This window comes from Streptomyces scopuliridis RB72 (assembly GCF_000718095.1).
Lineage (GTDB): Bacteria > Actinomycetota > Actinomycetes > Streptomycetales > Streptomycetaceae > Streptomyces > Streptomyces scopuliridis.
In genome coordinates this window covers 229530-286416 of the sequence record NZ_JOEI01000005.1, presented here as the reverse complement: position 1 = coordinate 286416, position 56887 = coordinate 229530, and the positions used below count along the sequence as shown (strand labels likewise).

General features: G+C 71.0%; 51 protein-coding genes and 1 pseudogene (2 of these 52 only partly in view). 24 read left to right on the top strand and 28 right to left on the bottom strand.

The window, feature by feature from the left end:
* Positions 1 to 1404, bottom strand: the 5' portion of a protein-coding gene (locus IF11_RS0106685; protein ID WP_051745577.1) for an acyl-CoA dehydrogenase family protein. Its footprint begins 429 nt before the window's first position; only the first 1404 of its 1833 coding nucleotides appear in the window; its start codon is at positions 1402 to 1404; its stop codon lies beyond the left edge, outside the window.
* Positions 1405 to 1547: 143 nt separating this feature from the next.
* Here IF11_RS0106685 and IF11_RS0106680 point away from each other — a divergent pair, with 143 nt between their 5' ends.
* Positions 1548 to 2111, top strand: a complete 564-nt coding sequence (locus tag IF11_RS0106680; protein ID WP_030350505.1) for a GNAT family N-acetyltransferase — start codon at positions 1548 to 1550, stop codon at positions 2109 to 2111.
* Between the two features lie 31 nt (positions 2112 to 2142).
* Here the strand turns inward: IF11_RS0106680 and IF11_RS0106675 are convergent, their stop codons facing one another.
* Positions 2143 to 2478: a DUF6204 family protein gene (locus IF11_RS0106675; protein WP_030350504.1), complete on the bottom strand. Its 336-nt coding sequence runs from the start codon at positions 2476 to 2478 to the stop codon at positions 2143 to 2145.
* Positions 2479 to 2644: 166 nt separating this feature from the next.
* Here IF11_RS0106675 and IF11_RS0106670 point away from each other — a divergent pair.
* Positions 2645 to 2821 (top strand): annotated as a pseudogene (locus tag IF11_RS0106670) (arginase family protein); the annotation flags it as partial.
* Positions 2822 to 2834: 13 nt separating this feature from the next.
* Here IF11_RS0106670 and IF11_RS0106665 read toward each other — a convergent pair.
* The 5 genes from IF11_RS0106665 to IF11_RS0106645 all read right to left on the bottom strand — a co-directional run bounded on the left by IF11_RS0106665 (position 2835) and on the right by IF11_RS0106645 (position 7235).
* Positions 2835 to 3197, bottom strand: coding sequence for a VOC family protein (locus IF11_RS0106665; RefSeq protein WP_030350502.1), 363 nt, complete (start codon positions 3195 to 3197; stop codon positions 2835 to 2837).
* Positions 3198 to 3348: 151 nt separating this feature from the next.
* A complete protein-coding gene (locus tag IF11_RS0106660; protein WP_030350501.1) occupies positions 3349 to 4158 on the bottom strand; it encodes a methyltransferase domain-containing protein in 810 nt (269 codons plus the stop codon).
* 89 nt (positions 4159 to 4247) lie between these two features.
* Positions 4248 to 5075 carry a VOC family protein gene (locus tag IF11_RS0106655; protein WP_078490504.1) on the bottom strand — a complete coding sequence of 276 codons (828 nt, stop codon included), beginning with the start codon at positions 5073 to 5075 and terminating at the stop codon, positions 4248 to 4250.
* 27 nt (positions 5076 to 5102) lie between these two features.
* Positions 5103 to 5642, bottom strand: coding sequence for a GNAT family N-acetyltransferase (locus tag IF11_RS0106650; RefSeq protein WP_030350499.1), 540 nt, complete (start codon positions 5640 to 5642; stop codon positions 5103 to 5105).
* 84 nt (positions 5643 to 5726) lie between these two features.
* A complete protein-coding gene (locus IF11_RS0106645; RefSeq protein WP_030350498.1) occupies positions 5727 to 7235 on the bottom strand; it encodes a bifunctional phosphatase PAP2/diacylglycerol kinase family protein in 1509 nt (502 codons plus the stop codon).
* A gap of 181 nt (positions 7236 to 7416) precedes the next feature.
* Between IF11_RS0106645 and IF11_RS0106640 the strand changes: the two genes are divergently transcribed.
* Positions 7417 to 8634 carry an aminotransferase class I/II-fold pyridoxal phosphate-dependent enzyme gene (locus tag IF11_RS0106640; protein WP_030350497.1) on the top strand — a complete coding sequence of 406 codons (1218 nt, stop codon included), beginning with the start codon at positions 7417 to 7419 and terminating at the stop codon, positions 8632 to 8634.
* A 90-nt stretch (positions 8635 to 8724) separates the two neighbouring features.
* Here IF11_RS0106640 and IF11_RS0106635 read toward each other — a convergent pair whose 3' ends face one another.
* Both IF11_RS0106635 and IF11_RS0106630 read right to left on the bottom strand, forming a co-directional pair.
* Positions 8725 to 9369: a DedA family protein gene (locus IF11_RS0106635; RefSeq protein WP_051745661.1), complete on the bottom strand. Its 645-nt coding sequence runs from the start codon at positions 9367 to 9369 to the stop codon at positions 8725 to 8727.
* Positions 9370 to 9380: 11 nt separating this feature from the next.
* Complete coding sequence (locus IF11_RS0106630) at positions 9381 to 10172, bottom strand: MBL fold metallo-hydrolase (RefSeq protein WP_030350495.1); 792 nt, start codon at positions 10170 to 10172, stop codon at positions 9381 to 9383.
* Positions 10173 to 10374: 202 nt separating this feature from the next.
* Between IF11_RS0106630 and IF11_RS0106625 the strand changes: the two genes are divergently transcribed.
* From IF11_RS0106625 to IF11_RS0106610, 4 genes are all read left to right on the top strand, one after another.
* Complete coding sequence (locus tag IF11_RS0106625) at positions 10375 to 10779, top strand: hypothetical protein (RefSeq protein WP_030350494.1); 405 nt, start codon at positions 10375 to 10377, stop codon at positions 10777 to 10779.
* 205 nt (positions 10780 to 10984) lie between these two features.
* Entirely contained in the window at positions 10985 to 13123 is a 2139-nt protein-coding gene (locus IF11_RS0106620) for an alkaline phosphatase family protein (protein WP_420894564.1), read from the top strand.
* A gap of 91 nt (positions 13124 to 13214) precedes the next feature.
* Positions 13215 to 13598: a hypothetical protein gene (locus IF11_RS36420; protein WP_037727126.1), complete on the top strand. Its 384-nt coding sequence runs from the start codon at positions 13215 to 13217 to the stop codon at positions 13596 to 13598.
* Positions 13599 to 13695: 97 nt separating this feature from the next.
* Positions 13696 to 13938, top strand: coding sequence for a hypothetical protein (locus IF11_RS0106610; protein WP_030350492.1), 243 nt, complete (start codon positions 13696 to 13698; stop codon positions 13936 to 13938).
* Positions 13939 to 14011: 73 nt separating this feature from the next.
* Here IF11_RS0106610 and IF11_RS0106605 read toward each other — a convergent pair whose 3' ends face one another.
* The 6 genes from IF11_RS0106605 to IF11_RS0106580 form a co-directional block, all read right to left on the bottom strand.
* Positions 14012 to 15343, bottom strand: coding sequence for a sulfite oxidase (locus IF11_RS0106605; RefSeq protein WP_051745575.1), 1332 nt, complete (start codon positions 15341 to 15343; stop codon positions 14012 to 14014).
* A 150-nt stretch (positions 15344 to 15493) separates the two neighbouring features.
* Positions 15494 to 17119: an AbgT family transporter gene (locus tag IF11_RS0106600; RefSeq protein WP_078490503.1), complete on the bottom strand. Its 1626-nt coding sequence runs from the start codon at positions 17117 to 17119 to the stop codon at positions 15494 to 15496.
* A 54-nt stretch (positions 17120 to 17173) separates the two neighbouring features.
* Complete coding sequence (locus IF11_RS0106595) at positions 17174 to 18166, bottom strand: CE1 family esterase (RefSeq protein WP_063759129.1); 993 nt, start codon at positions 18164 to 18166, stop codon at positions 17174 to 17176.
* 278 nt (positions 18167 to 18444) lie between these two features.
* Positions 18445 to 19218 carry a creatininase family protein gene (locus tag IF11_RS0106590; RefSeq protein WP_030350488.1) on the bottom strand — a complete coding sequence of 258 codons (774 nt, stop codon included), beginning with the start codon at positions 19216 to 19218 and terminating at the stop codon, positions 18445 to 18447.
* The gene (locus IF11_RS0106585; RefSeq protein ID WP_051745573.1) at positions 19215 to 19955 is read right to left on the bottom strand and encodes a FadR/GntR family transcriptional regulator; all 741 of its coding nucleotides are present in this window, start codon (positions 19953 to 19955) and stop codon (positions 19215 to 19217) included. The genes IF11_RS0106590 and IF11_RS0106585 overlap by 4 nt, the downstream gene beginning before the upstream one ends.
* Positions 19956 to 20020: 65 nt before the next feature.
* A complete protein-coding gene (locus IF11_RS0106580; RefSeq protein ID WP_030350486.1) occupies positions 20021 to 21037 on the bottom strand; it encodes a LacI family DNA-binding transcriptional regulator in 1017 nt (338 codons plus the stop codon).
* A 392-nt stretch (positions 21038 to 21429) separates the two neighbouring features.
* On the opposite strand from IF11_RS0106580, the gene IF11_RS0106575 reads away from it, so the two are divergent.
* The 5 genes from IF11_RS0106575 (at position 21430) to IF11_RS0106555 (ending at position 29159) form a co-directional block, all read left to right on the top strand.
* Positions 21430 to 22722, top strand: a complete 1293-nt coding sequence (locus IF11_RS0106575; RefSeq protein ID WP_030350485.1) for an ABC transporter substrate-binding protein — start codon at positions 21430 to 21432, stop codon at positions 22720 to 22722.
* A gap of 17 nt (positions 22723 to 22739) precedes the next feature.
* Positions 22740 to 23720, top strand: a complete 981-nt coding sequence (locus IF11_RS0106570) for a carbohydrate ABC transporter permease (protein WP_030350484.1) — start codon at positions 22740 to 22742, stop codon at positions 23718 to 23720.
* On the top strand, positions 23717 to 24577 hold the full coding sequence (locus IF11_RS0106565; protein WP_030350483.1) for a carbohydrate ABC transporter permease: 861 nt from the start codon (positions 23717 to 23719) through the stop codon (positions 24575 to 24577). The genes IF11_RS0106570 and IF11_RS0106565 overlap by 4 nt, the downstream gene beginning before the upstream one ends.
* A gap of 81 nt (positions 24578 to 24658) precedes the next feature.
* Positions 24659 to 25942 (top strand): glycoside hydrolase 5 family protein, encoded by a 1284-nt coding sequence (locus tag IF11_RS0106560; protein ID WP_030350482.1) that lies wholly within the window; start codon positions 24659 to 24661, stop codon positions 25940 to 25942.
* 160 nt (positions 25943 to 26102) lie between these two features.
* Positions 26103 to 29159, top strand: a complete 3057-nt coding sequence (locus IF11_RS0106555) for an alpha-mannosidase (RefSeq protein WP_030350481.1) — start codon at positions 26103 to 26105, stop codon at positions 29157 to 29159.
* Between the two features lie 59 nt (positions 29160 to 29218).
* Here the strand turns inward: IF11_RS0106555 and IF11_RS0106550 are convergent, their stop codons facing one another.
* The 3 genes from IF11_RS0106550 to IF11_RS0106540 are packed head-to-tail and all read right to left on the bottom strand — an operon-like array spanning position 29219 to position 31357.
* Entirely contained in the window at positions 29219 to 29470 is a 252-nt protein-coding gene (locus tag IF11_RS0106550; RefSeq protein ID WP_030350480.1) for a hypothetical protein, read from the bottom strand.
* 43 nt (positions 29471 to 29513) lie between these two features.
* The gene (locus IF11_RS0106545) at positions 29514 to 30083 is read right to left on the bottom strand and encodes a hypothetical protein (RefSeq protein WP_240627905.1); all 570 of its coding nucleotides are present in this window, start codon (positions 30081 to 30083) and stop codon (positions 29514 to 29516) included.
* Positions 30080 to 31357 carry a molybdopterin-dependent oxidoreductase gene (locus IF11_RS0106540; RefSeq protein WP_030350478.1) on the bottom strand — a complete coding sequence of 426 codons (1278 nt, stop codon included), beginning with the start codon at positions 31355 to 31357 and terminating at the stop codon, positions 30080 to 30082. The genes IF11_RS0106545 and IF11_RS0106540 overlap by 4 nt, the downstream gene beginning before the upstream one ends.
* 284 nt (positions 31358 to 31641) lie before the next feature.
* Between IF11_RS0106540 and IF11_RS0106535 the strand changes: the two genes are divergently transcribed.
* On the top strand, positions 31642 to 32967 hold the full coding sequence (locus IF11_RS0106535) for a hypothetical protein (RefSeq protein WP_106979123.1): 1326 nt from the start codon (positions 31642 to 31644) through the stop codon (positions 32965 to 32967).
* A gap of 37 nt (positions 32968 to 33004) precedes the next feature.
* On the opposite strand, the gene IF11_RS0106530 is transcribed toward IF11_RS0106535, so the two are convergent.
* A complete protein-coding gene (locus IF11_RS0106530; protein ID WP_030350476.1) occupies positions 33005 to 34156 on the bottom strand; it encodes a serine hydrolase domain-containing protein in 1152 nt (383 codons plus the stop codon).
* A gap of 86 nt (positions 34157 to 34242) precedes the next feature.
* The gene (locus IF11_RS0106525; protein WP_030350475.1) at positions 34243 to 35100 is read right to left on the bottom strand and encodes a helix-turn-helix domain-containing protein; all 858 of its coding nucleotides are present in this window, start codon (positions 35098 to 35100) and stop codon (positions 34243 to 34245) included.
* A gap of 143 nt (positions 35101 to 35243) precedes the next feature.
* Between IF11_RS0106525 and IF11_RS0106520 the strand changes: the two genes are divergently transcribed.
* Positions 35244 to 35549 carry a 4a-hydroxytetrahydrobiopterin dehydratase gene (locus tag IF11_RS0106520; protein ID WP_030350474.1) on the top strand — a complete coding sequence of 102 codons (306 nt, stop codon included), beginning with the start codon at positions 35244 to 35246 and terminating at the stop codon, positions 35547 to 35549.
* 34 nt (positions 35550 to 35583) lie between these two features.
* Positions 35584 to 36534, top strand: a complete 951-nt coding sequence (locus tag IF11_RS0106515) for an AraC family transcriptional regulator (RefSeq protein WP_030350473.1) — start codon at positions 35584 to 35586, stop codon at positions 36532 to 36534.
* A 60-nt stretch (positions 36535 to 36594) separates the two neighbouring features.
* Here IF11_RS0106515 and IF11_RS0106510 read toward each other — a convergent pair whose 3' ends face one another.
* The 3 genes from IF11_RS0106510 to IF11_RS0106500 form a co-directional block, all read right to left on the bottom strand.
* Positions 36595 to 37425, bottom strand: coding sequence for an aldo/keto reductase (locus IF11_RS0106510; RefSeq protein WP_030350472.1), 831 nt, complete (start codon positions 37423 to 37425; stop codon positions 36595 to 36597).
* A gap of 95 nt (positions 37426 to 37520) precedes the next feature.
* Positions 37521 to 39344, bottom strand: a complete 1824-nt coding sequence (locus tag IF11_RS0106505) for an AMP-dependent synthetase/ligase (protein ID WP_030350471.1) — start codon at positions 39342 to 39344, stop codon at positions 37521 to 37523.
* A gap of 284 nt (positions 39345 to 39628) precedes the next feature.
* Entirely contained in the window at positions 39629 to 40510 is an 882-nt protein-coding gene (locus IF11_RS0106500; protein ID WP_030350470.1) for a LysR substrate-binding domain-containing protein, read from the bottom strand.
* Between the two features lie 126 nt (positions 40511 to 40636).
* Between IF11_RS0106500 and IF11_RS0106495 the strand changes: the two genes are divergently transcribed.
* Complete coding sequence (locus IF11_RS0106495) at positions 40637 to 41695, top strand: bile acid:sodium symporter family protein (RefSeq protein WP_051745571.1); 1059 nt, start codon at positions 40637 to 40639, stop codon at positions 41693 to 41695.
* A gap of 220 nt (positions 41696 to 41915) precedes the next feature.
* Here IF11_RS0106495 and fdhD read toward each other — a convergent pair whose 3' ends face one another.
* The 5 genes from fdhD to IF11_RS0106470 form a co-directional block, all read right to left on the bottom strand.
* A complete protein-coding gene (gene fdhD / locus IF11_RS0106490) occupies positions 41916 to 42755 on the bottom strand; it encodes a formate dehydrogenase accessory sulfurtransferase FdhD (protein WP_030350468.1) in 840 nt (279 codons plus the stop codon).
* A gap of 54 nt (positions 42756 to 42809) precedes the next feature.
* Positions 42810 to 43667: a 2Fe-2S iron-sulfur cluster-binding protein gene (locus tag IF11_RS0106485; protein ID WP_030350467.1), complete on the bottom strand. Its 858-nt coding sequence runs from the start codon at positions 43665 to 43667 to the stop codon at positions 42810 to 42812.
* Positions 43664 to 45553, bottom strand: a complete 1890-nt coding sequence (locus IF11_RS0106480) for an NAD(P)H-dependent oxidoreductase subunit E (RefSeq protein WP_030350466.1) — start codon at positions 45551 to 45553, stop codon at positions 43664 to 43666. Before IF11_RS0106480 ends, IF11_RS0106485 begins: the two co-directional genes overlap by 4 nt.
* A gap of 6 nt (positions 45554 to 45559) precedes the next feature.
* Entirely contained in the window at positions 45560 to 47485 is a 1926-nt protein-coding gene (locus tag IF11_RS0106475; protein WP_030350465.1) for a molybdopterin oxidoreductase family protein, read from the bottom strand.
* A gap of 127 nt (positions 47486 to 47612) precedes the next feature.
* A complete protein-coding gene (locus IF11_RS0106470) occupies positions 47613 to 48590 on the bottom strand; it encodes a 2-dehydropantoate 2-reductase (protein WP_030350464.1) in 978 nt (325 codons plus the stop codon).
* Between the two features lie 207 nt (positions 48591 to 48797).
* Between IF11_RS0106470 and IF11_RS0106465 the strand changes: the two genes are divergently transcribed.
* The 8 genes from IF11_RS0106465 to IF11_RS0106435 form a co-directional block, all read left to right on the top strand.
* Positions 48798 to 50177, top strand: a complete 1380-nt coding sequence (locus IF11_RS0106465) for an OFA family MFS transporter (protein WP_030350463.1) — start codon at positions 48798 to 48800, stop codon at positions 50175 to 50177.
* Positions 50140 to 50286 (top strand): MFS transporter small subunit, encoded by a 147-nt coding sequence (locus IF11_RS43130; RefSeq protein WP_326609807.1) that lies wholly within the window; start codon positions 50140 to 50142, stop codon positions 50284 to 50286. Before IF11_RS0106465 ends, IF11_RS43130 begins: the two co-directional genes overlap by 38 nt.
* Positions 50287 to 50399: 113 nt before the next feature.
* The gene (locus IF11_RS0106460; protein WP_030350462.1) at positions 50400 to 51347 is read left to right on the top strand and encodes a beta-ketoacyl-ACP synthase III; all 948 of its coding nucleotides are present in this window, start codon (positions 50400 to 50402) and stop codon (positions 51345 to 51347) included.
* A gap of 115 nt (positions 51348 to 51462) precedes the next feature.
* Positions 51463 to 52140, top strand: a complete 678-nt coding sequence (locus IF11_RS0106455) for a GntR family transcriptional regulator (RefSeq protein ID WP_030350461.1) — start codon at positions 51463 to 51465, stop codon at positions 52138 to 52140.
* A 207-nt stretch (positions 52141 to 52347) separates the two neighbouring features.
* On the top strand, positions 52348 to 53529 hold the full coding sequence (locus tag IF11_RS0106450; RefSeq protein ID WP_030350460.1) for an ROK family transcriptional regulator: 1182 nt from the start codon (positions 52348 to 52350) through the stop codon (positions 53527 to 53529).
* A 312-nt stretch (positions 53530 to 53841) separates the two neighbouring features.
* Positions 53842 to 55344 carry a sugar ABC transporter ATP-binding protein gene (locus tag IF11_RS0106445; RefSeq protein ID WP_030350459.1) on the top strand — a complete coding sequence of 501 codons (1503 nt, stop codon included), beginning with the start codon at positions 53842 to 53844 and terminating at the stop codon, positions 55342 to 55344.
* Positions 55341 to 56417 (top strand): ABC transporter permease, encoded by a 1077-nt coding sequence (locus tag IF11_RS0106440; RefSeq protein ID WP_030350458.1) that lies wholly within the window; start codon positions 55341 to 55343, stop codon positions 56415 to 56417. Before IF11_RS0106445 ends, IF11_RS0106440 begins: the two co-directional genes overlap by 4 nt.
* A gap of 57 nt (positions 56418 to 56474) precedes the next feature.
* Positions 56475 to 56887, top strand: the beginning of a protein-coding gene (locus IF11_RS0106435; RefSeq protein ID WP_030350457.1) for a substrate-binding domain-containing protein. The gene runs 625 nt beyond the window's last position; only the first 413 of its 1038 coding nucleotides appear in the window; the start codon lies at positions 56475 to 56477; its stop codon lies off the right edge, out of view.

Sequence of the window (56887 nt, the reverse complement as noted above, 5' to 3'; positions counted from 1 at the left end):
GACGCTCTCGATGTCCGTCAGGAGGTCCTGGAGGAAGGCAGGATCGGTGAGAGCCCGGTCCCCGGGCGCGAGGGCGCTCGGCTCCTTCGGGGTGAAGTGTCCGAGAAGCATCTCCCCGGCCGCCTTGACCCAGATGACAAGGTTGTCACCTTCCGCGGTGATGGTGCCCTCATTGGCCGTCAGCTGGCCGGCGATGCCGTTGGCGAGGAACAGCCCCTGGGCGCCGCACCGTTCGCGGCACTCCGTCATGACGGCGCGGGCCCGCCAGGTGATCCAGCCCTTGGCGACGGCCGCCAGACGCTCGCCGTCCTCGCGCTCCGCCTCCGTCGACTCGGTCCACTGCCGCACGGCCGTCCGGTGCAGCAGCGTCGCGGCGTAGGTGGTGGCCAGGGCGTCGAGCAGCGGGGTGTGATGGCTGCGATGGGCGAACAGCGGCACGCTCCCCCCGGCGGTGACACCGGAGGTGTGCCGGGTGTGGGCATGGCGTACGGCGACGGCCAGCGCGTGGCGGGTGACCCCGAGGCTGTAGGCGCTCATGCACAGCTTGCCGGCGGTGACCCGGCCTATGGATTGCAGGAAACGCTTGCGGGGGCTGCCGATCGCGCTGGTGAAGACGCCGTCCCGGGTGAGCCGTCCATGACCGGACTGGAGGAGCGCCTCATGGGGCAGCCGGACGTTCTCGAAGGAGGTGACGCAGTGGTCCACCGGGCTGGTGGCCGTCTGCGGCAGTCTGCGTATCTCCACTCCCGGCAGCGGGCCTCCGGTGTCGTCGCTGAGCGGGGTGAGGAAGAGGAAGACGCCCCGGTCCTTGCCGTCCGTGATCAGCCGGGCCGCCACGACACCGGTCTTGGGGCCGCCGGTGGAGCTGGTGTTCGGCATGAACTTGCCCGCGGTCGGCGACGGCGTGTGGAGGACGAAGCCGCCGGTCGCCGGGTCGAAGGTGGCTATGGTCTCCAACTGGGAGGCGCTGTTGCCGTGTCCGGCCTCGGTGCACAGGAACGTACCGGTACGCCGCAATTCGGTGAAGGCGCGCAGATCACGCTCTCCGTCGGCTCTGTGGTCGAGAAGACTGCCGAGGAAGAGGTTGTAGTGAATGCTCGCGACTGTCGCTAATCCCGCGTCCACCGGGCCCGCCCACTCGTGGAGCGCGCTGAGCCGTTCCACGTCGACGACGAGTTCCTCGGGGCTGTCGATCGCGTCATTGACGAGCCGCAGCCGCTCGTAGGACAGCGCGGCACGCTCCTGCGGTGTCAGCCCCTCGCGATAGCGGAACGGCCCGGTACTGAAAAGTTTGCGCCAGGGCTGGTGGATCTCTTCGAACCGTTCGCCGAAGAGGGCCCGGGTCAGCGCCGGGGCTGCCGGGGAGTCCTGGACAGGAGGAAGCGGAGAAGGGGAAGTCACCATAGTCACAGGGCGGAACGCTAACCCAGCTATCAGTCACGCCCGGTGTGATGATCAACACGCATGACGGGTGATCCGGAAACGTTTGGCGGACCGGCTTCCGAGCCACCATGATCGGCCGTACGAAGATCACGTAGGCTGACGCGATGCCCGACCTTCCCGAGCGGCGAGGACCCGTACTCGCCGAAGGCTCCCGCACGTTCGTACGCGGCTACCGCCCCGAGGACGCCGACGAGTTCACGTCGCGTGTCCGCGAGAGCCGGCGGCTGCACAGACCCTGGCTGTTCCCGCCCGCCGACGCGGAGGCGTACGCCGGCCATGCGGGCCGGTTCATCGAGGATCCCAGCAGGGAGGGCTATCTCGTCTGTGCCCGCGAGGACGGCGGGATCGCGGGCTTCGTCCATATCAACAACATCGTCCACGGCGCCTTCCGGTGCGGCGCGCTCGGTTACGGCGCCTTCGCGCACGCCGCGGGCCGGGGCCTGATGACGGAAGGGCTCGGGCTGGTCGTACGGCACGCGTTCGGCCCGCTGGGGCTGCACCGGCTGGAGGCCAATGTGCAGCCCACGAACATCGCGTCCCTCGCCCTCGTCCGGCGCGTGGGCTTCCGGCTGGAGGGCTACTCGCCGGACTTCCTCCATATCGACGGCGCGTGGCGCGACCACGAACGCTGGGCGATCACCGCGGAGATGGTGGACCGGGACGGCTGAACGCCCGTGGACCTCCGCGACGGCGCGCCGCTCAGCGGCCTTTGCGGTTGATCTTCATGGTGTCCATGTCGGTCACCGTGGACCGCAGTTCGCCATGGCCGCAGCCCAGGGCCTTCAGCGCCGTCTCCGCGCGGTCCTCGGCGAGCGCGCCCGCCATCTCCTCGCCGTCCGCCGCGTCGGAGACCACCACGTAGCGGTAGCTGAAGTGCTTCAGCGTCGTGTCGTACGTGAGCGAGCCCTCCGGGGTGAACCGCATCTGCGTCAGACCGTGCTGGTCGGCCTCCGCGAGCAGCCGGGCGCGGTCGTCGTCCGTCAGCCCGTCCCATGTGCCGCGCACGATCACCCGGTAGGTGTGCTGAGTGGTCATCCCGCTGCCCGCCCTCTTCCGTTCCCGCTGGTCCGCGAAGTCATGTGGTCCGCGAAGTCATATGAGGATGCAGCCTACGGCGATGAGGATGGTTCGCATGCGGAATATCGTGGTGATCGACGCGCCCTCCAACCTGGGGCTCCGGCCCCCCGCCCCCGGCGTGGCCCTGATGCCGGACGAACTCGCCGTACTGCCGCGGGCGTTGGTGCGCTCCGAGCGGTGCGTCGGTCTCAACGTGACCCTCTACGACCCAGACCTCGACCCGGACGGGACGGCGGGGGCGCTGCTCGCCGATCTGGTGGTGGGGGCCTTCATGGACGAAGGCCCCCCGGCCGCCGGCTGACCGGCCCGGGTGATCAGCCCGGTGTCGGGACGGCTTTGCGGTCGACGTACTCGAAGACCGAACCGTCGGGGTGCAGGGCGATCACATTGCGCCCCGCCGGCGTCGGCACCGGGCCCGCGACGATACGCGCCCCTACGCCGGTGAGGACGGTGATCGCCTCGTCGACGTCCTTGACGGCGATCGTGGCCGTGACCTTGCGCAGGACATCGATTTCCGACGCGGGGCCGCTCATGAGGAGGAAGCAGCCGACGGCGGCGACGGAGACCCCACCGCGCTCGAAGCGGAGCGCGGGGCTACCGGTGAGGCGTTCGTAGAACACCACCGAGGTCTCCAGGTCGTCGACGCAGATGCGCAACGTGGTTCCCAGGATTTCCATGCGCACCAGGGTAGTTGGCCGCGCCGGGACACGTGATCGATTCGGGCGGCCGGGAGCGCGCCCGTGCGCGGCGGGCTCGTACGTACCGTGCTCGTACGTACCGGGCTCGTACGTGCCGGCCTCGTACGTACCGTGCTCGTACGCACCGGGTTCAGACCTGGCAGAGGATTTCCCCGTGCGGGACCATGAACCAGCCGTCCTCGGCGGCGCCCCACTCCCGCCACGCCTCGGCGATCTCGTCCAGCCCCTCCGGTGTCGTATGGCCGCCGCCGACCGCCAGACCGGCGTAGCCCGAGGCGGTCGTGCGGTCCGCCCACAGACCGCTCCACCAGGCGCGCTCGTCGGGGGTGGCGAAGCACCAGGTGGTGGCGGTCGAGGTGATGCCGGTGAAGCCGGCCTGCCGCGCCCAGGACAGCAGCCGTCGCCCGGCGTCCGGCTCCCCGCCGTTGGCGCGCGCCACCCGGCGGTACAGCTCCTGCCAGCCGTCCAGCGCCGGTACGCCGGGGAACCAGGTGAAGGCGCCGTAGTCCGCGTCGCGCGCCGCGACGACCCCGCCGGGCCGGCACACCCGGCGCAGCTCGCGCAGGGCCTGTACGGGATCGCCCACATGCTGGAGGACCTGATGGGCGTGGACGATGTCGAAGGAGTCGTCGGGGAAGTCCAGTGCGTGGACATCGGCGACCGTGAAGCGGACGTTGTCCGCACCGGCGGAGGCCACCGCCTCCCGCGCCCTGTCGAGGACGCCCTCGGCGGCGTCGACGGCCGTGACCGTGCCCGGGGCGACGAGCGCGGCCAGGTCGGCGGTGATGGTCCCGGGGCCGCAGCCGACATCCAGCAGGTCCTGGCCGGGACGCAGTTCGGCGAGGAGGTACGCCGCGGAGTTGGCGGCGGTGCGCCAGCGGTGCGAGCGCAGCACCGACTCGTGGTGCCCGTGGGTGTAGACCGCGGTCTCCTTCGGCATGGCGGAACTCCCTCTCGTGTCGTGGTCCGGCCACGGTACGCCGCTATGTCGCATGATGAGACCAGCGTCTTGCTATATGGACGCGGCGCTCAGGTCCGCGCCGGTCCGGTGACCGACGACTTCACCGGCCGTACCGCGAGTCCGTCGATCACCGTCGTCGGCGGGCTGCCCCCGGAGAGCAGCAGGGCGGTGATCGCGTCGGCGGGGCCCTCGGTGAAGTGCACCTGGCCGAGCGGCAGCGGCACCACCGTGGGCGATGCCCCGGGCGGGATGCCGAGCAGCTCGCCCAGCCAGTCCGCCGAGGCGCGCGGATCGGGGGTCTCGATCAGGATCCCGGCGAGGTCGTGCGGCCCCCGGTTGACCCGGCCCGCGCTGTACTTGGCCAGAATCGTCTGCCGGTCGGGCTCGTAGGTCACGAAGAACGGCGCCCAGGGCGGGCCGTCCGTCAGGAGCGCCTCGCGGAACGAGACGGGGGAGCCCTCGCGGGCGAAGGTCAGCAGCTCCACCCCGTGCCCTCGCGCGCGCAGCCGCTCCGCCGTGGTGCCCGCATCGGTGACATGGACGCAGAAGGCGAGCGCGCCGCCGCCGCGCGCGACGAGCGCGTCGGCCCGGGGCTGCCGGCCCCTCATGGCCCTGCCGTAGGGCGAGTCGAGGAAGACCAGGCGGTTGACGATGCTCGACAGCTCGATATAGCGGGTGTCCAGCCGCCAGGCGCCGTTGCGGTACCCGAGATACTCCGGGTTGGCGTGGGCGTGCAGTCCGGCTTCGGTGTAGCCGCGGACGGTGGACTCGACGTCCGGTACGCAGTGCACCAGATGGTCGAACTCCGCTTGCTCGGACTCCGGTCGGCCGAAGCCCGGTCGCGCGAAACCTGAGTGCTCGAACTCCGGTGATTCCGTGGCGGGTTGTACGCTCAAGATACCTCCCAGGTCGGTTAGGCGAGCCTAACCTTTCCATGCCTCCCGGGTGAGCTCATAGGCCACATCGCCCTGTTCCGATCCCTCGATCGTCTCGGGCCACTCCTCGAAGAACGTACGGACGTAGGTCAGCCCCGCCTTCTCCAGCACGCGCCGCGAGGCCGTGTTGACCGTCATGGTCTGCGCGGTCACCCGCTCCGTGCCGAGGTCGGTGAACGCCGCGCGGACCAAGGCGCGGGCCCCCTCGGTGGCGTACCCGTGCCCCCATGCCGCCCGGCGCAGCCGGTACCCCAACTCGACGACCCGCCAGCCCTGTTCGCTCTCCGGCTCCAGACAGAACCACCCCAGCCACGCGCCCGTGGATCTCTCCTCGGCGGCCCAGAAGCCGCGCCCGAGCAGGCGGCGGAGCGTCTCGGTCCGTACCGTCTCACGCGTAACCGGCCGGCCGCCGTCGATGAACCGCCGTACGCCGGGGTCATTGTCGAGGGTGACCACCCGGTCGAGGTCGTCCTCGGTCAGTGAACGCAGCCGCAGCCGCGGGGTCTCCAGGAAGTAGCGCGTGTCCATGGCATGATCCTCGGCCGCGCCGTTCGCGCCTGTCCACCGGGATTCCGGGACACCGCCGGGCAGACGGGACTCCCGCGACTCGCTCTACAGCAGCGCCTTCGGCCGGTAGACCGTCAGCGCCTCCTCCGCCTTGTCCAGTATCAATTCCCTGGGGGCCTCGGCCACTTCACCGTCGAACGCGAGTGGCGTACCCGGCGCGATCCGGGCGATCCGTACCCTGCGCATTCGCTCCGCCGCGTGCACCGGCGAACGGCTCAGCGGCCCGGCGAGCGCGGCGGCGAGCAGCCGCGGCCCCGGGGCCCGGCCGCCGTGCACGATCCGTACGTCCAGCAGACCGTCGGCCAGATCGAGCCGGTGGCCCGGGGTCGGCCCCATCGGCTGGTAGATGCCGTTCCCCGCGAACAGCAGCCACAGCGCCCGGTGCCGGCCCTCGAACTCGGCCTCCAGCTGGTGTTCGCCGCGCAGCACCTTCAGCGCGGCCAGGATTCCGGCGGGCCAGCCGCCGATGCGCGGCGCCCAGTGCTCCCGCACCCGTACCAGCTCCGGATAGACGCCCAGGCTGAAGGTGTTGAGGAAGTGCCCTGTCGCCGCCCCGCCGGGCCCGGGGGTGAAGCGTCCCAGGTCGACCCGTACGGCGTCACCCGCCGTCAGCGCCCGGCAGGTGTCCTGGACGGTCTCGATGCCCAGGTCGTACGCGAAGTGGTTGAGCGTGCCACCGGGGAAGACGGCCAGCGGCCGACCGTGCCGTACGGCCGTCGACGCCGCCCGGTTGACCGTTCCGTCGCCGCCGAGGACACCGAGGGCCACGCAGCGGCCGACCGCCTTCGCCAGCTCGGTCTCCACCTCCTCGGGCGGGCACTCCACGACCTCCGCGGCCGGCAGCGCGTCCCGTACCAGCACGGCGGCGTCCGACGATCCGGAGGCCTGGTTGACCACGACCACCAGCCCGTGGCCGCCGGGCAGCGCGGGGGCCTCGGCGTACGGACGTCCCGGTGAGGGCAGTTGGGAACGGGTCGGTACGATGCCGCGCACCGCGAAGGCCGCCCCCACCCCGAGCGCGGCGCCCGCCAGCACATCGCTCGGATAGTGCACGCCCGTATAGACCCGGGAGAGGGCCACGGCGGCGGCCACCGGCGCCACGACGGCGCCCCACCCCTTCGACTCCAGCGCGACCCCGGTCGCGAAGGCGGCGGCCGAGGCCGCGTGCCCGGACGGGAAGGAGGTGGTGAACGGCTGGCGCTTCAGCCGCCGTATCGCCGGTACGGCGTCGAGCAGGGGCCGCTGCCGGCGGACCGCCCGCTTGCCCACGGTGTTGATGGCGGCCGAGGCGAGCCCCAGCGACACGGCGCCCCGCAGGGCGGCCCGGCGCGAGCGCGCCCCGCGTCCCAGCACGGCGATGCCCGCGGCGGCGCCGAACCAGAGCAGTCCGTGGTTGGCGGACCGGCTCAGCCGGGGCAGTACGGGCCCCGCGCCGGGCCAGTGCCGGCCGGCGACGGAGCGGAAGGCCCGTTCGTCCCAGCCGTCGAGCAGTGCCGCGATCCGGGCGCGGGTGCCCGGGGCCGCCTGGCCGTAGGTCCCAGTGGTCTCTGACATGGAACGCGGGTACCCCGCGAGCGGCCGGCCCAAGCGGACCGTACGGGGGAGCGGGCCGAGCGGAGCCGGGGGAGCGGCCGGGCGGCGCCCGGGGAGCAGGGTGCGTCAAACATCCGTATAACTCCATATAAAGGGTCAAAACGAGAGGTCGTAATGGACGGCGACTGCGGGAGGTGGCGGCATGCGGCGAACGGCTCCCGAGGGCCGGGGCCCCGTTCGGTTCGGCCCGGCCGCCCCCGACGCCGGGCTGCCCGCGCTGCCCGAGCTGGTCGGCGAGTGCGCGGGGGCGGCCGGGCACACCTCGCCGCAGCCGCCCGGCGGTGACGCGGTCCTGCGGGAGGCGGCTTCCGGCTACTGGTCGCGGCGCGGTCTGCGCACCGGCCCCGACGACGTGGCCGCCGCGCCCGGCGCGCAGCCGCTGCTGTTCGCGCTGCTCGCCGCGTACGACGGGGATGTCCTGATGCCCCGGCCGTGCCCCGCCTCCTGGACCCCGCAGGCCCGGCTGCTCGGCCGGCCCGCCTACCATGTGCCGGCCCCGGCGGACGCGGGCGGCGTGCCCGATCCGTTCGCCCTGCTGGAGACGGTGCGGCGGGTACGTGCCGAGGGCGGCCGGCCACGGGTGCTGCTGCTCTCCGTCGCCGACGACCCGACCGCCGCGGTCGCCCCGCCGGAACTGGTCCGCGAGGCCTGTGAGGCCGCCGTCGGCGAAGGGCTGCACATCGTCAGCGACGAGACCTGGCGCGACACCCTGCACCGGCCGCACGAGACGGTGCTGCTCAGCCCGGCCGAGATGTGGCCCGACGAGGTCGTCGTCCTCTCCGACCTGGCGGGCGGGCTGCTCCCGGCCGCCTGGCCGATGGCCGTCGCCCGCTACCCGGCCACCGACGCCGGAACCGCGCTGCGGGCCAGGACGCTCGACATCCTCACCGCGCTCGGGGCGATGGTCGCGGGCCCCGTCGCCGCTGCCGCCGCCCACGCGCTCGACGAGCCGGACGCTGTCATGGCCAGGACGCGGGCCACCGCCGCACTGCACGGGCAACTGGCCGCCGCCGCACACCAGCTGGTGCTCGCCTCCGGCGCCCTCGCCGGGGTGCCGCAGGCCGGCCGCCATGTCTACGCCGACCTCGGGCCGCTGCGCGGACAGCTGGCCCGGCTGGGCGTCACCGACTCCATGGAGCTGGAGAACCATTTGAGCCGGCGCCTGGAGGTGCCCGTACCGGGCGGCCACCGGTTCGGGGACGCGCTGGGCGCGCTGCGCGTACGGCTGTCGACGGGACCGCTGCTCGGGGCGACCCCGGAACAGCGGCTGAAGTCCCTCACCGCGACAGCGCCGCTGGACCTGCCGCATGTCGCGCGGGCGCTCGGCCACTTCGGAGCGGTCTTCGACGAACTGCGCTGAAGGGACTCCGGACAGAGCGGACTCCGGGACAGAGCGGACCCGGGGACAGAGCGGACCCGGGGACAGAGCGGACCCCGGCCGGATCGGGAACTACGTCGGCCGGCCCGCCGAGCCCGGACTCTCGTCCCCGCCCGGCCGCCGCAGCCTGCGCCAGAGCGCCGGGGCGCCGCTCAGCACGAGCGTGAGCACCACCGCGGCGAGCACCCCCTCCCAGGCCTCGTCGAAGAGCGAGCCGCCGAGCACCCCGATCAGCTGGTACGTCGCCGCCCAGGCCAGACAGGCCGGCACATCGCCCCGGGCGAACCGGCGCAGCGGCCAGTCCCCGAGCAGACAGGCCAGCATCACCGGAATCCGCCCGGCGGGCACCAGCCGGGAGAGCACCAGCACCGTCACCCCGTGCTCGCGCAGCTTCGTCTGCGCCTGCTCAAGCCGGTCGGGCGGGGCGTGCCGGCGTATCGCCGCCAGCCAGCGCGACCCGTTCTTGGAGCCGACCCCGCGCCGCCCCAGCCAGTAGAGGGATATGTCACCGAGGAAGGCCGCGAACGACGCCACCAGGAAGACATAGAGCATGGAGAGCGGCGCGGTCTGATGGAAGGCCACCACCGCCGCCGAACTCACCACCGCCCCCGTCGGCACCACCGGCACCAGCGCGCCCAGCGTCACCAGCAGAAAGACGGAGGGGTAGCCGACGGCCTGCTGCGTCGACTCGGGTGGCAGCTCCGAGAGTTGCGTCATGAGCCGGTCGATCACAGGCCGGCCTCCGGCCGGGCGCTCTCGCCGTGCCGCAACAGATGGACGGTGACCTTCGGCGCGAGCCGCGCCGCGTGCCGTACGAACTCGTCGCCCGGCGCGTAGAACTCATGGGGGCGGACTCCGTCCAGACCGATGGGCCAGTACGTACCGAAATGCACCGGTACCGCCGCGCTCGGTGCCAGATCGGCCAGCGCCCGCGCCGCCCGCCCGGCGTCCAGATGCCCGGGCCCCAGATGCGGCCCCCAGCCGCCCACCGGCAGCAGTGCCACATCCACCGGGCCCACGGCGTCCGCCATTCCGTCGAAGAGTCCGGTGTCCCCGGCGAAGTACGTCCGGGACGCGCCGCTGATCACAAAGCCCAGGGCGGGGGAGCGGTGCGGTCCGACCGGCAGCCGCCGTCCGTCGTGGCGCGCGGGCACGGCCCGTACCCGCAGCGCCCCGATCTCCACCTCGTCGCCCGCCTCGACCTCGGTGATCCGCAGCCCCGAGGGGTTTCTGCGGGCGTCCAGCCTGCGCAGCCCCGGCACCGACCGCTCGGCGCCGCGCGGCACGATCAGCCGGGTGCCGGGCGCGAGCCTGGTCAGAGACCGCAGATGGAGATGGTCGGAGTGCAGATGCGAGACGAGCACGGCATCGGCGACGTACGCCTCGGGCGGCGGCACCTGACCGCGCCGTCGGCGCAGATGGGCAAGTCGGCGGACGAAGACCGGGTCGGTCAGCACCCGTACCCCGGAGTCCTCGACCGTGCAGGTGGCATGGCCCCACCATGTGATGACAGTTCCCAACGCGACCTCAGCTCCGTCCGCCCGTGGACCGCGCTCCCGCCCCGGGCCCCTCTCCGCACTCAGCGTACGGCGGATGCCCGCACGGGCGGAGCCGGATGCGCTGGTCGCGCGCCGTTGACCGCCGGGTACGCGCCTGCCTCGCGGGGGCGTGCGCCCAGTAGGGTCGGCGGACGGAGGCGAGTGCCGGGGAGCGGGGGCAGGCATGCGTGAGGTACGAGTGGCCGTGATCGCCAGCCTGACGCCGCTGGAGGAGCTGGACAGCGACCCCTTCCTCGTGGACACCCGGGGCCAGCACACGATGTGCGCGCGCTGGGCCGAGGACAAGGGCTATCTCGTCACCCGGCAGCTGCTCCTCTACGGGCTGCGCCCCGACCACTGCGGACTGTGGGCCGACGTCGAAGCGGGGCTGGTGGATCTCTTCGTCGCGGCGAACGAGCGCGTTCTCGAACGGGCGTTCAGTTCGGCGTCCGTCTTCGCCGAGGAATGCGTGCGCAGAGGCGTACCGCTGGAGACCGTCGGACTGGACGAACCACTGTACGACGCCGCCATGAAGGCCGACGTCCACCGCAGGCTCTCGATGCCGACCGCGGGGTACGACGGCTGCTGACCGCTGGATACGACCGCTGCTGACCCGTCGTGACCCCCGGTACCCCGGGGGAGCCCGCGGCGCTCTGTGCGAGGCTGGGCCGAGCCCGTGAGTGCGTACGGGCCCGGACGTGAGGTGACGGAGCGACGTGTTCAAGGGGCGGTGGCGAACGACGGGCGGGGCCCTGCTGCGGGTGATCATCGTATGGGCGGTTTCCACGCTGACGATGCTGGCGCTGGCCGGGATCCTGCCGGACTTCAAGCTTCAGTCGGACAACCAGGACAGCATCACCAGGACCGCGATCACCGCGGCCTGGGGCGCGGGTGCGTTCGGTCTGCTCAGCGCGCTGGTCTGGCCCCTGCTCGTACGCGCGCTGCTGCTCGTCCCCGCGCTGGTCCTCGGTCTGCTGGTGTTCTTCCTGAACGGCTCGCTGCTGCTGATCGCGCTCCGGCTCATCCCCAACGGGCGCGGGGCGGCCAATCCGGAGACCGCCGTGGTGGTCGCGGCCGTGATGTCCGCCGTCGCCTCCGCGACCTCCACGGCGCTCGCGGTCGGTGACGACGACGCCTACCGTCGGCGGCTCTCCCGTCTCGCGGACCGGCGGCGGCGCAGGAGCGGCGAGGACGGCGGGCGCGGCGGACCGCCCGGCACGGTCTTCCTGCAACTCGACGGGGTCGGGCACCAGGTGCTGCTGGAAGCGGTCGCGGCCGGGGTGATGCCGCATGTCGCCGGCTGGCTCGGCGTGCGTCCACCGGACCCGGACGGCGGGCGCGGTACGGCGGACGACGCGGCACGTGTCTCTCCGGGGGACCCGGCGGACAGCGCGCCCGGCGGACAGCGGCCGACCCACCGGCTCACGCCCTGGCGCACCGACTGGTCCAGCCAGACGGGCGCGAGCCAGCTCGGCATCCTGCACGGCTCCAACCACGACGTCCCCGCCTTCCGCTGGTACGAGAAGGACACCGGCCGGATCATGGTCAGCAACCGGCCCGCCAGCGCCGCCGAACTCCAGCGCCGCGCCATCGCCCGCACCAACGACGGGGGCCTGCTCACCCTCGACGGCGCCAGCCGCGGCAATCTCTTCAGCGGCGGCGCCGACCAGCTCGCGCTGGTGCTGTCGATCGCCGCCCGGCGCGGCAGGGCCAACCGCTCCCGGGCCGGCTACTTCGCCTACTTCTCCGACCCCGCCAACGCCGTCCGTACGGTGGTCTCGTTCGTCGCCGACGTCGGCCGCGAGATCGGTGAATCGACCCGGGCGCGGATACGCGGCGACCGGCCGCGGGTCGGCCGGGGCGGGCTCTATCCGTTCATCCGGGCCTTCGCGACCGTCGTCGAACGCGACGTGGTGGTCACGGCCGTGATCGGCGACATGCTGGCCGGACGCACCGCCGTCTACGCGGACCTCGTCGCGTACGACGAGGTGGCCCACCACTCGGGACCGCACAGCCGGGACGCCGAGCGGGTCCTCGCCCGGCTCGACCGCTCGGTCGGACTGATCGCCAGGGCCGCCGAGCACGCCCCCCGTACGTACCGGATCGTGCTGCTCTCCGACCACGGGCAGAGCCCCGGCGAGACCTTCGAGGGCGCGTACGGACTCACCCTCAAGGATCTGGTCAGGGCCGGCTGCGGGCTGCCCGTGTCGCGCCGGGCCGAGCGTACGAAGAGCGGCGCGGAAGCGCGCGAGGCGGCCCGGCACGCGGTCCGCGGCGCGCTGCACCGCCCGGAGCCCGAGGGCGCCGACGAGAAGCCCGCGCACGGTTCGGACCCGGTCGTGCTCGCTTCCGGGAATCTCGCCCTGATCTCCTTCCCCGACGTACCGGAGCGGATGAGCCGCGAGCAGATAGACCGGCGCCATCCCGCGCTGCTGCGGACCCTCGCCAGCCATCCGGGGATCGGCTTCCTGCTGGTACGGAGCGAGGAACACGGCTCGGTGGTGCTCGGCCCCGGCGGGACGGAGGTGCCGGTCGACGCGCTCGACGACAGCGGTCCGCTCGCCGGTATGGGCCCCGGCGCGGCCGACGCCGTACGGCGCACGGACTCCTTCCCGCATGTCGCGGACATCATGGTCAACTCGATGTACGACCCGGCGACCGGCCGCGTGCACGCCTTCGAGGAACAGATCGGCTCGCACGGCGGGCTCGGCGGCGAGCAGTCGCGGGCCTTCCTGCTGTCACCGCTGGTGCTCTCCGCGCCGGTCCCCGACAGCGGCGAACTCGTGGGCGCCGAGCGGGTGCACGCGGTGCTCAGACGGTGGCTGAGGGAGGGCAGCGGACCGCAGGTGCCGCTGGGAACGGTGTCCGTTCCCGTGGCGAATACGCGCTCCGACGAGGCACGAACCGCCGAGGAGGAGAGGGACTCGGCGTAGGTCGCGTACCCCGTGTGAGCGGTTTCCGCCGGTAGCAGGACGGCGCGGGTGTGTTTCTGGGCAGAGGTGCGTTGTCCAGGAGGTCGTGCCCATGAAGCGTGCCACGTCCGTTCCCACCCGCGCCGCGGTTGCCCGCGCCGCCGCCGCGCACCGGGCCGCCCTGGTGGCGCTGCTGGTGCTGATCGCCTTCCTGGGCATGTCGATCGCGCCGTCCTCGGCGGCGATGCGGGACCCCGAGTCCCTGCCGCCCGCGTCCGGTTCCCGTGACCCGGCGGGCGAGGGACACCAGGACACCGCCGAGACCGAGCAGTCCGCCCCGGCCAGGACCGAGCGGACGGGCAGGGAGCCCCAACAGCCCCTGACCCAGACCGGACTGTTCGGCGAGCGGGCACGGGTTCCGTACGTCGGACGGTGCGTGCCGACGTGGCCGCCGCGCGCGCCGGTCACGCCGCGCTGTGTGGTGCTGCGCTGCTGACAGGTCCCGCCCTTCAGTGCCTCGTGGGGCTCTGAAGTGCCTTTCGGACCACAGCAGTCGCGTTTCTTCAGCACCTTCTCACTGTGAGGACACAGCCATGCCCATTGACCCCTTCGCCGCGCTCAACGCCATGATCCGCGCCGAGGCCGCACGCTCCGACGCCTCGAACCTCCGTCGCCGGGCCCCGAGTCCGGGCGGTGGGTCGGACGATTCCGGGTGGGACTCCGAACCCATCGCCGCCGCCGACCGGCGTCTCGCCGAGCGGGGTTCCCTCGACCGGCGCTCCGTCGACCGACGGGCCAAGGACGAGGGACGGGGTGAGCGCGGTACCGTCCAGTAACATCTCCCGCGCCCTCGTGCGCTGTTGAAGACGGCCGGCCGTGTCCGCACGGCCGGCCGTCCGGCGCTCCCGGTCAGACGACTGTCACCCGGTGGCGTACCACGGCGTCGAACAGATAGCCCTGCGTGTTGTGGACGGCCACCTCGGGCTGGACGCGGCCCGAGCCGTCCGTCGCGCGCGCCAGCAGTACGGCGGGGCCCGGACCGCCCGGTGTCCAGTCGGCGGACCAGCGGACCCAACCGCCGCGCCGGGGCGCGTCATGCAGCCGCGCGCGCCGCCAGCGCGTCCCGCCGTCGGTACTGATCTCCACCGACCGTACCGGCGCCCCGCCCGACCAGGAGCGCCCGGTCAGCACCCGCGGCCGACGGGCGGCGACGGTGGCGCCGTCCGCCAGCTCGAAGGCGCTCTTGAGGGTCTGCCGGGTCAGCGGCGCACTGCCCTCGGGCGGATACCCGGCGCCGAACAGCCGGTAGAGCGTGGTGTTCCAGGGGCTGTACAGCGGCTCGGCGCTCACCTCGATGTCACCGAGCCACTTGATGTTCGCGATGCCCACCCAGGACGGGACGATCAGCCGGACCGGATAGCCGTGGTCGGGCGGCAGCGGCTCGCCGTTCAGCTCGTACGCGAGCAGCACGTCGTCCAGCGCCTTGGCCACCGGCAGCGGCCGGCGCACCCGGCCCAGATTCGTTCCCTCGCTGATGACCTCGTCGTCCAGGCCGCGCGGCAGGACGTCGACGGCGTCGGGGCTCAGGCCCGCGCGGCGCAGCACCTCGGCGAGCCGCACCCCGCGCCACCGTCCGACCCCGATGGCGCCCAGCGTCCAGGCCGTACCGGACACCTGCTGGTTCTGCTGGGTGGTGTAGTAACTGCGGCCGTTCCCGGCGCACTCGATGAACGCGGTACGGGTCACGGACGGGAGCGCGCGCAGCTCGTCGTAGCCGAAGTCCACGGAGCCGCCGCGCAGTCCGCTGCCCCAGATCGTCAATGTCCAGGCGGCGGCGTCGATCCGGGGCGTGACGGTGTGGTTGCGGACGAAGAAGTGGCTGGCGGGTGTGTGCGGGCCGGTGGTGCGCAGCGCCGCGAAGTTGGTCTCGGCGTTGGTGCCCCGGATGGTGAACACCTCGGACGGCAGCGGTTTCACGATGCCGGGGGCCGCGGCGGGGGCCGCGGCGGGGGCCGCGACGGGCGCAGCCGGTGAGGCGGCCCGCGCGATGCCTGGCGCCGCCGCGGCGAGCGGTCCGGCGGCGGCGGCCGTCGCGAACAGCCGCAGCAGATCACGGCGTTCGACCTCGGCGGAGCGGGCCCGGCCGCGCCGCCACTGGCGCAGCCGGATCCGGTCGTACGCGGATTCGGCGGATTCGCCGGACTCAGCGGATTCGGTCGGAGGAGGGGATGCCAGGGACATGCCGGGAGAGTCGCAGCGGCCCGATCGCCCCGTCAACCGCCGGCCGGGGTATTTCATACCGTCGAAATAACCCTGCGGCACGGCCGCATGGACGGCCGCATGGACAGAGGGGAGGGCCGCAGGAGCCCTCCCCTCGTCCCCGGCGCCGGCTCAGCGCACCGGAGCCCCCGGGCCGAGCGGAATACCCACCGCCCACCAGACGAGGAACAGCGCGGTCCACGCGACCGTCATCGCCAGGGCCAGCGGCAGGGTGTACGAGGCCAGCGTGCCGATCCCCGCGCTCTTGCGGTAGCGCTGGAGGAAGCCCAGCGCCATCACGAAGTACGGACTCATCGGCGTGATCGCGGTCGACCCCGAGTCGGCGATCCGGAACAGCGCCTGGGTCGTCTCGGCGGGCACGCTCACCAGCATCAGCATCGGCACCAGAACGGGCGCGCACATCGCCCACATCGCCGACCCGCTGGTGACCATGACATTGACCAGCGTCAGCAGGACGAGGATCAGCAGGAACACCAGGACGATCGGCATCCCGCTCTGCTCCAGCGCCTCCGCCGCCCTGACCGCGAGCACATCACCGATATGGGTCCAGTCGAAGTACGCCAGGAACTGGGCGATCGCGAAGAACAGCACCAGCACCGGCGCCATCTGCATGATGCCCCGGCCCATCAGCTTCGGTATGTCACCGGCCGAGGTGACGGAGCCCGAGCGGTAGCCGTACACGATGCCCACCAGCCCGAAGACCAGCGCGACGACCGCCGCGATGCCGTCCAGGAACGGCGACTCCACGATGCTGCCGCCCTCACCGCGCAGCGGTGACGACTGGGGCACCATGACCGCGACGAGCACCACGAGCGCCGCCAGCAGGGCGAGTACGGCCGCGCGCAGCGCCGAGCGTTCCCGCGCGCTGAGGGTGAGCGCCCCGAGGTCCTCCAGATCGGCGTCGGGATCCGCGTCGAGATCCGGCCGCTTGCTCAGGACGAACTTCGTCACCAGCGTGATGACGAGGGCCAGCAGCAGCGACGAGGCGATATTGAAGAACCAGTTGCTCAGCGGCGACACATACGCGTCGTCGCCGCCCACGATCCGCGCCGCGGCGGTGGTGATCCCGGCGAAGATGGCGTCGTTGGGCGTGGGGACCGGGCTCGCGTCGTACCCCGAGGCGATGGAGGTGTACGCGACCACGACGCCGAGGATCGGGGAGCGCCCCACGGCCCGGAACGCCAGCCCGCCCAGCGGTACGAGGATGATGTAGGCGGCGGCCGAGGCGACATGGGAGACGGTGCCGGCGAAGGCGACGGCGAACACCACCCACGAGGCCGGTACCCGCGAGACACCGACCCGCATCAGCGCCGCGAGGAAGCCGGTGCGTTCGGCCACGGCGACACCCATGATCACCACGACGATGGTGGCCATCGGCGGGAAGGTGGCGAAGTTCTCGATCATCGTCGAGACGGCCATGGCGAGCCCGTCACCGCTGAGCAGATTCTGCACGGTGACGGTCTTGTGGTCGCTGGGGGAGACGACGGAGACATCGGCGGCGGCCAGTATCGCGCTGATGACCGCGAGCAGGGCGGAGAGGATCCAGAACAGCCAGAACGGGTGCGGCAGCGCGTTGCCCGCCCGCTCGATGACGGCCATCGCGCGGACGATGCGCGGGAGCCGGGTCCCGTCGTCGGTCGCGGCCGGGGCGGCGGACCCGGTTCCGTCTGTTCCGTCGGGGGGTCCGTCGGGTGGTGGGGAGGGTCTGCCGGGTGGTGCGGGTGGCGGCGTGGTCATGGGAGCGGGCTCCTTGCTCGGTTCCTGCGGGCGGCGGGGCGCGGGGGGCGGGTCTCAGTGACGGGGGGACGCGGGGGACGCGGGGGTACGGAACGGGCGCAGGAACTGCCACATGACCTCGTGCGCCTCGATGGTCTGCGTGGTGTATCCGCCGCCGCTGTAGCTGTCGGCGCCGGGCCAGGTGTGTCCGCCGTCGGTGACCGCGACATGCCGTACCTCGGCCCCTCGGTCGCAGCCGCGCCAGCGGGCGACGGTGATGTCGGGCTCGGTCACCCGGTCGCGGGCGCGGGAGGCGCAGCCGTTCCGCTCGGCCCACTCCGCCAACCAGTCCTGGATGGCGGGCAGTCCGCGGTCGGCGTCCCCGGCGTACGGGATGGTGGCATCGCCGGTGCCGTGGAACTCGATGACGGGCACCGGACGGGACGGCTCGCACGGCTCACCGGTGGGATAGAGGGCGGCGGCCACGGGCGCGATGGCGGCGATCCGGTCCGCCATGCGGCAGGCGAGCAGGGTGGAGACGAACCCCGCCCCGTTGGACTTCCCGGTGGCGTACACCCGCCGCTCGTCCACGCAGAGGGTGGACTCCAGCCGGTCCAGGAGGTCTTCGGTGAACCGGACGTCGTCCACTCCGGCCGCCGCGTACGGAGCGCCCTGCCACGCCTGGCGGTCCCCGTCACCGGTGCCGATGACCCCGTCGGGGTAGACCACGACCGCCGGCAGGGTGGAGAGCTTGGAGAACTCCTCCGTACCGGCACCGGTGTTGCCCCGGCCGTGGAAGGCGAGGATCACCGGCCAGTCGCGCTTCTCGGCGTAGCCGGCCGGGAGATGGAGCTGATACGTACGGTCCCGGCCGCCGCTGCTGATCGTGTGCGACGCGCTGGTGCCGGGCGCATGCGGGGCGGGCAGCCGGCAGGCGGCCTTCGATGTGCCGTGCGGTACGGGGGCGGCGGTCGCGGTCCCGGTCAACGCTCCGGTAGTCGCTCCGGTCGTCGCGAGGCACAGGACGAGGCCCACGGCGGCGGTCGCCATCCGTTGGAGGGAGTTCATGGCAGGCTCCTTCTGCCGGACGCCTGGGGCGGACGGCTCACTGGATTTCGGCAGGGGTGCCCCATGAGGCGGGGCGGGGATCGCGGCGCGGAGGCGCGATGCGGGCGGCGTGAGGGCTGACACGGAGCGCTCACGCGCGCGGAGGTGGTGCGCGAGGGGTGTTGTCGTACGGACCCGGCGATGCGGGCGGGTGCTGCCTACGGCACCACGCGCGCCCTTACAGCGGCGCGGGCGGCGCGGTGCCGGCTGCGGGGAAGTGGCGGGCGCGGGCGCCCGGTTCAGGCGTCCAGCCACTCCTTGACGAAGGCGACCACACGGACCACAACGGCGTCGACGACCGCCTGTCCGTCCTCGGCGGTCGCCCGGCGCGGGTCACCGAGGATTCCATTGGGGCTGAGCCGGTCGTAGCGCACGACGAGCGCGGGGTGGGCGCCATGGCGCGAGAGCCGGGAGAGCGGGTCGAGTTGGGCGGTGGAGGTCGTACCGGCGGTGAGCCGGTCGGTGTGGACCAGTCCGGGCGCGAGATGGAGCATCTGCGCGGTCTCGGCCTCGCCGCTGTGACCGTGCACCTCGCTGACCCCCATCCCGGACACGACATCGGCCGCGAGCGGGGTGACGGGGGTCCAGGCGAACTGGAGACCGGGGTGGGTGGTGAGCAGATCCTGCGCCACCGTGGACAGCGTGGCGTTGTTGCCGCCGTGGCCGGTGATGACGAGCACCTTCCGCCAGCCGTGCCGGTACAGGCTCTCCACGTACTCACGGACCACCGCGGCCAGGGTCGTGGTGGTGAGCGTGACCGTGCCGGCGAAGGCGAGATGGTGCGGGGAGACCCCGACCGGCAGCGGGGGGCCGATCACCGCGCGGCCGGCCAGCGCGGCGGCCACGCGTTCGGCCACGCCCTCGGCCCGGATCGTGTCCGTGGCCAGGGGCATCGCGGGACCGTGCTGTTCGAACGCGCCGGCCGGGATGATCACCACGGGGCTGGCCGTGACGGCGGTGGCCGCCTCTTCGGTGGTCATCTCGGCGAGTCGCAGGGGCGGCGCGGCGTTCATCGGGGGATCTCCAGATCTGTTCCGGCGCTGTCTTCCGTTGTCGCCGTCGCCGTGTCGGTGTCCGGGAAGTCGGCGGCGAGGACCGCCTCGCGGATGAAGCCCAGATGTTCCCGGGTCAGCCGCTCGGCCGCCTCCGCGTCCCCGTCCCGTACCGCCTCGAAGATCTCCACATGCTCCGCGTGGTCCCGTGCGCGGTCGTTGTAGCGGTGCCGGATCTCGACCTGCTCCCGCGCTCTGACCTGGAGCAGCGCCTCGACGGTCTCGCGCAGCAGCGCGTTGCCGCTCGCGGCCGCCAGCACCACATGGAAATGCACCGAGGCCCGCAGCGACTCGCGCGGCGGATGCAGCGCGTTGGCCGCCGCGGTCCGCAACCGCTCCACTGCTTCCGGTACGCGGGTACGCGCCGCGGCGGCGGCCACGGCGGGTTCCAGCACCAGCCGCGCCTCGACGAGTTCGAGCACCGACTCGCGACTGCCGCGCGGAAGATGCGGATTGGCGAGCAGCCGTCGCTCACTGCCCGGCCCGACATACGTTCCCGAGCCGTGCCGGAACTCCACCACACCGGTGGCCTCAAGCCTGCGCAGGGCCTCGCGGACCGTGGGCGTGGTGACGTCGAACCGGCGGGCGAGGTCACGCGAGGACGCCAAGGCGTCCCCGGGGACCAGCTGTTCGGTACGGATGATCTCGACGATGCTGTCCGCCAGATGCTCGGACAGTGACAGTTCACTGCGACTCATGAAGTGAATAGATCACTTGATCTCTTCGGGTGTCAATGGTCGTGCGGCGATGTATTTCCGACGCGTTACGGCCGCGCGGGAGCCAGGCTCTCCCGCTCGATCAGCCGGGGCAGCGGCACTTGTACGGTGCGGGCCCCGCCGCCGTCGAGCAGCGCCGCCAGCTCCGTCGCGGCGATCCGGCCGAAGGCGACCGAGTCGCGGGAGAGCGCGGTGAGCCACGGGCGCACCAGCCGGCAGAGGGCCGAGTCCTCCCAGGAGATGACCGAGACATCGCCGGGCACGGAGAGACCGAGCCCCGTCGTCACCGCCGCCCCGGCCGCGGCCATCACATCGTTGTCGTAGATCAGGGCGGTCGGCGGGCGGTCCTCCTCCAGCACCCGGCGGGTCACCGCCGCGCCCTCGGTGTCGGAGTAGTCGGTGGTCAGCGAGCGGGCCTCGGGCAGCCCGCGCCGGTCGGCCTCGATCCGCAGCGAGCGGATACGGCGCTCCGTATGGGCGAGCGTGGGCAGCCCCGCGATATGGACGATGCGCCGGTGCCCCAGCTCATACAGCCGGCCCACGATCGCGGCCATCGCGCCCGCGTCGTCGGCCCGTACCTGCGACAGGCCGGGGTGGCGGCCCGTATCGCCGGCGGGCAGCGCGCCGATGACGACACCGGGAAGTCCCAGCTCGTCCAGGAGATCGGGGCGGGGGTCGTCGGTCCTGGGGTCCACGACCAGCACGCCGTCGACGCGGTGCTCCGCCCACCAGCGCCGGTAGACCGCGCACTCGGCGTGCACATCCTCCACCACCTGGAAAAGCAGGCCGAGTTGACGTTCTGACAGGATCTCCTGGATGCCGGAGATCAGCTGGAGAAAGAACGAGTCGACACCGAGGGTCGCCGCCGGACGGGCCAGCACCAGGCCGACGGTCGCCGAGCCCTCGCCCGACAGCGCGCGGGCGGCGGTACTGGGCCGCCAGCCCAGTTGCTCGGCGACCCGGCGTACCCGGTCGCGGGTCACCTCGGAGACCCCGGGGCGGTCATTGAGCGCGAAGGAGACCGCGCTCTCCGAGACCCCGGCGCGCTGGGCGATGTCCTTCATGGTCGGACGGCGCGGGGGAGTACGTCTGGCCTTGGGCGTGCCCCTGTCCGACGGCGGGTTCGCTGCCACCCGTGTGCCTCTTTTCTCGCGTTCCCCGGTGCGTTCTCCGCAACGGGGGCATCGCAGGGCCTTCCGGCCGTACCGGACGAGCCATGTGGACCCCGTACTAATGCGCTTGAGTCAGAGCATCCTAAAGCGCATTAGTGTCATACCGCAAGGAAAGCAAAAGAACCGCTCTGACCTGCTGTGATACCAGAACGATGGGCTTTTGTCGCACGAATGTGTTGACTTTCACCCGAACGCATTGCAAGGTCTGCTGGACATATGCAGCCGTGGCTCGCAGCTCCGGCTGGCCGTACGCACGCCTGGTCCGAGCAAAGGAGCCGTTCTCCGTGCGCATCTCCCGAAGAGCAGTCGCTGTCGCCGCTGTTCTCGCCACCGTTCTGCCACTCAGCGCCTGCAGTGGAGGTTCCGGCGACGATTCCTCCGACGCCTCGGGCCCGGTCAAGGGCAAGATCACCTTCCAGACCTGGAACCTCCAGGCCAACTTCAAGGACTACTTCAACGGAGTCATCAAGGACTTCGAGAAGAAGTACCCCGACACCGAGGTGAAGTGGGTCGACCGGCCGGCCGAGGGCTACGCCGACAAGCTGAGCGCCGACGCCGCCGGCGGCACGCTGCCGGACGTCGTCAATGTCTCGCCCGACCTGGTGGCCCCGCTGGCGAAGGCCGGGCTCGCGCTCGACCTCGACAAGGACGAGACGGCGGCCTCGTTCCGCGACGAGTATCTGCCGGGCGCGTGGCAGAGCCACCAGATCCCGGGCATGGACGGCACGTACGGCTTCCCCTGGTACCTCAACACCGGCCCGATGTTCTACAACAAGCGGCTCTTCGAGGAGGCCGGACTCGACCCCGAGAAGCCGCCGACGACCTATGACGAGGTCTTCGACCAGGGGCTGAAGCTGGCCAAGCAGAGCGACGGCGAGATCGCCACGCTCGCGCAGGTGCCCACCATCGAGGACTTCGGCCGCTACGGCGTCCAGCTGATGAACAAGGAAGGCACCGGCTTCGCCTTCAACGACGCCAAGGGGGTGGAAATGCTCACCCGCTACAAGGAGTTGTTCGACAAGAAGGCGCTCGACCCGCAGGCGCTCACCGCCACGCCCGAGTCCTCCGGGACCAAGTTCCTCACCGAGTCCGTGGCCATGAACCCGGGCAGCGCGCTGGACCTGGAGAACTTCAAGACCAAGGCCCCGACGCTCTACAAGAACATCGGGATCACCGACCAGGTCACCAGCACCGGCAAGGTCAACATGTACGTCATGGGCGTCATGGTGAACGAGAAGACCAAGCAGAAGCCCGCCGCCGTGGCGTTCGCCCACTTCGTGACCGACGCGACCCGCCAGATGTCGTTCGCCAAGCAGGTCGCCATCTTCCCGAGCACCAAGGGCTCCCTGGACGACCCGTACTTCACCAAGGAGGACGGCACCGACGAGACGCGCGTACGCGTCGCCGCCGCCAAGTCCCTGAAGACGGCCGTCAATTACACGCCCGTCCTGTTCAGCGAGCAGATGAAGACCGAGCTGCGCAACCAGGTCGCCAAGGCGCTCCAGGGCAAGCAGAGCCCCCAGGAGGCGCTCGACCGCGCGGTCGAGGCCTGCGACACCCTGCTCAAGCAGAGCTGAGAGCCGAGCCCCGCACCATGAAAAGCACCACCGCTCCCAGGGCGCTCTCCTCGGACGCCGCCGCGGCGGGGCCCACGCACCGGAGCTCCGGCTCCGGCCGTGGGCCCCGCCGCGGCCCCGCGACCGGCATCAGACGCCAACTTTCCTTCAGCCCCTGGCTGTTCGCCGCGCCGGGACTGCTGATCGTCGGTGCCTTCAGCCTCTATCCGTTCCTCAGCACGCTGGTCAACTCCTTCACCGACCGGCGGACCCTGGTCCCCGGCGAGTTCGTGGGGCTGGCCAACTTCCGGGAACTGATCCATGACGAGATGTTCTGGATCGGCCTGCGGAACAGCGCGCTGTATGTCGTCGGGGTCGTCCCGGCGCTGATCATCCTGCCCCTGCTGCTCGCCCTCCTCGTCCAGCGCAACATCCCCGGCATCACGTTCTTCCGCTCCGCCTTCTACACCCCCGTGGTCGCCTCGATCGTGGTGGTCGGGCTGATCTGGGTGTGGATGCTGGACGACCGGGGACTGATCAACGCGGTGCTGGAGGCGGTGGGGGCCGGCAGGATCGGCTTCCTCAGCGACCAGTGGCTGCTGCTGTTCAGCGCGATGGCCGTCACGGTCTGGAAGGGCCTCGGCTACTACATGATCATTTACCTGGCCGCGCTGGCCAACGTGCCGCGCGAGTTGCACGAGGCCGCCGCCGTGGACGGGGCGGGCGCCATCCGTCGCTTCGTCACCGTCACCGTACCGGCGGTCCGTTCCACCATGGTCCTCGTCGGGGCGCTGTCGTCGGTCGCCGCCTTCAAGGTGTTCTCCGAGGTCTATCTGATGGCCGGGCCCAGCGGCGGCCCCGCCGGGGAGGACACCACGCTGGTGATGCTCGTCCAGCGGGTCGGAACCGGGCTGAGCGGCCGGGTCGGCTACGCCTCCGCCATCTCCGTGGTGGTCTTCGTCGTCACGGTCGCCCTGATGCTGCTGGTGCTCCGCGCCGACCGCAAGGAGGACGCGTGAGCTTCCCGAAGACCATCGACGCCGACGGCCGGCGCATCGCACCCTGGCAGCTCGCGCTGCGGTACGTCCTGCTGCTCGTGATGCTGCTCGTGATGATCGGACCGTTCGTGTGGCAGTTGTCCACCTCGCTCAAGGGCATGCACGAGGACATCTACAGCTCCCCGCCGAAGTTCCTCCCGAGCGAGCCGACGCTGGACAACTTCGGCCGGGTCGCCGAGATCATCCCCGTCTGGGACTACGCGTTCAACTCCCTCAAGGTCGCCTCCGCCAATGTGATCACCAACTGCGCCGGCGCCGCGCTGGCCGGTTACGCGCTGGCCCGGATGCGCTACCGAGGCCGCCGCGCCGCGACCCTCGCGTTCATCCTCGCCATGCTCGTGCCCGTCGAGGGCATCATCATCGCCCAGTTCACCACCATGCGTGATCTCGGTCTGAACAACACCCTGCTCGGGGTGCTGCTGCCGGGATCCATCGGCGCGATGAACGTCCTGCTGATGCGCAACGCCTTCCTCAACCTTCCGCAGGAGGTGGAGGAAGCGGCCTTCGTCGACGGGGCCAACACCTGGCAGCGGTTCCTGCGGATCGCGCTGCCATCGGTCAAGGGCACCCTCGCGGTGGTGGCGATCTTCGCCTTCATGGGCGCCTGGGACGACTTCCTCTGGCCGCTGATCGTCCTCAGCGACCCGGAGAACTTCACCCTGACCATCGGACTGAACTATCTGCACGGCACCTTCGCCCAGGACCCACGGCTGGTCGCGGCGGGTACGGTCATCGCTGTCGTGCCGCTCATCGTGCTCTTCGCCTGTCTCCAGCGTTACTTCTTCCGGGGCGTCGGCGAAGGCGCCGTAAAGGGCTGACAACAGGCCCGCGCCCCGCCGCAGATCCCGTACCCCCGCCCGCTGTCCAACGCGCCACAGAACCAGGACAACGTTGCCAGTATGAGCACTCCCGCGCCGCGCTTCGGCGCCAACTACACGCCCAGCCAGGGCTGGTTCCACCACTGGCTGGACTTCGATCTCGACGAGGTACGCGCCGACCTGGACTCGATCGCGGGACTCGGCCTGGACCACATCCGGGTCTTCCCGCTCTGGCCGCTCTTCCAGCCCAACCGCACACTCATCAGGCCCCGCGCCGTCGAACAGCTCGTCCAGCTCGCCGACGCCGCCGCCGAACGCGGTCTGGACGTCAATGTCGACGGACTCCAGGGCCACTTGTCGAGCTTCGACTTCCTGCCCGCCTGGACCCAGACCTGGCACCGGCGGAACATCTTCACTGACAACGATGTCGTCGCGGGGCAGGCGGAGTATCTCCGTACGCTCGCCGCCGCCCTCGCCGACCGGCCGAACTTCATCGGTATGACCATCGGCAACGAGATCAACCAGTTCTCCGGGCCGCCGCACCCCGATCCCGACCCCATCACCCCCGCGCAGGCCGCCGACTGGCTCCGGCGGCTGCTGGCCGCGTGCGAGGAGGGGGCGCCCGGCAAGCTCCATCTGCACGCCGAGTACGACGCCGCCTGGTACCAGGACGAGCACGCCTTCACCCCCGCGCACGCGGCCAGGATCGGCGCCGTCACGGCCGTACACTCCTGGGTCTTCAACGGCACCGCGCAGCGGCACGGCCGCACCGGCACCGCCACCGAGCACCACGCCGCCTATCTGATCGAGCTGTCCAAGGCGTGGGCGCTGGATCCGCACCGGCCGGTCTGGCTCCAGGAGGTCGGCGCCCCGGCGCCGCTGATCGCGGCCGAGCACGCCGCCGCGTTCACCGAAGCGACCGTGGCCAACGCGCTGGACTGCCCCGATGTCTGGGGCGTCACCTGGTGGTGCTCGCACGATGTGTCGCGCTCGCTCGCCGACTTCCCCGAACTGGAATACAGCCTCGGCCTGCTGACGAACGACCGGCAGGTCAAACCGGCCGGGAAGTCCATCGCCCGGATCGTCGAGGAGTGGCGCGGCAGAACGTACCGCCCGGCGCCCCGCACCACCGCGCTCGTGGTCGACATCGGTGACGACGAGACCGCGGACTACCCGGTGGGGGACGGTGAGCGGGCGCCCGCCCGGAGCACCTGCCGTCCCGGCGGGGCGTTCTTCGAGGCCTTCGCGCGGCTCACCGAGGCGGGCGCCCGCCCCACCGCCGTCCTCGCGAGCCGCGCCGAGGACAGGGAGCATCTGGCGGCCCGCCACATCACCGAGGTCGTCCACCCGGATCAGGTCCGGTGAGTCCGGTGACCGGGGAAACGGGTAGTACCTGCCCCATGACCCGTATCGCGCCGGCCCGTATCCCTCCGGCCCGTATCGCGCCGACCCGTATCCCGTGTACGTGTAGTCCCTGACCCTTCCCGGTAACCCGCACCCACACGCACCTCAGGAGCACCCCCTCATGCACGACGACCGCAGCCTGGTGGAGGCCCGCCTCAAGCGCGTCCTCGACGAGCGCATCCGGCCCGCCGTATACCCCGAATCGATACCGCTGGACGTCGCTGTCTGGAACGCGCCGGGCGAACCCGTACCCGTCGAAGAGGGCCTGGCGGGCCCGGCCGAGCCGGTCAAGGCCGGCGACCGGTGGGGCGCGCCCTGGGGCACCAGCTGGTTCCGGGTCTCCGGGACCGTCCCCGAGAACTGGGCGGGCCGTACGGTCGAGGCGATCCTCGACCTCGGCTTCGACGAGAACATGCCCGGCTTCCAGTGCGAGGGCCTGGTCTACCGGCCCGACGGCACCCCGGTGAAGGGCCTCAACCCGCGCAACCAGTGGGTACGGATCGGAGCGCCCGTCGCGGGCGGTGAAGAAGTGCTCCTCCATGTCGAGGCCGCCTCCAACCCGGTGATCCTCGACTACCACCCCTTCCTGCCGACCAGGCTCGGTGACAAGGAGACCGCGGGCAGCGAGCCGCAGTACACCCTGGCCCGGATGGATCTCGCGGTCTTCGACGAGACCGTCTGGCAGCTGATCCAGGACCTGGAGGTGCTGGGGGAGCTGATGGCCGAGCTGCCCGTCGACGGCGCCCGCCGCTGGGAGATCCTGCGCGCGATCAGCCGCGCGCTCGACGCGGTCGACCTCCAGGACGTGAACGGCACCGCGGCGGCGGCCAGGGAACGGCTCGCCGAGGTCCTGGCGACCCCCGCGCCGCCGACAGCGCACCGCCTCAGCGCGGTCGGCCATGCCCATATCGACTCCGCCTGGCTGTGGCCGCTGCGCGAGACGGTACGCAAGGTCGCCCGTACGACCGCCAATATGACTGCGCTGCTGGAGGACGAGCCCGAGTTCGTCTTCGCGATGTCGCAGGCGCAGCAGTTCGCCTGGATCAAGGAGCACCGGCCCGAGGTCTACGCCAAGGTCAAGCGGGCCGTGGCCGACGGCCGGTTCGTACCGGCCGGCGGTATGTGGGTGGAGTCCGACACCAATATGCCCGGCTCCGAGGCGATGGCCCGGCAGTTCGTGCACGGCAAGCGCTTCTTCCTCGACGAGTTCGGTATCGAGAACGACGAGGCGTGGCTGCCCGACACCTTCGGTTTCGCGGCGGGGCTGCCGCAGATCATCAAGGCCGCCGGGTCCAAGTGGCTGCTGACCCAGAAGATCAGCTGGTCCACGATCAATAAATTCCCGCACCACACCTTCCGCTGGGAGGGCATCGACGGCACGCGCATCTTCACCCACTTCCCGCCCGTCGACACATACAACTGCTCGATGACGGGCGAGCAGATCGCCCACGCCGCCAAGAACTTCAAGGAGAAGGGCGTCGCCAGGCACTCCCTCGCGCCGACCGGCTGGGGCGACGGAGGCGGCGGCACGACCCGCGAGATGATCGCCAAGGCGGCCCGGCTGCGCAGTCTCGAAGGCTCCGCGACGGTCGAGTGGGAGACGCCCGGTGAGTTCTTCGCCAAGGCCGAGGCGGAGTACCCCAATCCGCCCGTCTGGGTGGGCGAGCTGTATCTGGAGCTGCACCGCGCCACCCTCACCAGCCAGGCCAAGACCAAGCAGGGCAACCGGCGGAGCGAGCATCTGCTGCGGGAGGCCGAGCTGTGGGCCGCGACCGCCGCCGTACGCACCGGCGCGCCGTACCCGTACGAGCAGCTGGACCGGATCTGGAAGACCGTGCTGCTGCACCAGTTCCATGACATCCTGCCCGGCTCGTCGATCGCCTGGGTGCACCGCGAGGCGGAGAAGACCTACGCGGCCGTCGCGGCCGAGCTGAACGCGATCGTGGACACGGCGCAGCGCGCTCTCGCCGGGGACGTGTCCGGCGGGACGACCCTGCTCTTCAACTCCGCGCCGCACGCGCGCGGCGGTGTCCCGGCGGGCGCGGCGGGACCGGTCGGCGGGAGCGGCAGCGCGCAGCTGTCGCCGCGCGAGGGTGGCGGATATGTCCTCAGCAACGGGCTGCTCGAAGTGGAGGTCGACAGCCGCGGCCTGGTCGTCTCCGTCTACGACATCAGCGCGGAGCGCGAGACCGTCGCCCCCGGCGAGGCGGCCAACCTCCTCCAGATCCACCCCGACTTCCCGAACCAGTGGGACGCGTGGGACGTGGACGAGTTCTACCGGAACACCGTCACCGATCTGACGGACCTCGACGTACTCACCCCGGTCGGGGAGAGCGACGCCCAGGCTGAGGCGCTGTCGGCCGGCGCGGTCGGAGTCCGGGTCGTACGCGGCTTCGGCTCCTCGAAGGTCACCCAGCTGCTGACGCTCGCCCCCGGGGTCAAGCGGCTCGACATCGACACCGAGGTCGACTGGCACGAGACGGAGAAGTTCCTCAAGGCGGCGTTCCCGCTGGACGTCCACGCCGAGCGGTACGCGTCGGAGACCCAGTTCGGCCATGTGTACCGGGCCACCCACACCAACACCAGCTGGGAGGCGGCCAAGTTCGAGGCGTGCAACCACCGCTTCGTGCATCTGGAGGAGCCGGGGTGGGGTGTCGCGCTGGTCAACGACTCGACGTACGGACATGACGTGACCCGTACGGTCCGCGCCTCGGACGCCGGTACGACCACGACCGTCCGGGTCTCGCTGCTGCGCGCCCCGCGCTTCCCCGACCCCGAGACGGACCAGGGCGTCCACCGCTTCCGGCACGCCCTGGCGCCCGGTGCGTCGATCGGTGACGCGGTCCGCGAGGGCTACCGCGTGAACCTGCCGGAGCGCCGGATCCCGGGCGACGCCGAGGTGGCCCCGCTGGTGAGCGTCGACAACGACGCCGTCGTCGTCAGCGCCGTCAAGCTGGCCGACGACGAGAGCGGCGATCTGGTCGTACGGCTCTACGAGTCGACCGGCGGACGGGCGAAGGTACGGGTCGACGTCGGCTTCGAGACGACCGGACTGGCCGTGACCGATCTGCTGGAGCGTCCGCTGGCGGATGTGGAGCTGCCAGAGTTGGCAGACGGGTCCGTCCAGCTGGCACTGCGTCCGTTCGAACTGGTCACGCTGCGGCTGACGCGCGGCTGACCTCCGGCCGGCACACGCGGCGGGCGCCCTCATCAGACAGGGCGTCCGCCGTCGTGCCGTCATGTGTGAGGCCGCTGAGCCAGTGCCTGCGCGGCCACCAGATGGAGGAACTCCCGCTCGTTGCCCGCCAGACCCGCCGCGCGGAGCGCTTCGTCCGCCTCGGCGATCGGGGCGGCGAGCAGCGGCGCCGCCAGGGACGCCTGCAGCGGGTCGTCCAGTACGGCGCGCACGGCCGCCAGGAGGCGAAGATAGGCCCGCGCCGCGGTGCACTCACCCGACGTGCTCGATGTAAGGGACGTGGTGGTGGTCATCCCGGCTTCCTCTCAATGGATCTGTCGGACCCTCAAGTCTGGGTCATGGGTCTGACAACCGGCCCGAGGAGCGGCCGGGCCACAGCCGCCGCCAGGGCGCTCTCGGGCGGCGGGACCACAGATTTGGCCAGCTCCGCACCAGCAGCCAGCACGCGGAGAGCGCGAACAGCGCGGCGGTGATCAGCAGCCAACGACCCAGGAAGACATCGATATCGAGCCGGGTGGCCGGCTCGTACGGCTCCGGGGTCCGCAGCACCAGCGGCCAGTACACCAGCAGCAACAGCGACGACAGAAAGGCCGGAACGCGTACGTAGTTGACGCCCGCGCGCGGCACCGGCCGCCGACGCCGTGCCAGGGCGGCCCCGACGGCCCGGTCGCCGAGCGTGTACAGCGGCACCAGCACGAGATCGTGCAGCACCGCCGCACCCACGAACCAGAGCAGGATCAGCGGCCAGTCGCCCGCCAGCAGCCGGATCCCGGCGTATCCGCAGAGCGCGAACGAGGCCAGCAGAATGAGGAGTTGGCCCGGCGACTCCCCGTACAGCCGGCGGAAGCGCCGACGTACGTCCAGATGACGGCGCAGCTCCCGCCAGTTCGGCCGCGGCCTTCTCATACGGGCCATGACGACTCCCCGAAGCTCAGCCGCCGGACCCACTTGGTGTTCATCACACCCGGCGCGCCCGGCACGATGATCCGCGCCGGATAGCCGTGATCCGCCGACAGCTCGGCGCCGTTGACCCGGAGGGCCAGCAGCGAGCGCGGATCGCGTACCTGATTGTCCCGCAGCGCCACCGAGCGGAAGGAGCCGTGCGACTGCACCGACTCCACGAACACGCTCGGCGGCGCGTCCCCCATCCCCACCAGGGCGCCGAGATCGGTCAGCCGGACCCCCTCCCAGTGCTGGTCGGAGGTGGACCAGCCCTCCACACAGGCGATCGGCAGCGCGGAGACGTGCCGGGGCAGCCGTTCCAGCTCGGCCCGGGTCAGTACGGTCTCCCTGCCACCGCCCCGTACCGTCAGCCGCCAGCCGGGACCGATGTCCCGCGCCCGGATCCCCACCGCCGTCACCCCCTTGTTGATCTGGAAGCCGTTCGGACCAGAACCGGGTTCGCGGCCGTGCGGGGCGAGCAGCGCCGTACCGCGCAGCGAGCCACCGATGCTCTGACCGGCCGTCACCACGAGCAGCGCCAGCGAGCCCAGCCCCACCATCCCGAGCGCGCCGCGCCGCGAGAGGGTGGGCGGCGCCGGATCGCGGGAGACCAGACCGGTCTCGTCCAGCGGCTCGGGTACGGTCCGCGCCACCGGAGTCCGCAGCTCGGCGCGGAGGTCCCGGCCGCGCAGCGCCCGCACCGTACGCGGCAGCCGCAGGGCGGCATGGGCGACGAACGCCCCGATGAACACCCACGCCCCGTAGAAGTGCAGTGGATAGAACGAGCCCGGGAAGATGTACTCCAACTGGACGTTGAGCACGCCGGTCGCGAACTCGAACAGCCCGCCCCCGACGAGGAACAGCAGCGACAGCCGGTCCAGCGCGTGGCCGGGCGAGCGCACCGGCGGCATCACGAACAGCTTCGGCGCGACCGACCACAGCTTCGCGAGCAGCACCGGTACGAGCACGATCCCGAGCGTCACATGCACGCCCTGCGTGACGCGGTAGAGCCAGTAGGGGTCGGTCGGCCAGGCGAAGAGATAGAAGCCGAGCAGTCCCTTTTCCGGAGTCTTGTCATTGACCGGGGACAGATCGGGGTTGTACGCGAGATAGGACACCAGCCCCGTCAGAAAGAGGATGGGAATGCCGATCAGCAGCACCACGGCGAAGACGGAGGTCAGCCAGGGCCCACGCAGCGGGCTGCGCCACGGCGGGGTGAGGCGGGTGGGGACTTTCATACCGGCGACCGTAGGGCGCGGAAGGCGCCGGACGCGGTTTCGACTCATGACCAAACCCTGACGTCGGTCATCGCCCCCCGGACGGCGGGAGATCTGACGGTTCGGTGACGCGGCCTGTCGCTCGCCCCGGTACGGGGGACCGCGCGCCTAACGTGACGGGCGTGACCCTGCTACCCCGCCCCGGCGCGGGCTCCGAACTCGCGGAAACGTCGGCCACGGAAGCCACGGAAGCCACGGCCACCCCGGCCGCGCCCGCGGGGCGCTCCGGCCGTCGCCTCGACCTGATGGCGGCGGGCGCGGGCGCGCTGCTCTTCGCCGTCGCCGCCGTGGCCGGCACCCTGATCGAGCACTACGACGGGACCCTCCACGTCAACTGGCCGCCCCTGCTGGCCCAGTGGATGCCGCACGTCGGCCCCGGCACGCTCCCGGCGCTGCTGACCGCCGTCGCGGTGATCGCGTACGGCCCGCCCCTCGCCGCCCGGCTGTCCTGGCGCCGGCTGACCTGGGTGAGCTGGGCCGCCGCGCTGGCCTGGACCTGGTCGCTGGCGCTGGTGGACGGCTGGCAGCGCGGGGTGGCCGGCCGGCTGACCACCCGGCACGAGTATCTGAGCGGAGTCGACCGGTTCGACGACATCCCCGCCACCCTGCGCGGCTTCACCCGGCACATCCTGATCGGCCCGCCGGACAACTGGCCGACCCATATCGCGGGCCATCCGCCGGGCGCCGTCCTGACCTTCGTCGGACTCGACCGGATCGGGCTCGGCGGCGGCGCGTGGGCCGGCGCGTTCTGTGTGATCACCGGCGCCTCGACGGCCGCCGCCGTCCTCGTCACACTGCGCGCGCTGGGCGCCGGGAGCACGGCACGCGCGGCGGCCCCCTTCCTCGTCCTCGCCCCGGGCGCCGTATGGGTCGGCGCCTCCGCCGACGGCTACTTCGCGGCCGTCGCCGCCTGGGCGCTCGCCCTGCTGGCGCTCGCGGCCACCCGTACCGTCCGCGCGCCCTGGGCGGCGGCGCTCGGCTCCGGATTGCTGTTCGGGGTGACGATCCATCTGTCGTACGGGCTGACGCTGATGGTCGTCCCGGCCGTGGCGGTGCTCGTCCTCGCCCGTACGGCACGGCCGCTGCCGGTGGTGGGGCCGGCCGTCGTGGGGTTCGCGGTGGTGGCGGTGGCCTTCCTGCTGGCCGGGTTCCGGTGGTGGGAGGCGTACGGACTGCTGGTGGAGCGCTACTACCAGGGCGTGGCCAGGGAGCGCCCGTACGGCTACTGGCTATGGGCCAATGGAGCCGGCGCGGTGATCGCGGCGGGACTCGCGGCCGTCGCCGGGATCCGGCGCCTGCCGGCCGCCGTCCGCGGTGCCCGGGGCGCCGACCGAGGCGTCAGGAGCCCCGACCGGACCGTCGCCCTGCTGGTGGCCGCAGGGCTCCTGGCACTGCTGGTCGCGGATCTGTCGGGGATGAGCAAGGCCGAGACGGAGCGCATCTGGCTGCCGTTCACGCTCTGGCTGCCGGCCGCCGCCGCGCTGCTCCCCGCCCGTGACCACCGAGGCTGGCTCGCGGCACAGGCCGGCCTGGCTCTCCTCGTCAACCATCTGCTGCTGACGGTCTGGTGACCGCCGAGCAGGCCCCGTCCAGGGTGGCGGCGCGGGCTCAGACGCCGGCCGCGTACCGCCAGAAGTCCCGCATCAGCGGCGGCGGGGTCGGACCGGTCATCGCCAGCTGGCTGAGCAGGATCGAGACCGCTCCGGTGGACGGGACGAGATACGCCGCCGTGCCCGTACCGCCGACCCAGCCGTACCGTCCCAGCACATTCCAGGGATTGATCTCCGCGACATCGACCGAGCCGCCGAAACCCCACCCCTGGCCTTCCAGGAACAGCGGACTCGCCTCGCGCTGGGACGGGGTCAGCTGGTCGGTGGTCATCCGCCGGACCGACGCGGGCGACAGCAGCCGGTGGCCGCCGGCCGTCCCTTCGGCGAGCAGCATCCGGGCGAAGGCGTACCAGTCGTCGACGGTCGAGACCAGCCCACCGGCGCCGGACGGGAACGCCGGCGGGCTGCTCCACTGGCCGTCGGGGGCGTCGATCAGCTCGGGGCCGCCCGTCGGACCGGTCCCGTAGTAGCTGGTGAACCGGTCGAGCTTGCCGGCCGGTACCTCGAATCCGGTGTCGGCCATGGAGAGCGGTTCGAACAGCCGCTCCGCCAGGAACTCGGGCAGCGGACGGCCCGCGACCCGGGCGATCAGCACGCCCAGGATGTCGGAGCAGGTGTTGTACAGCCAGGCGTCGCCCGGCTGGTGCAGCATCGGAATACGGGACAGCGCCGCCATCCACGCGTCGGGCGCCGCCACCCCCTGCGGCTGTGGCGCGCCCTGGCCCAACTCGCTGAACAGCAGCCCGACCGCGGGCAGCGAGAAGTCGGACGGGAACCCGTACCCGGCGCGGAACGTGAGCAGATCGGCCACGGTGATCGCCCGGGCCGCCGGGACCACGTCATCGACCGGACCGGCCGGCGTACGGACGACCGTCGGTGACCCCAGCTCCGGGAGCCAGGGCCCCACCGGGTCGTCCAGCGCGATCAGACCGTCATCCACCAGCATCATGACCGCCGCGGCCGTCACGGGCTTGGTGATCGAGGCGATGCGGAAGATCGAGTCCCTGGCCATCGGGGACGTGCCCTCGACATCGGTGAAGCCGACGGCCGCCACCTCGACCCGGTCGTCGCCGTGGGCCACCAGGCCCACGGCTCCCGGCATCGAGCCGTTGCCGACGTACGTCTCCAGCGTGTTGCGCAGCGTGGTCATCGGTCCACCTTCCCGAGTGTGCGGTCAGAGGGAAGACTCCCGCCGCCGCGCGAACTCATCGGACAGGGCCCCTCCGACGCGGTGCGTTACGCGGCGCGTGAGGTCAGATAGGCGACCGTCGCCGGATCCGCCGGGAGGAACGTCTCGATCGCCAGTTCGGCGACGGTCACGTCCATCGGGGTGTTGAAGGTGGAGATGGAGGAGAGAAAGGAGAGCACCCGACCGTCGTGCTCGATGATCATCGGCAGCGCGAAGCTCGGCCCCGCGACGGAACGGAGCGCACCTGTCCCGCCACCCGCCCTCTCCTCCTCCGCCCCGGACTCCGGCAGCGGATACGCCGCGACCTCCTCGTACACCGCGCGCAGCGTAGGGGAGCGGTCCAGCGCGAGCTGGCGCTCCATCTGGTCGAGCAGATGCCCGCGCCACTCCCGCAGATTGCGGATGCGTGGAGCGAGTCCCTCCGGATGGAGGGTGAGCCGCATCGCGTTGAGCGGCGGCGCGAGCAGCTTCGCGGGCAGCCCCTCCATCAGCATGGCGATGCCCCGATTGGCGGCCACCACGGTGTACGTCCCGTCCACGACGACCGCCGGATACGGCTCGTACCCCCGGAGCAGCTGTTCCAGGCCCTCGCGTACGGCGTCCATGGCCGGGTCGTCCAGCGCCGTCTCGGTGAACCGGGGCGCGTAACCCGCCGCCAGCAGCAGGGTGTTGCGCTCCCGTACCGGCACATCGAGCCGCTCGGCGAGCCGCAGCACCATCTCCTCGCTGGGGCGGGCCCGGCCCGTCTCGATGAAGCTGATGTGCCGGGCGGACGAGTCCGCCCGGATCGCCAGCTCCAGCTGGCTGACCCGGCGCCGCTTGCGCCAGTCGCGCAGCAGGGGACCGACGGCCGGCTCGGCGGCACGAGCCGCCGTGAATCCGGCCGACGCGACCTGAGCCGTCATACCGCGAGCTGCCATACGAGGACCGTAATGCACCGGTCCGGGAAGGGGCGTACGGGGTGCGCGCGGCACGGCGGCCCCGGCGGCGCGGAGAGACGACGTATCGTCGGCCGCGTCGCTGCCCGTTCCCGTAAGGAGCCCCGGCCATGGCCACCGAGCCGCTGTCGCAGAACGAGATCGAGGACCGGCTGCGGGAGCTTCCCGGCTGGTCCGTGGAGAACGGCCTGCTGACCCGTACCTACCGGCTGGGCACGCACTTCGCCGCGACCGCGATGGTCGTGCATGTCGCCCGGACCCAGGAGGAGTTGAACCACCACTCCGCGCTGACCCTGGGCTACAACACCGTCTCCCTCGCGGTGAGTACCCATGACGCGGGCGGCGCCCTCACCGTCCGGGACTTCGAACTGGCGCGGCGCGTCGAGGCGTTCGCCCCCGTGCACGGCGCCGCCTGAGAGTGTCATCGCGGGTCCATTTACGCTGGTGACCATGGACGTACTGGCGGGACTCCTCGACGGACCGCGGGCGCGCGGGGCCTTTCTGCTGCGCATGGTGATGGAGCCGCCGTGGTCCGTCAGGATCGAGGACCGGGCCCCGCTCTGTCTGATGTGCGTCACCCGCGGTGAAGCATGGATCGTCCCCGACGGCGGCGGTGATCCGGTGCTGCTGCGCCCCGGGGATGTCGCGATCGCCCGCGGTCCGGAGCCGTACCTCACCGCCGACAGCCCCGGCACCGCGCCGCGCGCGCTGATCGGCCCCGGCGGCGTCTGCCGCACCCTGGAGGGCGAGCCGCTCGCCCAGTCCATGCACCTGGGCGTACGGACCTGGGGCAACGCCCCGGACGGCGGGACGACCGTCCTCATCGGTACGTACCAGATGGACGGCGAGGTCAGCAGACGGCTGCTGGACGCGCTGCCGCCGCTCCTGCATCTGCCGGCCGATGCCTGGAACTGCCCGCTGATGCCCGTGCTCGACGACGAGATCTCCCGGGACGAGCCGGGCCAGAGCGTGGTGCTCGACCGGGTGCTGGATCTGATGCTGATCGCCGTGCTCAGGACGTGGTTCGCCCGGCCCGGCGCGGCGGCCCCCGGGTGGTACCGCGCCATGGCCGATCCGGCGGTCGGCAACGCCCTGCGGCTCCTTCAGAACGAGCCGGCCCGGCCCTGGACGGTCGCCTCGCTCGCCATCGCGTGCGGTGTCTCGCGGGCCGGGCTCGCCCGCCGCTTCACCGAGCTGGTCGGGGAGCCCCCGATGGCGTATCTCACCGGCTGGCGGCTCGCGCTCGCCGGGGATCTGCTGCGCGGTACGGACGCGACGGTCGAGTCGGTGGCCAGGAAGGTCGGCTACAGCGGTTCGTTCGCGCTGAGCGCGGCCTTCAAGCGGGTACGCGGCGTCAGCCCGCAGGAGTACCGGTCGGGCGCGCTGCCGGTCGGCTCGTAGCGCGGCCCGGCCGACAGCGCCGTCGGCCGTAACGGGCCGACGGCGCCGCGGTGTTCGGGGTCAGCCGTTGAGCTCCGCCGGGTCGGGACCGAGGCGCCTGCCCTCGTCCAGCGCGGCGAACGCCGCCAGATCGTCGGCGTCCAGCTCGAAGCCGAAGACGTCGATGTTCTCCTGGATCCGGGACGGCGTCACGGACTTGGGAATCACCACGTTGCCCAGCTGGAGATGCCAGCGGAGCACCACCTGCGCCGGGGTCCTGTCGTGCTTGCGCGCGATGGCGACCACCGTCGGGACCTCCAGCAGCCCCTTGCCCTGACCGAGCGGCGACCATGCCTCGGTGGCGATGGAGTGCTCCGCGTGGAACGCCCGGGACGCGGACTGCTGGAGCTGCGGGTGCAGCTCGATCTGGTTGACGGCGGGGACCACGGAGGTCTCGCCGAGCAGCCGCTCCAGGTGCTCGGGAAGGAAGTTCGAGACGCCGATGGCCTTGGCGCGGCCCTCGCCCAGGATCCTCTCGAACGCCTTGTAGCTGTCGACATAGGTGTCGCGGGCCGGCATCGGCCAGTGGATCAGATAGAGGTCGACATACTCCAGACCGAGCTTCCCCAGCGAGGTGTCGAAGGCACGCAGTGTCGTGTCGTAGCCCTGCTCGCCGTTCAACAGCTTGGTGGTGACGAACAGTTCCTCACGGGCGATCCCGGAGGCCGCGATGGCCCTGCCCGTGCCCTCTTCGTTGCGGTAGAGGGCGGCGGTGTCGATGCTGCGGTAGCCGGCCTCCAGGGCGGTGCCGACGGCCCGCGTCGCCTCGTCGTCCGGGACCTGCCAGACGCCGAAGCCGAGCTGGGGCATCTCGATGCCGTTGTGGAGAGTGAGGGTGGGGACCTTGCTCACGAGCGGTCGATCCTAACGTCGTCGGTTGCTTCTCCGGATGAACAACGATCACGGCGGCGGGCGGATTCCCGCGGGCGTGGACGTCAGTGCGCACCTCAACGGTAGAGCGCGTCCACCTCGATCGCGTAGGCGGCCTCGATCGCCTTGCGCTTGAGCTTCAACGACGGTGTCAGCAGGCCCAGTTCCTCGCTGAACGGATGGGCGAGGATCCGGAACGTACGGATCGACTCGGCCTGGGACACCGCCGTGTTCGCGGCCACCACCGCGCGCCGGACCTCCATCTCCAGATCCTTGTCCCGCACCAGATCGGTGGGTTTGAGCGGTGGCCGCCCCTGGAGGGACAGCCAGTGGTCGACGGCCTCCCGGTCCACGGTCACCAGCGCCGCGATATACGGCCGGTCATTGCCGACCACGATGCACTGCGACACCAGCGGATGCGCCCGTACCCGGTCCTCCAGGGCGCCGGGCGAGACGCTCTTGCCGCCGGAGGTGACCAGTATTTCCTTCTTGCGTCCGGTGATGGTCAGATAGCCGTCCTCGTCGAGCGCCCCGAGATCGCCGGTGGCCAGCCAGCCGTCGTGCAGTACGGCGTCGGTGGCCTTGGGGTCGTTGAGATAGCCGGAGAAGATCTGGCCGCCGCTCAGCCACACCTCGCCGTCCGCCGCGATATGCACCGAGGTGCCGGGGATCGGCTGGCCGACCGTGCCGTAGCGGGTGCGCTCCGGCGGGTTGGCGGTGGCCGCCGCGCAGGACTCGGTGAGACCGTACCCCTCGTAGACGGTGACGCCCGCGCCCGCGAAGAACAGCCCGAGCCGCCGGTCCATCGCCGAACCGCCCGACATGGCGTGCCGTACCCGGCCGCCCATCGCGTCACGGACCTTGCTGTAGACGGCCTTCTCGAAGAACTGGTGCTGCACCCGCAGCGTCGCGGAGGGGCCGGGGCCGAGGCCGAAGGCGCGGTGTTCCAGCGCCTCCGCGTACCGCACCGCCACCTCCACGGCCTTGTCGAAGGGCCCGGCCTTGCCGTCCCTCTCCGCCTTGCGGCGTGCCGCCTGGTAGACCTTCTCGAAGATGTACGGCACGGCCAGGATGAAGGACGGCCGGAACGCCACGAGATCGGGCAGCAGCGCGCTCGCCTGGAGGACGGGCTGATGTCCCAGCTTCACCCGGCCGCGGATCGCCGCGATCTCGATCATCCGCCCGAAGACATGCGCGAGCGGCAGGAAGAGCAGGGTCGACGTCTCCTCACCGGCCTTGGAGCGGAAGACCGGCTCCCAGCGGTTGAGGACCGTGTCCGCCTCGAACATGAAGCAGGCGTGGGTGATCACACACCCCTTGGGGCGGCCCGTGGTGCCCGAGGTGTAGATCACCGTGGCCACGGAGTCCGGTGTCACCGCCCTGCGGTGCCGGTGCACCACCTCGTCGTCGATGCCGGCGCCCGCGGCGAACAACTCGTCCACCGCGTCGGCGTCCAGCTGCCAGAGCCGTTTGAGCCTGGGCAGCCGGTCGATGACCGAACCGATGGTCATGGCGTGGTCCTCGTGCTCGACCATGCAGGCCGAGACCTCGGCGTCGTACAGCATCCAGTAGACCTGTTCGGCCGAGGAGGTGGGATAGACCGGTACGGACTGCGCGCCGACGGCCCAGAGCGCGAAGTCGAAGAGCGTCCACTCGTAGCGGGTACGGGACATGATCGCGACCCGGTCGCCGAACCGTACGCCGTGCGCGAGCAGCCCTTTGGCCAGCGCCAGTACCTCGTCACGGAACGCGGCCGAGGTCATGTCCCACCACTGGCCCCGCTCGTCCTTGCGGCCGAGCGCGACCCGTCGCGGATCGTCGACGGCATGATCGAACACGGCGTCCGCGAGCCCACCCACGTGGGGGGCGGCCGGCAGAGGGGGGACGGTGAACTCGCGCAATGACTTGCTCCTTGTGGCGCTCCGCACAGCGCGGGTGACGGTACCCCAACGGACGCTCCGGGGGGAGAGCGTCCACGGAACCGGCACGAAGCCGTATCACCACAGGTCAGCGCCCGATTCGAGCCCGCTTTCTGGGGCTCGCGAGGCACATCTGACCGCCGGGTAAGTGACGGGCGGGGGAATCTCCACCGAATCCGTACGCCGCTGTCACGCGCGCTCTACCGAGCCGGGGTTTCTGGTCTGTACCTGCGCCCCATCAGTTGTCCGCCCTGAGCTGCCCGCTCTCAGTTGTCCGCCGCCGGACGGTGCAGCCGGTCGCCGCCCGCCAGGATCGCCGCCGCCAGCGCGTCCGCCGCGTCCTGGGCCTCCGGGCGGCCCCGGCGCCGGCCGTGCAGCAGGACGAAGTCCACCCCGCCCAGCTCGGGCAGCCCCGCCTTCGCCGGGACCGGCACCAGACCCGGCGGTATCAGCCCCCGGGTGTGCGCCATGACGCCGAGTCCCGCGCGGGCCGCCGCGATCAGTCCGCTCAGGCTGGCGCTCGTACACGCGATACGCCAGCGCCGGTCGTGCGCCTCCAGCACCTCCAGCGCGCGGGCGCGGGTGAGCGCGGGCGGCGGAAAGGCGATCAGCGGGACGGGACGCTCCGGGTCGAGGCGCAGCTGCGGCGCCCCGATCCAGGCCAGGGTGGACTGCCAGACCAGCTCGCCATGACGGTCGCCCGTGCGGCGTTTGGCCAGCACCAGATCGAGCCCGCCGTCCGCCAGCTGTTCGTGCAGGATGCCGGAGAGCTCCACGGTCAGCTCCAGGTCGACCTCGGGATGGTCGAGCCGGAAGGTCTCCAGGATCTCCGGGAGCCGGGTGAGGACGAAGTCCTCCGAGGCGCCGAATCTGAGCCGGCCGCGCAGCCGCGTGCCGGTGAAGTAGGCCGCCGCCCGGTCATGGGCCGCCAGGATCGTCCGGGCGAAGCCGAGCATGGCCTCGCCGTCCTCGGTCAGCTCCACGCTGTGGGTGTCCCGGGTGAACAGGAGCCGCCCCGTCGCCTCCTCAAGACGGCGGATGTGCTGGCTCACCGTGGACTGGCGCAGCCCGAGCCGGTGCGCGGCCTGGGTGAAGCTCAGGGTCTGGGCCACGGCCAGGAAGGTGCGCAGCTGTCGTGGGTCGTACATACCGCCAGGTTAGAGCGTTATCACGGACCGCGATGACAGTCAGAGTGATATGCGGGATTCCCGATCATGGAGAACAGGGGGAGCATGGGGAGGCACGCACTGTACCGACAGCCAGTAGTGGAGCACATGAACCGCCGTCTTTCCCCGCGCATCCGGATCCCGTCCTGGCTGCCTGTCGACCCCTACATCCTCGCGCTCATCGGAACCGTCGTCCTCGCCGCGCTCCTGCCGGTCTCCGGCACGGCCGCCGATGTCGCGGGCGGGGCCTCGACAGGAGCGGTGGCGCTGCTGTTCTTCCTCTACGGAGCACGGCTCTCCACCCGCGAGATGGTCGACGGGCTGAAGCACTGGCGCCTCCATCTGACCGTCCTCGCCTGTACGTTCCTGCTCTTCCCGCTGCTGGGACTGGCCGCGCGGGGGCTCGTACCGTTCGCCCTGACACCCCAGCTCTACAGCGGACTGCTCTTCCTCTGCCTGGTGCCCTCCACGGTCCAGTCGTCCATCGCCTTCACCTCCATCGCCCGCGGCAATGTGGCCGCCGCGATCTGCGCGGGATCGTTCTCCAGCCTCGTCGGCATCGTGCTCACACCGCTGCTCGCGGCGCTGCTGATCGGCGGCGGGACGGCCGGCTTCTCCGCCGACTCGCTGTTCAAGATCGTCGCGCAACTGCTGCTGCCCTTCCTGGCGGGCCAGTTGCTGCGCCGCTGGATCGTCGGCTTCCTCACCCGCCACCGCGAACTGCTCGGCCTGGTCGACCGCGGCTCGGTCCTGCTGGTCGTCTACACCGCGTTCAGCCAGGGCATGGCCGCGGGCATCTGGCACCAGGTGACCCCCGCCAGGCTGGCGGTACTGCTGGGCGTCGAGGCGGTGCTGCTCGCCGCGATGCTCTCGCTGAGCTGGTACGGCGGCAAGCGCCTGGGCTTCGGCCGTGCGGACCGGATCGCGATCCAGTTCGCCGGTTCGAAGAAGAGCCTGGCGGCCGGACTGCCGATGGCGAGCGTGCTGTTCGGCGCGCAGGCGAGCCTGGCCGTACTGCCTCTGATGCTGTTCCACCAGATGCAGTTGATGGTGTGCGCGGTCATAGCGAAGCGCCGCGCGGCGGACCCCCAGCCTCCGGGTATCCCGGGTCCTTTGAAGCGGCCCGCCTCGATCCGTACGCCCGTCTCCGCGCCCGCCGGCGAGTGAGCCGAAGGGGCGCGTCGGCGTCGAAAGGGAGGCTGTGCTGGATATGCGGCTCCGCCGCGCGGGCGGAGGTTCGTGAGGTACGAGCGAATCGAGCACGGTCGACCGTCGACGCAGACATAAAGCGCCCCGGAGGCGAACCGAGCCCTCAAGAAAGAAAGAGCCCGGCCGACGCAGGGGGCGCTCCCCGCCGGCCGGGCCCTGTTCCGTGCAGCGGGGGTGGTCAGACCCCGGTATGCAGGGCGATCCTCTCGTCCCCCGCGTACACGTTCATGGAGGTGCCGCGGAGGAAGCCGACCAGCGTCAGCCCGGTCTCCGCGGCGAGATCGACGGCGAGCGACGAAGGCGCCGACACCGCCGCCAGCACAGGAATGCCCGCCATCACGGCTTTCTGCGCGAGTTCGAAGGACGCGCGGCCGGAGACGAGCAGGATCGCCCGGGAGAGGGGCAGCAGATCCTGCCGCAGTGCGCGGCCGACGAGCTTGTCGACCGCGTTGTGCCGGCCGACGTCCTCCCGGATGTCGAGCATCTCGCCGTCCTCGGAGAACAGCGCGGCCGCGTGGAGGCCCCCGGTCCGGTCGAAGACCTGCTGTGCCGCCCGCAGCCGGTCGGGGAGGCCGGAGAGCAGCGCGGGCTCGATATGGACCGGGGGAGTGTCATTGATCGGGAACCGGGCCGTGGTCCGTACGGCGTCCAGGCTGGCCTTGCCGCACAGTCCGCACGACGAGGTCGTGTAGACGTTGCGCTCCAGCGTGATGTCCGGCACGGGCACCCCCGGCGCCAGCCGTACATCGACGACGTTGTACGTGTTCGAGCCGTCGTCCTTCGCTCCGGCGCAGTACACGATGGACTGGACGTCGGACCCCGCCGCCAGCACCCCTTCGCTGACGAGGAAGCCCGCCGCGAGCGCGAAGTCGTCGCCCGGCGTGCGCATGGTGATGGCGAGCGGCTTGCCGTTCAGCCGGATTTCCAGTGGCTCTTCCGCCACCAGGGTGTCGGGACGGGTCGAGATGGCTCCGTCCCGGATACGGATGGTGCGGCGGCGCTCGGTGACCCGTCCCATGTGATCCAGTCCTACTCGTCGGTGCTGCCGGCAGTGCCGCTGCCGGTGCCGTTGTCAGTGCTGTTGTACGTGCTGGTAGCCGAACCGTCCCTTGATGCAGAGATTTCCGTGTGTCACCGGGTTGTCGTGCGGCGAGGTCACCTTCACGATCTCATTGTCCTGCACGTGCAGTGTCAGATTGCAGCCAACGCCGCAGTAGGCGCAGATCGTGGTGGTCTCCGTCTGGGCCGGCTCGTTCCACGTACCGGCCTCCCGCATGTCGAACTCCGACTTGAAGCTGAGTGCTCCGGTCGGGCAGACCTCGATGCAGTTGCCGCAGTAGACACAGGCCGAATCGGTCAGCGGTGTGTCGTGCTCGGTGGAGATACGGGCGTCGAAACCGCGGCCCGCGACAGAGATCGCGAAGGAATTCTGCCACTGCTCACCGCACGCGTCGACACACTTGTAGCACTGGATGCACTTGTCATAGTCGCGGACGTACAGATCGTTGTCGATCTTCGGCTCTTCGTTCAGCCGGGCCGCGTCGGGACCGAAGCGCGCGGGCTTGGCGTCGTACTCCTTGAGCCATTCGGCGGCCCTCGGGGTGGTCGAGAGATCGGTCGACGAGGCGAGGAGTTCGAGGACGATCTTCCGGCTGTGCCGGGCGCGCTCGGTGTCCGTACGGACGTCCATGCCCGCCTCCGCGCGGCGCGAGCAGGCGGGCGCCAGCGTACGGGCGCCCTCGACCTCGACGACACACACCCGGCACGCGTTCTTCGGGGTGAGTGTGTCGCCCTCGCAGAGCGTCGGGATGTCCTTGCCGGCCGCACGGCAGGCGTCCAGGAGTGTGGACCCCTCCGGTACCCGCGTCTCCTGGCCGTCCAGTGTGAACTCGATCAGCCGGCGCGGTGGTTGAAGCGGTATCGCGGTCACTTGGCACCCCTTGACTCGAAGACGTCCAGACGGTCGATGGCGGACTCGACGGCGCTCCACGCGGTCTGTCCCAGACCGCAGATCGAGGCGTCCTTCATGGCCCGGCCGACCTCGCGCAGCAGTGCGATGTCCCCGGCGGCCTCGGCGCCCGTACGGTCCTGGATCCGGTGCAGGGCCTCCTCCTGCCGTACCGTCCCGACCCGGCAGGGCACACACTGCCCGCAGGACTCGTCGCGGAAGAACTCGGCGATACGGAGCAGCATCCGCGGCAGTTGTACGGTGTCGTCCATCACCAGCACCACCCCGGATCCGAGTGTGGTGCCGGCCGCTCTGGTCCCCTCGAAGGTCAGCGGTATGTCCCGCTCGTCGGGCCGTACGAATCCGCCCGCGGCGCCGCCGAGCAGGATCGCCCGCACCTCGCCCGGTGTGCCGGCCAGATCGAGCAGCTCGCCCAGCGTGGCGCCGAAGGGCAGTTCGTAGATGCCGGGGCGCGACACATTGCCGGAGACACAGAACAGCTTGGGCCCGGTGGACTGCGCCGTGCCGATCGCCGCGTACGCCTGGGCGCCGCCGGTCAGGATGGGCAGCACATTGATGAGCGTCTCGACGTTGTTCTCGGCGGTCGGCTTGCCGAACAGGCCCTGTTCCACCGGGAACGGCGGCTTGGAGCGCGGCTCGCCCCGGTAGCCCTCGATCGAGTTGAACAGCGCGGTCTCCTCGCCGCAGATGTACGCGCCCGCACCGCGCCGGATCTCGATGTCGAAGGCGTACCCCTGGCCGAGGATGTCGTCCCCGAGCAGTCCGCGGGCGCGCGCCCGGTCGATCGCGTTCTGGAGGAGGCGCAGGGCGCGCGGATACTCGCCGCGCAGATAGAGATAGCCGTGGTGCGCGCCGACCGCGTATCCGGCGATGGTCATCGACTCGATCAGGGAGTACGGATCGCCTTCCATGACCACCCGGTCCTTGAAGGTGCCGGGCTCCGACTCGTCGGCGTTGCAGACCAGATAGTGCGGGTGGGCCGGCTGCGAGGCGGTGGCCTGCCACTTGCGGCCGGTGGGGAAGGCCGCGCCGCCGCGGCCGACCAGACCGGCGTCGGTCACCTCCCTGATGACACCGGCGGCCCCGATGTCGAAGGCCCGGCGCAGCGCCGCGTAGCCGCCGTGCGCCCGGTAGTCGTCGAGGCTGTACGGGTCGACGACGCCGACGCGGCCGAGCAGTGTCAGCCCCGGCTGCCCGGCCTGCGGTACGGCCATCGCCGCGCCGGGCTCGGCGGGCGCCTCCTCGGGCGCGGCCGTGGCCAGGACGAGCGCCTCGGCGGTGGCGGGGGCGATGACGGCCGTGGCGTACGGCCGGGACGGCGGCTCCGTCGCCTCGGCGCCCTCCGCCGCGCCCGCCTGGACGAGCAGCGCCGCCGGGGCCCGTTCGCAGAGACCGAGACAGGGGCTCGGCTGCCAGACGGCGCCGGCCACGGGCGCGCCCGCGGCCCCCAGCCGCTCTTCCAGGCTCGCGCAGAGCGCCTGGGAGCCATGGGCGGCGCAGGCCAGGTCGGTACAGACGTGCAGCACCTTCGCGGGGCGGGGTTTGACCGCGAACATCGCGTAGAACGTGGCGACGCCGTACGCCTCCGCCGGCGGCACCGTGAGCCGTCGGCAGAGGTAGTCCAGCGCGCCTTCGCTGATCCAGCCGACGCGGTCGTTGACCGCGTGCAGCCCCGGCAACAGCAGGTCTCGTCGCGCCCGTGCCTCGCGACCGCCCCGTGCCCAGCGCAGATCCGTGTCCGTACGGTCGTCCGCGCCTTCCCAGGCCGAGGCCGGCGGGCCGAGCAGTGCGTCGACCGCCGCCCGCTCCTCGCCGGTCGGCTTGCTGTCACCGAAGTGCAGATCCACTGGGTCTCAGCTCCTTGACGCCGCTGCGGGCAGCTTCTCGATCCGGATCGCCGACGCCTTGAACTCGGCGGTGCCCGCGATCGGGCAATTGGCCTCGATGGTCAGCTGGTTGGTGTCCACCTCGTCGGGGAAGTGCATGGTCATGAAGGCCAGACCGGGACGGAGCCCCGGGTCGACCCAGACCGGCGCCTGCACCGTGCCGCGCCGCGACGAGATACGGACCTCCTCGCCCACCGACACCCCGTACCGCTCGGCGTCCTCCGGGCACAGCTCGACATACTCGCCGCGCCGCAGCGGAGAGGCGAAACTCCCGCTCTGCACCCCGGTGTTGTACGAGTCGAGCCGGCGGCCCGTGGTGAGCCTGATCGGGTACTGATCATCCGTCAGATCGACCGGGGGGTCGTGCTTGACGATGCCGAAGGGCGCGAGCCGGCCGCGCTTGGCCGGGTCGGCCTCCCACAACCTGCCGTGCAGATAGGTCGGTTCGAGCTTCTCCGTGTCCGGGCAGGGCCACTGGATGCCCTGATGCTCCGCCAGCCGCTCATACGTCATGCCGTAGTGGTCGGGGGAGACCGAACGCAGCTCGTTCCACACCGACTCCGCGTCCGCGTACTTCCAGGCGTGCCCGAGCCGGCCGGCCAACTCGCAGATGATGTCGATGTCCTCGCGCGCCTCGCCCGGCGGCTCCACGGCCTTGCGCACCCGCTGCACCCGGCGCTCGCTGTTGGTGGTGGTGCCGTCCGTCTCCGCCCAGGCGGCGGTGGCGGGCAGTACCACATCGGCGAGTTCGGCGGTCTTGGTGAGGAAGATGTCCTGCACCACAAGACAGTCGAGCCGCTTCATGCGCTCCACGGCCTGCTCGCTGTCGGCCTCGGACTGGGCGGGGTTCTCGCCGATGCAGTAGACGGCCTTGAGCCCGCCGGTCTCCATCGCCTCGAACATGTCCGTCAGGTTCAGCCCGTAGTGCGGCTGGATGACGGTGTCCCACGCGGTCTCGAACTTCCGCCGGACATCGGGCTCCAGGATGTCCTGGAAGCCGGGCAGCCGGTTGGGGATGGCGCCCATGTCGCCGCCGCCCTGCACGTTGTTCTGGCCGCGCAGCGGCTGCACGCCCGAGCCGTACCGGCCGACATGCCCGGTGAGCAGGGAGAGATTGATCAGCGCCCGTACGTTGTCGGTGCCGTTGTGGTGCTCGGTGATGCCCAGCGTCCAGCACAGCTGGGCCCGTTCGGCGCGGGCGTAGGCGTGCGCGAGCTCGCGGATCGCCTCGGCCGGTACGCCGGTCACCTGCTCGGCCACCGTGAGCGTCCATGGCTCGACCTCGGCGGCGTACTCGTCGAACCCGGTGGTGGCGCGCTCGATGAACGAGCGGTTGTGCAGGCCCGCGTGGATGATCTCGCGGCCGACCGCGTGGGCCAGCGGGATGTCCGTACCGACGTTCAGTCCGAGCCAGCTCTCGGCCCATTCGGCGGTGGAGGTACGGCGGGGGTCGACGGCGTACATCCGCGCGCCGTTCCTGATACCCCGCAGCACATGCTGGAAGAAGATCGGGTGGGCGAAGCGGGCGTTGGAGCCCCACATCACGATCAGATCCGTGTGGTCCACCTCCCCGTACGAGGAGGTGCCGCCGCCGGATCCGAAGACGGCGGAGAGCCCGGCCACACTCGGCGCGTGACAGGTCCTGTTGCAGGAGTCCACGTTGTTGGTGCCCATCACCACACGGGCGAACTTCTGGGCCACATAGTTCATTTCATTGGTGGCGCGGGCGCAGGAGAACATCCCGAACGCGCCGCGTGCGGCGCGCAGGCCCTCCGCCGCGCGGTCCAGCGCCTCGTCCCAGGTCGCCCTGCGGAACGGGCCGCCCTTCTCGTCCCGCACCAGGGGGTGGGTGATGCGGGCGTACGTTTTCGGCGTGCGGTCTCGGTTCTTCACGCTGCGCTCTCCTTTGGGAGTGATGGCCGCGCCCATTGCATACAGTATCCCGGTGACGGGTACGCGTGGGAACCCCGGTGCGGGGATTTGACGCGTACCCGCCTCTCCAGGTGTCGGTGACGGGTGGTCAGGCGGCCGCGGTCACCCCGCGGGCCAGCAGATCCGAGATCGCGTCCACCGTGCGGAGCGTCGGCACCGGAACATCACTGATCGCGGCGAGTTCCACGACCGCGGCGAGCAGGACATCGAGCTCCAGGGGCTTGCCCTTCTCCAGGTCCTGGAGAGTGGAGGTCCGGTGGTCACCGACCCGTTCCGCCCCCGCCAGCCGCCGTTCGACGGATATGTCGGGACGGCAGCCCAGCGCCTCGGCGACCCGCAGGGCCTCCGACATCATCAGTTCGATGACCTCGCGGGTGGAGCGGTGCAGGCACATCTCCCGCATGGTGGCGCGGGTGAGGGCGCTGATCGGGTTGAACGAGATATTGCCGAGGAGCTTGATCCAGATGTCCTCGCGCAACTCGGCCTCGACGGGGCATTTGAGACCTCCGGTCCGCATGGCATCGCTGAATTCCAGACACCGCGGGGAGATGGAGCGGTCGGGTTCGCCGATCGAGAACCGGGTGCCTTCGAGATGCCGGACGACGCCCGGCCCCTCCAGCTCCGTCGCCGCGTACACCACACACCCGATCGCACGTTCGGGTGGGAGTACGGCGCTGACCGAGCCGCCCGGGTCGACACTCTCGACCCGCCGGCCGTCGTACGGACCGCCGTGGCCGTGGAAGTACCACCAGGGAATGCCGTTCTGGGCGGCGATGACCGCCGTGCTGTCCTTGAGCAGAGGCGTCACCAGCGGCCCGCACGCCGCGTAGGAGTTGGCCTTCAGCCCGAGGAACACATAGTCGACCGGACCGATGTCCTCCGGCCGGTCGGTGGCGTGCACCCGCGCGGTGAAATCACCACGAGGACTGAGCACCCGCACTCCGTGCTCCCGCATGGCCGCCAAATGCGGTCCGCGGGCGATGAGATGGACGTCGGCGCCCGCTCGGTCGAGAGCGGCTCCGACATAGGCGCCGATCGCTCCGGCGCCGACAACTGCGACTTTCACGTGGGGCTCTCCGTTCGGTTTGAGGGAGACCGAGGGAAGGGTCACACTCCGTATTCCGGTTTCTGTGCTGTTGATCACATTCCGTGTTGACGATATATTGTCTACAGTATGGAGTTCTGGTCTACAAGGCTCCGGAAAGGTATGCAGTCGGCAAACTTGGCTGTGGATCTTCCCAACCGGGTGGTCGGCTTCCTAGAGTTCGCGACCATGACGCCCCCACTCGCGCCCGCCGGCTGGAGCCGCTGGCTGGTACCCCCCGCCGCGCTGTCGGTGCATCTTTCGATCGGCCAGGCCTATGCCTGGAGCGTGTTCAAACCGCCGCTCGAATCGGCACTCGGTCTCTCCGGCACCGCCAGCGCCCTCCCCTTCCAGCTGGGCATCGTCATGCTCGGCCTGTCCGCGGCCTTCGGCGGCACCCTCGTCGAACGCAAGGGGCCGCGCTGGGCGATGACGGTCGCTCTCTGCTGCTTCTCCTCGGGCTTTCTGATCGCCGCGCTCGGCGCCTTCACCGAGCAGTACTGGCTGATCGTCTTCGGCTACGGCTTCGTCGGCGGTATCGGCCTCGGCATCGGCTATATCTCGCCCGTCTCCACCCTGATCAAGTGGTTCCCCGACCGGCCGGGCATGGCCACCGGTATCGCCATCATGGGCTTCGGCGGCGGCGCGCTCATCGCCTCGCCATGGTCCGCGCAGATGCTCGACTCGTTCGGCGCGGGGAGCGAGGGGATCGCGCTCGCCTTCCTGGTGCACGGGCTGGTGTACGCGGTGTTCATGGCCCTCGGCGTCCTGCTCGTCCGCGTACCCCCGCCCGGCTACCGGCAGGGCGGGGACGACGGGCCGCGGCCGGCCCCCGGCGCCGCGAAGCCCGTGGCGGGCGCGCTGATCTCCACCGCGCAGGTGTCCGCCAAGTCCGCTGTGCGCACCCCGCAGTTCTGGTGTCTGTGGGTGGTCCTGTGCATGAATGTCACCGCGGGGATCGGGATCCTGGAGAAGGCCGCCCCGATGATCACCGACTTCTTCGCGGAGACCGACGCGCCCGTCAGCGTCTCGGCCGCGGCCGGCTTCGTGGCGCTGCTCTCCGCCGCCAACATGGCGGGCCGGATCGGCTGGTCCTCCACCTCGGACCTGATCGGCCGCAAGAACATGTACCGCGTCTATCTCGGTGTCGGCGCGCTGATGTATCTGCTGATCTCGCGGTTCGGCGACTCCTCCAAGCCGCTGTTCGTCCTCTGCGCGCTGGTGATCCTGTCCTTCTACGGAGGCGGTTTCGCCACGGTCCCCGCCTATCTCAAGGATCTCTTCGGCACCTACCAGGTGGGCGCCATCCACGGCCGGCTGCTCACCGCCTGGTCCACCGCCGGTGTGCTCGGCCCGCTGATCGTCAACCGGGTCGCGGACAGCCAGGAAGAGGCGGGCCGGAGCGGATCGGGGCTGTACGGTCTCTCGTTCACCATCATGATCGGGCTGCTGGTCATCGGCTTCGTCGCCAATGAACTGGTCAGGCCCGTCCACCCGCGCCACCACGTCCCCGCCCCCAGGGAGGCCGCCGATGACCACGTCACCAGCGAACAGCACCGCACCGGCTGAGTCCCGGCGTACCGGTCTGATCGTCTTCGCCTGGCTTTGGGTAGGGATCCCCCTCGCGTACGGTGTGTACGAGCTGGTACTGAAGGCGGCCCAGCTTTTCACCGGATGATATGGAGTCTCCAAGCGGCGCGGCTGAATCCTGTTGGTTCACCTGCACCCTTACCGGTGAGTCGCTGACGAGACTGGAGCACTCCTGACGTCGAACCAGAGGGGGTCCCGGGCATGACCGGCACTCGTATCGCCGCGCTCGGGCACTACCAGCCCGCCAAGGTGCTCACCAATCACGACCTGGCGGCCCTGGTCGACACCAGTGACGCGTGGATCAGCAGCCGGGTGGGGATCAAAACCCGTCATATGGCGGGGCCCGATGAGCCGGTGGACGAGCTGGCCGCGCACGCGGGCGCCAAGGCCCTGGCGTCCGCCGGGCTCACCCCGGCGGACATCGATCTGGTGCTGGTCGCCACCTCCACCGCCATCGACCGCTCCCCGAACACCGCGGCCCGGGTCGCCGCCCGGCTCTCCATGGGCTCGCCCGCCGTCATGGACCTCAATGTCGTCTGCGCGGGCTTCACCCACGCCCTCGCCACCGCCGACCACGCCGTACGGGCGGGCTCCGCGTCCCGCGTCCTGGTGATCGGGGCGGACAAGATGACCGCGATCACCGACTGGACCGATCGCTCGACCTGCGTATTGGTCGGCGACGGCGCGGGCGCGGCGGTCGTCGTGGCGGACGGCGCCGACGAGGAGCCGGGGATCGGTCCGGTGCTCTGGGGCTCGGTGCCGGAGATGGGCCACGCGGTACGGATCGAGGGCAGCCCGCCGGTCTTCGCCCAGGAGGGGCAGTCCGTCTACCGCTGGGCGACCACCCAGCTGCCGCCGATCGCCCGCAAGGTCTGCGAACGGGCGGGTGTCACCCCCGAGGAACTGGCCGCGGTCGTGCTGCATCAGGCCAATCTGCGGATCATCGAGCCCGTCGCCCAGAAGATCGGTGCCGTCAACGCGGTCATCGCCCGTGATGTGGTGGATTCCGGCAATACGTCCGCGGCGTCCATCCCGATGGCGCTGTCCAAACTCGTGGACCGCGGAGAGATTCCGTCGGGGGCGCCGGTGCTGCTCTTCGGCTTCGGGGGGAACCTCTCCTACGCGGGTCAGGTCATCCGTTGCCCATGAACCCCGCTGTTCTCGGTAGACTGTAGACGATAGCCAATGTCTTGATGCTCATCACCCCTGGTGACATCGGTCCATCGCTACAGTCAATGACACTGCCGGCCAGGAGGGGGACACGATGTTGTCCGCGAAGTTGGCGCAAGGTGCCGTGCCTAAACTCGAACGACCGGGACCACTGCGTGAACGTGTGTACGAGGCCCTGCTCGAACTGATCACGACCCGGGCGCTCCAGCCCGGCCAGCACCTCGTCGAGAGCGAACTCGCGCGTCATCTGGGGGTGTCCCGGCAGCCGGTGCGTGAGGCCCTTCAGCGCCTCAACACCGAGGGCTGGGTGGATCTGCGCCCGGCGCAGGGCGCCTTCGTCCATGAGCCGACCGAGGACGAGGCGGACCAACTGCTGTCGGTCCGTACGCTCCTTGAGGCGGAGGCCGCCCGGCTGGCCGCGGCCAACTCCGGCGCGGCGGGGATCGCCGAGCTGGAGGCGCTGTGCGCCAAGGGCGAGCAGTCCGTGGCCGACGACGACAGGGATCTGACGGTCGCCACCAACGCCGCCTTCCACGCCAAGGTCATGGAGCTGGCGGGCAATGTCGTACTGGCCGAGCTGGCCGCGCAGGTGGACCGCCGGGTGCGCTGGTACTACACGCCGGTCGCCCGGCAGCGCGGCAAGCAGTCCTGGATCGAGCACCGTGAGCTCATCGCCGCGATTTCTACGCGCGACGAGCGGCGCGCGACGGAAGTCATGAAGGCGCACACGGAGCACACGCGCAACACGTACCACCATCGCCAGGAGTCCTGAACCTCCCGCGTCCGGGCATTCCCGGCCTCCCCGAAAAGCAGGTGCGAAAGGCCGCAAAAGCGACGCCTCGAATCGGCTTTGTCCTCGGTGTGGAGAAAGTTGGGACTGATTCCCGCTCAACTTCTTCCCCCTGCGGGCAAGCGCTGCTACGTTCCCTCGAAAGCCCGACGCATAGGCCGAGAAGGCGGGGAGGGGCGCGTGAGACGTATGACCGCACGACCCGCGAACGCGCATCAGGCGCGACTGCTCAGGCTGTTGCGCGACGGTGGCCCCAACTCCCGTGCGCAACTGGGTGACCAGGTCGATCTCTCGCGCTCCAAGCTCGCCGTCGAGGTGGACCGGCTGCTGGAGACCGGCCTGGTGGTCGCCGACGGACTCGCCGCCTCGCGCGGCGGCCGGCGCTCCCACAACATCCGGCTGGCGCCCGCCCTGCGCTTCCTCGGTGTCGACATCGGCGCCACCTCCATCGATGTCGCCGTGACCAACGCGGAGCTGGAGGTGCTGGGACATCTCAACCACCCCATGGATGTCCGCGAGGGGCCCGTCGCCGTCTTCGAGCAGGTGCTCGTCATGGCGGCCAAGCTCAAGGTCTCCGGGCTCGCCGACGAGTTCGACGGCGCCGGGATCGGCGTACCGGGACCCGTCCGCTTCCCCGAGGGTGTCCCGGTCGCGCCGCCGATCATGCCGGGCTGGGACGGCTTCCCCGTACGGGAGGCGCTGAGCCAGGAGCTCGGCTGCCCGGTCATGGTCGACAACGATGTGAACCTGATGGCGATGGGGGAGCAGCACGCGGGCGTCGCACGCTCGGTCGGTGACTTCCTCTGCGTCAAGATCGGTACCGGTATCGGCTGCGGGATCGTCGTCGGCGGCGAGGTCTACCGCGGTACGACCGGCAGCGCCGGCGACATCGGCCATATCCAGGTCGAGTCCGACGGCCGCGCCTGCGCCTGTGGCAACAAGGGCTGTCTGGAGGCCTACTTCAGCGGCGCCGCCCTCGCCCGGGACGCCGAGGACGCCGCGCGCTCCGGCCGCTCGCCCGAGCTGGCCGCCCGGCTGGAGGCCGCGGACCGGCTCTCCGCCGTGGATGTCGCCGCCGCCGCTGCCGCGGGTGACCCCGCCGCACTCGATCTCATCCGGGCCGGCGGCAACCGCGTCGGCCAGGTCATCGCCGGGCTCGTGAGCTTCTTCAACCCGGGCCTCGTGGTGATCGGCGGCGGCGTGACCGGTCTCGGTCACACGCTGCTGGCCAGCGTACGTACCCAGGTCTACCGGCAGTCCCTGCCGCTGGCCACCGGCAATCTCCCCATAGTCCTGGGGGAGTTGGGCCCGACCGCCGGAGTCACCGGCGCGGCCCGGCTCATCAGCGACCACCTGTTCTCGCCGGCCTGACGCCCGTCCGGGCCGGCAGCGCACCACCGGACACCAACGCGACACCACCGCTCCATCCGCGACAACAGCACACCGTCACACCGCATATCGCACGAGCCGCACCACCCTTCACCACCGCAGTAGGTACGAGCCGCACCACCCGTCACCACAGCAGTACGCACGAGCCGCGTCAGCCGCACGAGCCGTATCCGTACCACGTACCAGCGCCGCTCCGCCGCACCTGGTTCCGCCCTGCCCGCTCTACGGCCGCATCCGCCGAGGGGATACGCCATGGCACCCACACCCGCACCACCGGAAAAACTACTGCTCACCATGTCCGGCATCACCAAGCTGTTCCCCGGTGTCCGCGCCCTCGACGGTGTGGACCTGGAGGTCGAGGCAGGCGAGGTCCACTGCCTGCTCGGCCAGAACGGCGCCGGCAAGTCCACCCTCATCAAGGTGCTCGCCGGGGCACACCAGCCCGATGGCGGTGTGATCACCTGGCGCGGCGAGGCCGTCACACTGAAATCGCCCATCGCCGCCATGCGGCTCGGCATCGCGACCATCTACCAGGAACTCGACCTGGTCGAGGGGCTGACGGTCGCCGAGAACATCTTCCTCGGGCACGAGCCCACCACCGCCGGCTTCGTGGTCAGGGGCCGCGAGGCGAGGACCCGCGCGACCGCGCTGCTGAAGCGGCTCGGCCACCCCGAGATCCAGGCGCACCGGCCCGTCGGCTCGCTCTCCGCCGCCCAGCAGCAGATCGTGTCGATGGCCCGCGCCCTCTCGCACGACGTACGGCTCATCGTGATGGACGAGCCGTCCGCGGCCCTCGACCCCGACGAGGTCGACAACCTCTTCCGAATCGTCTCCACCCTCACCGCCGACGGCGTGGCCGTCATCTATATCTCCCACCGGCTGGAGGAGATCCGGCGCATCGGCGACCGGGTCACCGTCATCAAGGACGGCCGGACCGTGGCCGTCGCCCTGCCCGCGAAGGAGACGCCGACCCGCGAGGTCGTCGCGCTGATGACCGGCCGGAACGTCGAGTACGTCTTCCCCGAGCGCCCCGCGCCCGTCACGGCGGGCGCGGGGCGCCCCGAGCCCGTACTGAAGGTCGAAGGGCTGGCCAGGGAAGGGGAGTTCGCCCCCGTCGACCTCGAACTGCGGCCCGGCGAGATCGTCGGACTCGCGGGGCTCGTCGGCTCGGGCCGCTCCGAGATCCTGGAGACGATCTACGGGGCGCGCAAGGCCACCGCGGGCCGGGTGCTCGTCGACGGCACCCCGCTGCGGCCCGGCAGCGTACGCGCCGCCGTCCGCGCGGGGCTCGGCCTCGCCCCCGAGGAGCGCAAGGCCCAGGGCCTGCTGATGCTCGAATCCGTCACGCGCAATGTGTCGGTGTCATCGCTGTCCCGCTTCTCCCGGGGCGGCTGGCTCGACCACGGGGCGGAGCGGACCGCGGCCAGGGAGGCCACCAGGGAACTCTCCCTGCGCCCCGACAACCCGGACGCCCGTATTCGTACCCTCTCCGGCGGCAACCAGCAGAAGGCGGTCCTCGCCCGCTGGCTGCTGCGCGGCTGCCGGGTGCTGCTGCTCGACGAGCCGACGCGCGGAGTCGACGTCGGTGCTCGCGCCGAGCTGTACGCCGTGATCCGCCGGCTGGCCGACGAAGGCCTCGCCGTTCTGCTCGTCTCCAGCGAGGTCCCTGAAGTCCTGGGCCTCGCCGACCGGGTGCTGGTGCTCCGCGAGGGCCAGGTCGTCCACCGGGCGCCCGCCCAGGAGCTCGACGAGCACCGTGTACTCGACCTTGTGATGGAAGGGAGCCCGACGTCATGAAACAGCCTGCCTCCGAGGCGCAGCAGGGCGGGCCCGACGCGGCGGCCACGCCCGAGCCGCCCACGCCGCCCGCCACGACCCACGCGTCCGCCAAGTCCACGGAGGAGAAGGGCGGTTGGCGCGCCCTCGGGCTGCGTCTCGATGTCCGTAACCTCTCCCTGCTCGGGGTGCTCGCCGCACTGATCATCGTCGGCGGTATCACCAAGCCCGATCAGTTCCTGGACACCAACAACCTCCAACTGGTGCTCACCCAGGCGTCCGTCATCGGTGTCGTCACCGTCGGTATGACGTTCGTGATCACCAGCGGCGGGATCGATCTGTCGGTCGGCGCGATCGTGGCGCTGGCGTCGGTCTGGGCGACCACACTGGCCACCCAGGAATACGGGTTCGCCGGCATCCTCTTCACCGCGGTGATCGTGGGTCTGGCCTGCGGACTGGTCAACGGACTGCTGATCGCCTACGGGGGGATGGTGCCGTTCATCGCCACCCTCGCGATGCTCGCCTCCGCCCGTGGTCTGGCCCTCCAGATCACCGACGGCAAGACCCAGATCGTCACCGTCAACTCGGTGCTCGACCTCGGGGTCCGTGACTCGTACATCCTGGGCATCCCGCCGCTCGTGCTGGTCTTCGCGGCCGTCACGGTCATCGGCTGGCTGATCCTCAACCGTACGACCTTCGGCCGGCGCACCGTCGCCGTCGGCGGCAACGCGGAAGCCGCGCGGCTCGCCGGTATCGACGTACGCAGGCAGCGGCTCTACCTGTATCTGCTCTCCGGACTCTGCTGCGGTATCGCGGCGTTCCTGCTGATCATCCTGGCCGGCTCGGGACAGAACACCAACGGGAATCTGTACGAGCTGGACGCCATCGCCGCGGCGATCATCGGCGGCACCCTCCTCAGCGGTGGCCGCGGCACGATCGTCGGCTCCGTACTCGGTGTTCTGGTCTTCACCACGATCACCAACATCTTCGCCCTCAACAACCTGCAGAGCGACGTCCAGCAGATCGCCAAGGGCGCGATCATCGTCGCCGCCGTACTGGTCCAGCGCCGCACCGTGCGCAACGGCGAGTCCTGACTTCCGGTCTCGCACCCGCTTCCTGTCGTACCGCCCTACCTGAAGGGTTGAACCGTCATGCCAGAAACCAGCCGCAGAGGAATGCTCTTCGGCACCGCCGCCATCGGCGCGGGTGCTTTCCTCACCGCCTGCACCAGCAACGAGCCGGCGAAGAAGGAGCCCGCGGCCAACGAACAGCCCGCCTCCGCCGACAAGCCGGGCAAGCCCGTCACCATCGGCTTCGCCGGCCCCCAGGCCGACCACGGCTGGCTCAACGCCATCAACGAGAACGCCAAGTCGCGGGCGGAGACCTACTCCGATGTGACGCTGGACATCACCGAGGGCTCCAACGACACCGCTGCCCAGATCGGCCAGGTCGAGACCCTCATCAACAAGAAGGTCGACGTCCTGGTGATCCTGCCGGCCGACGGCAAGGCGCTCACCCAGGTCGGGCTGAAGGCCATGCGCGCCGGGATCCCGGTCATCAACCT

Coding starts and splice junctions, on each gene's coding strand:
- IF11_RS0106680 (WP_030350505.1), top strand. CDS start 1,548: ATGCCCGACCTTCCCGAGCGGCGAGGACCCGTACTCGCCGAAGGCTCC.
- IF11_RS0106675 (WP_030350504.1), bottom strand. CDS start 2,478: ATGACCACTCAGCACACCTACCGGGTGATCGTGCGCGGCACATGGGAC.
- IF11_RS0106665 (WP_030350502.1), bottom strand. CDS start 3,197: ATGGAAATCCTGGGAACCACGTTGCGCATCTGCGTCGACGACCTGGAG.
- IF11_RS0106660 (WP_030350501.1), bottom strand. CDS start 4,158: ATGCCGAAGGAGACCGCGGTCTACACCCACGGGCACCACGAGTCGGTG.
- IF11_RS0106650 (WP_030350499.1), bottom strand. CDS start 5,642: ATGGACACGCGCTACTTCCTGGAGACCCCGCGGCTGCGGCTGCGTTCA.
- IF11_RS0106645 (WP_030350498.1), bottom strand. CDS start 7,235: ATGTCAGAGACCACTGGGACCTACGGCCAGGCGGCCCCGGGCACCCGC.
- IF11_RS0106640 (WP_030350497.1), top strand. CDS start 7,417: ATGCGGCGAACGGCTCCCGAGGGCCGGGGCCCCGTTCGGTTCGGCCCG.
- IF11_RS0106635 (WP_051745661.1), bottom strand. CDS start 9,369: ATGACGCAACTCTCGGAGCTGCCACCCGAGTCGACGCAGCAGGCCGTC.
- IF11_RS0106625 (WP_030350494.1), top strand. CDS start 10,375: ATGCGTGAGGTACGAGTGGCCGTGATCGCCAGCCTGACGCCGCTGGAG.
- IF11_RS0106620 (WP_420894564.1), top strand. CDS start 10,985: ATGCTGGCGCTGGCCGGGATCCTGCCGGACTTCAAGCTTCAGTCGGAC.
- IF11_RS36420 (WP_037727126.1), top strand. CDS start 13,215: ATGAAGCGTGCCACGTCCGTTCCCACCCGCGCCGCGGTTGCCCGCGCC.
- IF11_RS0106610 (WP_030350492.1), top strand. CDS start 13,696: ATGCCCATTGACCCCTTCGCCGCGCTCAACGCCATGATCCGCGCCGAG.
- IF11_RS0106605 (WP_051745575.1), bottom strand. CDS start 15,343: ATGTCCCTGGCATCCCCTCCTCCGACCGAATCCGCTGAGTCCGGCGAA.
- IF11_RS0106600 (WP_078490503.1), bottom strand. CDS start 17,119: ATGACCACGCCGCCACCCGCACCACCCGGCAGACCCTCCCCACCACCC.
- IF11_RS0106595 (WP_063759129.1), bottom strand. CDS start 18,166: ATGAACTCCCTCCAACGGATGGCGACCGCCGCCGTGGGCCTCGTCCTG.
- IF11_RS0106590 (WP_030350488.1), bottom strand. CDS start 19,218: ATGAACGCCGCGCCGCCCCTGCGACTCGCCGAGATGACCACCGAAGAG.
- IF11_RS0106585 (WP_051745573.1), bottom strand. CDS start 19,955: ATGAGTCGCAGTGAACTGTCACTGTCCGAGCATCTGGCGGACAGCATC.
- IF11_RS0106580 (WP_030350486.1), bottom strand. CDS start 21,037: ATGAAGGACATCGCCCAGCGCGCCGGGGTCTCGGAGAGCGCGGTCTCC.
- IF11_RS0106570 (WP_030350484.1), top strand. CDS start 22,740: ATGAAAAGCACCACCGCTCCCAGGGCGCTCTCCTCGGACGCCGCCGCG.
- IF11_RS0106560 (WP_030350482.1), top strand. CDS start 24,659: ATGAGCACTCCCGCGCCGCGCTTCGGCGCCAACTACACGCCCAGCCAG.
- IF11_RS0106555 (WP_030350481.1), top strand. CDS start 26,103: ATGCACGACGACCGCAGCCTGGTGGAGGCCCGCCTCAAGCGCGTCCTC.
- IF11_RS0106550 (WP_030350480.1), bottom strand. CDS start 29,470: ATGACCACCACCACGTCCCTTACATCGAGCACGTCGGGTGAGTGCACC.
- IF11_RS0106545 (WP_240627905.1), bottom strand. CDS start 30,083: ATGAGAAGGCCGCGGCCGAACTGGCGGGAGCTGCGCCGTCATCTGGAC.
- IF11_RS0106540 (WP_030350478.1), bottom strand. CDS start 31,357: ATGAAAGTCCCCACCCGCCTCACCCCGCCGTGGCGCAGCCCGCTGCGT.
- IF11_RS0106535 (WP_106979123.1), top strand. CDS start 31,642: ATGGCGGCGGGCGCGGGCGCGCTGCTCTTCGCCGTCGCCGCCGTGGCC.
- IF11_RS0106530 (WP_030350476.1), bottom strand. CDS start 34,156: ATGACCACGCTGCGCAACACGCTGGAGACGTACGTCGGCAACGGCTCG.
- IF11_RS0106525 (WP_030350475.1), bottom strand. CDS start 35,100: ATGACGGCTCAGGTCGCGTCGGCCGGATTCACGGCGGCTCGTGCCGCC.
- IF11_RS0106520 (WP_030350474.1), top strand. CDS start 35,244: ATGGCCACCGAGCCGCTGTCGCAGAACGAGATCGAGGACCGGCTGCGG.
- IF11_RS0106515 (WP_030350473.1), top strand. CDS start 35,584: ATGGACGTACTGGCGGGACTCCTCGACGGACCGCGGGCGCGCGGGGCC.
- IF11_RS0106500 (WP_030350470.1), bottom strand. CDS start 40,510: ATGTACGACCCACGACAGCTGCGCACCTTCCTGGCCGTGGCCCAGACC.
- IF11_RS0106495 (WP_051745571.1), top strand. CDS start 40,637: ATGAACCGCCGTCTTTCCCCGCGCATCCGGATCCCGTCCTGGCTGCCT.
- fdhD (WP_030350468.1), bottom strand. CDS start 42,755: ATGGGACGGGTCACCGAGCGCCGCCGCACCATCCGTATCCGGGACGGA.
- IF11_RS0106465 (WP_030350463.1), top strand. CDS start 48,798: ATGACGCCCCCACTCGCGCCCGCCGGCTGGAGCCGCTGGCTGGTACCC.
- IF11_RS43130 (WP_326609807.1), top strand. CDS start 50,140: ATGACCACGTCACCAGCGAACAGCACCGCACCGGCTGAGTCCCGGCGT.
- IF11_RS0106460 (WP_030350462.1), top strand. CDS start 50,400: ATGACCGGCACTCGTATCGCCGCGCTCGGGCACTACCAGCCCGCCAAG.
- IF11_RS0106455 (WP_030350461.1), top strand. CDS start 51,463: ATGTTGTCCGCGAAGTTGGCGCAAGGTGCCGTGCCTAAACTCGAACGA.
- IF11_RS0106450 (WP_030350460.1), top strand. CDS start 52,348: ATGACCGCACGACCCGCGAACGCGCATCAGGCGCGACTGCTCAGGCTG.
- IF11_RS0106445 (WP_030350459.1), top strand. CDS start 53,842: ATGTCCGGCATCACCAAGCTGTTCCCCGGTGTCCGCGCCCTCGACGGT.
- IF11_RS0106440 (WP_030350458.1), top strand. CDS start 55,341: ATGAAACAGCCTGCCTCCGAGGCGCAGCAGGGCGGGCCCGACGCGGCG.